Annotated in this window: 41 protein-coding genes and 2 riboswitches; of the genes, 22 read left to right on the top strand and 19 right to left on the bottom strand. The window is 64.7% G+C overall.

Features of this window, described 5'->3' with window-relative positions; all coding sequences use genetic code 11:
• Positions 1–456 precede the first annotated feature (456 nt).
• Positions 457–1,389 carry a flagellar brake protein gene (locus NE850_RS31935; RefSeq protein WP_007177060.1) on the top strand — a complete coding sequence of 311 codons (933 nt, stop codon included), beginning with the start codon at positions 457–459 and terminating at the stop codon, positions 1,387–1,389.
• A gap of 39 nt (positions 1,390–1,428) precedes the next feature.
• Here NE850_RS31935 and NE850_RS31930 read toward each other — a convergent pair whose 3' ends face one another.
• The 4 genes from NE850_RS31930 to cobW all read right to left on the bottom strand — a co-directional run bounded on the left by NE850_RS31930 (position 1,429) and on the right by cobW (position 8,065).
• Complete coding sequence (locus NE850_RS31930) at positions 1,429–2,019, bottom strand: VWA domain-containing protein (RefSeq protein WP_007177059.1); 591 nt, start codon at positions 2,017–2,019, stop codon at positions 1,429–1,431.
• Positions 2,020–2,099: 80 nt separating this feature from the next.
• Positions 2,100–3,167, bottom strand: coding sequence for an ATP-binding protein (locus NE850_RS31925; RefSeq protein WP_007177058.1), 1,068 nt, complete (start codon positions 3,165–3,167; stop codon positions 2,100–2,102).
• Positions 3,164–6,967, bottom strand: coding sequence for a cobaltochelatase subunit CobN (gene cobN, locus NE850_RS31920; RefSeq protein ID WP_007177057.1), 3,804 nt, complete (start codon positions 6,965–6,967; stop codon positions 3,164–3,166). Before cobN ends, NE850_RS31925 begins: the two co-directional genes overlap by 4 nt.
• Before the next feature lie 6 nt (positions 6,968–6,973).
• Positions 6,974–8,065, bottom strand: coding sequence for a cobalamin biosynthesis protein CobW (gene cobW / locus NE850_RS31915; RefSeq protein ID WP_310699855.1), 1,092 nt, complete (start codon positions 8,063–8,065; stop codon positions 6,974–6,976).
• Between the two features lie 192 nt (positions 8,066–8,257).
• A riboswitch (cobalamin riboswitch) is annotated at positions 8,258–8,539 on the bottom strand.
• A gap of 67 nt (positions 8,540–8,606) precedes the next feature.
• A riboswitch (cobalamin riboswitch) is annotated at positions 8,607–8,860 on the top strand.
• A gap of 235 nt (positions 8,861–9,095) precedes the next feature.
• On the opposite strand from cobW, the gene cobA reads away from it, so the two are divergent.
• From cobA to bluB, 5 genes are read left to right on the top strand one after another with little or no spacing between them, the layout of a single operon-like run.
• Positions 9,096–9,866, top strand: coding sequence for a uroporphyrinogen-III C-methyltransferase (gene cobA, locus NE850_RS31910; protein ID WP_310699857.1), 771 nt, complete (start codon positions 9,096–9,098; stop codon positions 9,864–9,866).
• Positions 9,863–10,321 carry a cobalamin biosynthesis protein gene (locus NE850_RS31905; protein WP_007177054.1) on the top strand — a complete coding sequence of 153 codons (459 nt, stop codon included), beginning with the start codon at positions 9,863–9,865 and terminating at the stop codon, positions 10,319–10,321. The genes cobA and NE850_RS31905 overlap by 4 nt, the downstream gene beginning before the upstream one ends.
• A complete protein-coding gene (gene cobO, locus NE850_RS31900; protein WP_007177053.1) occupies positions 10,318–10,920 on the top strand; it encodes a cob(I)yrinic acid a,c-diamide adenosyltransferase in 603 nt (200 codons plus the stop codon). The genes NE850_RS31905 and cobO overlap by 4 nt, the downstream gene beginning before the upstream one ends.
• A gap of 3 nt (positions 10,921–10,923) precedes the next feature.
• On the top strand, positions 10,924–12,276 hold the full coding sequence (locus NE850_RS31895) for a cobyrinate a,c-diamide synthase (RefSeq protein WP_007177052.1): 1,353 nt from the start codon (positions 10,924–10,926) through the stop codon (positions 12,274–12,276).
• Positions 12,260–12,931, top strand: coding sequence for a 5,6-dimethylbenzimidazole synthase (bluB, locus tag NE850_RS31890; RefSeq protein WP_007177051.1), 672 nt, complete (start codon positions 12,260–12,262; stop codon positions 12,929–12,931). Before NE850_RS31895 ends, bluB begins: the two co-directional genes overlap by 17 nt.
• Positions 12,932–12,941: 10 nt before the next feature.
• On the opposite strand, the gene NE850_RS31885 is transcribed toward bluB, so the two are convergent.
• The 7 genes from NE850_RS31885 to NE850_RS31855 form a co-directional block, all read right to left on the bottom strand.
• Positions 12,942–13,586 (bottom strand): DUF4136 domain-containing protein, encoded by a 645-nt coding sequence (locus NE850_RS31885; protein WP_007177050.1) that lies wholly within the window; start codon positions 13,584–13,586, stop codon positions 12,942–12,944.
• On the bottom strand, positions 13,583–16,075 hold the full coding sequence (locus tag NE850_RS31880; RefSeq protein ID WP_007177049.1) for a CHASE2 domain-containing protein: 2,493 nt from the start codon (positions 16,073–16,075) through the stop codon (positions 13,583–13,585). The genes NE850_RS31885 and NE850_RS31880 overlap by 4 nt, the downstream gene beginning before the upstream one ends.
• Positions 16,076–16,141: 66 nt before the next feature.
• The gene (locus tag NE850_RS31875; RefSeq protein WP_007177048.1) at positions 16,142–17,596 is read right to left on the bottom strand and encodes a FecR domain-containing protein; all 1,455 of its coding nucleotides are present in this window, start codon (positions 17,594–17,596) and stop codon (positions 16,142–16,144) included.
• A complete protein-coding gene (locus tag NE850_RS31870; protein WP_007177047.1) occupies positions 17,593–18,330 on the bottom strand; it encodes a response regulator transcription factor in 738 nt (245 codons plus the stop codon). Before NE850_RS31870 ends, NE850_RS31875 begins: the two co-directional genes overlap by 4 nt.
• A gap of 956 nt (positions 18,331–19,286) precedes the next feature.
• Complete coding sequence (locus NE850_RS31865; RefSeq protein WP_405044910.1) at positions 19,287–20,075, bottom strand: peptidoglycan DD-metalloendopeptidase family protein; 789 nt, start codon at positions 20,073–20,075, stop codon at positions 19,287–19,289.
• 347 nt (positions 20,076–20,422) lie between these two features.
• Positions 20,423–23,875 (bottom strand): DEAD/DEAH box helicase, encoded by a 3,453-nt coding sequence (locus NE850_RS31860; protein WP_165188274.1) that lies wholly within the window; start codon positions 23,873–23,875, stop codon positions 20,423–20,425.
• Between the two features lie 126 nt (positions 23,876–24,001).
• Complete coding sequence (locus NE850_RS31855; protein ID WP_007177044.1) at positions 24,002–24,784, bottom strand: DeoR/GlpR family DNA-binding transcription regulator; 783 nt, start codon at positions 24,782–24,784, stop codon at positions 24,002–24,004.
• 283 nt (positions 24,785–25,067) lie between these two features.
• On the opposite strand from NE850_RS31855, the gene NE850_RS31850 reads away from it, so the two are divergent.
• Positions 25,068–27,578, top strand: coding sequence for an FAD-dependent oxidoreductase (locus tag NE850_RS31850; protein WP_310699853.1), 2,511 nt, complete (start codon positions 25,068–25,070; stop codon positions 27,576–27,578).
• Positions 27,579–27,604: 26 nt separating this feature from the next.
• Here the strand turns inward: NE850_RS31850 and NE850_RS31845 are convergent, their stop codons facing one another.
• The 3 genes from NE850_RS31845 to NE850_RS31835 all read right to left on the bottom strand — a co-directional run bounded on the left by NE850_RS31845 (position 27,605) and on the right by NE850_RS31835 (position 29,623).
• On the bottom strand, positions 27,605–28,144 hold the full coding sequence (locus NE850_RS31845) for a cytochrome b (RefSeq protein WP_007177042.1): 540 nt from the start codon (positions 28,142–28,144) through the stop codon (positions 27,605–27,607).
• Entirely contained in the window at positions 28,141–29,232 is a 1,092-nt protein-coding gene (locus NE850_RS31840; RefSeq protein ID WP_007177041.1) for a catalase family peroxidase, read from the bottom strand. The genes NE850_RS31845 and NE850_RS31840 overlap by 4 nt, the downstream gene beginning before the upstream one ends.
• A 121-nt stretch (positions 29,233–29,353) precedes the next feature.
• A complete protein-coding gene (locus NE850_RS31835) occupies positions 29,354–29,623 on the bottom strand; it encodes a DUF4148 domain-containing protein (protein ID WP_007177040.1) in 270 nt (89 codons plus the stop codon).
• A 278-nt stretch (positions 29,624–29,901) separates the two neighbouring features.
• On the opposite strand from NE850_RS31835, the gene NE850_RS31830 reads away from it, so the two are divergent.
• From NE850_RS31830 to NE850_RS31820, 3 genes are all read left to right on the top strand, one after another.
• Entirely contained in the window at positions 29,902–30,624 is a 723-nt protein-coding gene (locus NE850_RS31830; RefSeq protein WP_007177039.1) for an anti-sigma factor, read from the top strand.
• Positions 30,625–30,761: 137 nt separating this feature from the next.
• Positions 30,762–31,280, top strand: a complete 519-nt coding sequence (locus NE850_RS31825) for a sigma-70 family RNA polymerase sigma factor (RefSeq protein ID WP_007177038.1) — start codon at positions 30,762–30,764, stop codon at positions 31,278–31,280.
• The gene (locus NE850_RS31820) at positions 31,277–32,104 is read left to right on the top strand and encodes an anti-sigma factor (protein WP_007177037.1); all 828 of its coding nucleotides are present in this window, start codon (positions 31,277–31,279) and stop codon (positions 32,102–32,104) included. The genes NE850_RS31825 and NE850_RS31820 overlap by 4 nt, the downstream gene beginning before the upstream one ends.
• Positions 32,105–32,123: 19 nt before the next feature.
• Here the strand turns inward: NE850_RS31820 and NE850_RS31815 are convergent, their stop codons facing one another.
• Positions 32,124–33,059 (bottom strand): AraC family transcriptional regulator, encoded by a 936-nt coding sequence (locus NE850_RS31815; RefSeq protein ID WP_007177036.1) that lies wholly within the window; start codon positions 33,057–33,059, stop codon positions 32,124–32,126.
• 205 nt (positions 33,060–33,264) lie between these two features.
• Here NE850_RS31815 and NE850_RS31810 point away from each other — a divergent pair, with 205 nt between their 5' ends.
• Together NE850_RS31810 and NE850_RS31805 are read left to right on the top strand one after the other, a co-directional pair.
• Positions 33,265–34,164 carry an NAD(P)H-binding protein gene (locus NE850_RS31810; RefSeq protein WP_035517160.1) on the top strand — a complete coding sequence of 300 codons (900 nt, stop codon included), beginning with the start codon at positions 33,265–33,267 and terminating at the stop codon, positions 34,162–34,164.
• A gap of 26 nt (positions 34,165–34,190) precedes the next feature.
• Positions 34,191–34,415 carry a hypothetical protein gene (locus NE850_RS31805; protein WP_007177034.1) on the top strand — a complete coding sequence of 75 codons (225 nt, stop codon included), beginning with the start codon at positions 34,191–34,193 and terminating at the stop codon, positions 34,413–34,415.
• A gap of 146 nt (positions 34,416–34,561) precedes the next feature.
• On the opposite strand, the gene ribA is transcribed toward NE850_RS31805, so the two are convergent.
• Entirely contained in the window at positions 34,562–35,212 is a 651-nt protein-coding gene (gene ribA, locus NE850_RS31800; protein ID WP_310699856.1) for a GTP cyclohydrolase II, read from the bottom strand.
• 295 nt (positions 35,213–35,507) lie between these two features.
• On the opposite strand from ribA, the gene NE850_RS31795 reads away from it, so the two are divergent.
• The gene (locus NE850_RS31795) at positions 35,508–35,951 is read left to right on the top strand and encodes a CBS domain-containing protein (protein WP_007177032.1); all 444 of its coding nucleotides are present in this window, start codon (positions 35,508–35,510) and stop codon (positions 35,949–35,951) included.
• Between the two features lie 386 nt (positions 35,952–36,337).
• Here the strand turns inward: NE850_RS31795 and NE850_RS31790 are convergent, their stop codons facing one another.
• Together NE850_RS31790 and NE850_RS31785 are read right to left on the bottom strand one after the other, a co-directional pair.
• Entirely contained in the window at positions 36,338–36,682 is a 345-nt protein-coding gene (locus NE850_RS31790; protein ID WP_165188270.1) for a DUF4148 domain-containing protein, read from the bottom strand.
• A 281-nt stretch (positions 36,683–36,963) separates the two neighbouring features.
• Positions 36,964–37,614 carry a DNA-3-methyladenine glycosylase gene (locus tag NE850_RS31785; protein WP_310699852.1) on the bottom strand — a complete coding sequence of 217 codons (651 nt, stop codon included), beginning with the start codon at positions 37,612–37,614 and terminating at the stop codon, positions 36,964–36,966.
• A 419-nt stretch (positions 37,615–38,033) separates the two neighbouring features.
• Between NE850_RS31785 and NE850_RS31780 the strand changes: the two genes are divergently transcribed.
• A complete protein-coding gene (locus NE850_RS31780) occupies positions 38,034–38,390 on the top strand; it encodes a BON domain-containing protein (RefSeq protein WP_007177029.1) in 357 nt (118 codons plus the stop codon).
• 466 nt (positions 38,391–38,856) lie between these two features.
• The gene (locus NE850_RS31775) at positions 38,857–39,939 is read left to right on the top strand and encodes an ionic transporter y4hA (RefSeq protein WP_310699851.1); all 1,083 of its coding nucleotides are present in this window, start codon (positions 38,857–38,859) and stop codon (positions 39,937–39,939) included.
• A 9-nt stretch (positions 39,940–39,948) separates the two neighbouring features.
• On the opposite strand, the gene NE850_RS31770 is transcribed toward NE850_RS31775, so the two are convergent.
• Complete coding sequence (locus NE850_RS31770) at positions 39,949–40,842, bottom strand: LysR substrate-binding domain-containing protein (protein WP_007177027.1); 894 nt, start codon at positions 40,840–40,842, stop codon at positions 39,949–39,951.
• Between the two features lie 525 nt (positions 40,843–41,367).
• Here NE850_RS31770 and NE850_RS31765 point away from each other — a divergent pair.
• The 7 genes from NE850_RS31765 (at position 41,368) to NE850_RS31735 (ending at position 47,795) form a co-directional block, all read left to right on the top strand.
• Positions 41,368–42,462, top strand: coding sequence for a PotD/PotF family extracellular solute-binding protein (locus NE850_RS31765; RefSeq protein ID WP_007177026.1), 1,095 nt, complete (start codon positions 41,368–41,370; stop codon positions 42,460–42,462).
• 5 nt (positions 42,463–42,467) lie between these two features.
• Positions 42,468–43,397 carry an ABC transporter permease gene (locus tag NE850_RS31760; RefSeq protein WP_405044911.1) on the top strand — a complete coding sequence of 310 codons (930 nt, stop codon included), beginning with the start codon at positions 42,468–42,470 and terminating at the stop codon, positions 43,395–43,397.
• Entirely contained in the window at positions 43,394–44,296 is a 903-nt protein-coding gene (locus NE850_RS31755) for an ABC transporter permease (RefSeq protein WP_007177024.1), read from the top strand. Before NE850_RS31760 ends, NE850_RS31755 begins: the two co-directional genes overlap by 4 nt.
• Before the next feature lie 51 nt (positions 44,297–44,347).
• Positions 44,348–45,421, top strand: coding sequence for an ABC transporter ATP-binding protein (locus NE850_RS31750; protein WP_310699850.1), 1,074 nt, complete (start codon positions 44,348–44,350; stop codon positions 45,419–45,421).
• Positions 45,422–45,497: 76 nt separating this feature from the next.
• The gene (locus NE850_RS31745) at positions 45,498–46,322 is read left to right on the top strand and encodes a transporter substrate-binding domain-containing protein (protein WP_007177022.1); all 825 of its coding nucleotides are present in this window, start codon (positions 45,498–45,500) and stop codon (positions 46,320–46,322) included.
• Positions 46,323–46,389: 67 nt separating this feature from the next.
• Positions 46,390–47,136, top strand: a complete 747-nt coding sequence (locus NE850_RS31740; protein WP_007177021.1) for an amino acid ABC transporter permease — start codon at positions 46,390–46,392, stop codon at positions 47,134–47,136.
• 2 nt (positions 47,137–47,138) lie between these two features.
• Entirely contained in the window at positions 47,139–47,795 is a 657-nt protein-coding gene (locus NE850_RS31735) for an amino acid ABC transporter permease (protein ID WP_007177020.1), read from the top strand.
• The last annotated feature ends 42 nt before the right edge of the window (positions 47,796–47,837 follow it).

Genomic DNA, 47,837 nt, shown 5'->3' with positions numbered 1-47,837 from the left:
TGTTAATTTTTAAAGATCGGTTACGCATTCACCACCGAACCGCCACCACCGCAATTGCCAACCTCACAACCACCCGGCACCGCTTCGTTCTGCGTCGCTGCATCAGCAGCAGAGAAACGAGATTATGGAGAGCGAGCGACAGGTCGTCAACCCCCTTCGCGGAATATTTTTCAGAAAGTCGAGAGTAACGAAATGAGTCATCATCACTACACCATCAAATTAGTTAGCCATCCGATTTAATTGTGAGCCAGCGAGGCAATCACACTTCCGACGACCTGACCATGATCGGCGAATGCACCTCTCGCTAACCGACCAGGCAATGAGCGCCCTCACTCCAATATAGTCCCCACCACACAACAAAGAAGCGGCGAAAGAAACGAAAGCCCCCGCGAAACTAAAGTTTCCCTCCTGACAGCCGTCAACCGAGATATCCCGCCACTCAAATAGCCGCCGACCATGGACAATCCAGTCGAGGAACACTCCCCCGCCGGACAAACGTCAACTCTGAATCTGGATAACGTTCCGGTAGGCATCCCCCTCGAGTGGCCGATCGTCGACGCCGACGGCACGCTCCTGTTCGCCGCTAGCACCATTCTCGCGACCACGGACGAGCGCAACTTCCTGTTCGGCCACTTCCACCCGCAACGCGGCGACTTGCTGGACGCGGCCACGCAACCGACGCGCGAATCAGACGCCCACGCGGACCCCGGCAGTCCACTGACGCTCAAGGACATGCATCTGGAAATCGGTGCCTTGATCGGTGTGCGCCCGCAGGTCGGCAGCGGCGCGCCGATGCATCCGTGCCGCATCATCGGCTTCGCACCGAACCATGCGCTCTTCGTCACGCCGCCAATGCACGACGGCCGCATGCTTCCACTGGGTCTCGGCGAAAACATTGAAATCGTCGCGATAGCCAGCCATGCCGTGTTCCGTTTCGTCTGCACGATCGAGGCGATCTGCCGCTCACCGTTCGATTACGTCGTGTTATCGAAGCCCGGCGTGATCCGTCGCCTGCGCGAACGCAAGTCGATCCGCGTCCGCACGCATCTCGCGGTGCGTTTCGGCATCGGTCAAAGCGGCGAGTCGTATGAAGGACTCGGACTCGCGAAAGGCGTCAGCGCGCTCGGCATGTCGCTGGCCGCCTCGTGGACCCTGGGCGCCGTCGGCGACCGGTTGCGACTCGCGTTCCGTCTGAAATCGAAAGATCGCGATACGGAGATCGAAACCACAGCCGTGATCCGTAATGTGCAGCAAGGCAGCGGGCCGGGCACGCCTTCGACTCATGGACTCGAACTCGATCAACTCGACGCGACCCAGCAAATGGCGATGAAAGTCTTCGTGTTCGACCGCCAGGACGACGTGGTGTATTGGTCGAGCGGCTTGAAATAAATCCGCGCGGGACAGTGAGCGGTACAGCGCACCCGTCGCTCAGCTCATTAATTCTTCCGGCGTAAAGCGCCGCGCGCCCCACGCGTCGGCGAGCAATTCGCAACGGCCGAGCCGTATCGCCTCACGCTCGAAATCGACGACCACGACTTCGTCCGCGTCGAGCGGGCGCGCGGGCATGTCACGCGTACGGCCATCGGTCAGGATCCATAGCCAGCGTTGCTGCGCGGGCTTGCTGCGCGCACTGCGCTCCAGCAGTTGACCCGCTTGCCGAACGCCCGCCGTCAGAGGCGTGCCGCCACCGCCTCCCACAGGACTCAGCCACCGCTCGTTCCACCAGCGCGGCACCGCGGGACCGAATCGCACATCCGCCCCCGCACCGCCGAAACAGACCAGGGCGGCCTCGGCACGCGCGGCGCTCGCGTGGTCGAACAGGGCGATCAACAATCCCTTGGCGAGCGCGAGGCGCTGTCCGGCCAGCATGGAGCCCGAGCAATCGAGTACGAAACAATGAAGCACGCCGCCGCGCGGCGCCTCGCGCATGAAGCGCAAATGCTCGGTCCGCAACGCGTCCTGCCGCTTCGCGGCGAGTGTCCGGGGCCAGGCGATGCGCTTGCCCGGCGCCGCACCCAAGTGGCTGCGCGCACCCGCACCCGCACCTTGCTGCCATCGAAAACCGCTGCGCGAGTCAGCGGCGGTGCCTTTCCGATGGCTCAGCGTTTTTTTACGTTGAGCGGTATGACGCCTTTGACATGCGTGGTCGCGCTCGGCTCGGGCGCCAGGTAGCCCCAATCGCTATCGCCGGAAGCGTCAGCCGACAGCGCTTCCCCTTGCACAGATGAAGATGAAGACGCAGACGACCGCTCCAAAGCACCAGCGGAAGCGTCATCCTCACGCGCATCACGATCCGCTTGCGACTCGCGAGAATGCCGCCGATGAACCAGCACCGCCTCCGCAACCCGATCGACATGCGCCGCCGTCACCGTTGCAGCCTGTTCGAACGCCGCCAACGCACGCGCCGCGCGCAGCATCACGAGATCGGCGCGTAAGCCGTCCACGGCGGCATCGATACACAACGCGCTGACACGCGCATGCACGGCTTCGTCGAATGCGAGTTGCGGCAGTGCGGCGCGCGCCGCATGAATCTGCTGCACATAAGCCGCCTGTTGTTGCGCGTAACCCGCCCGGAAACCCTGCGGATCGAGATCGAACGCCAAGCGTGCCTTCACGATCGCCTGACGCACGCGCGGCTCGAAACAGTTCTGCAACTCGACCATCAGCCCGAAACGGTCGATCAATTGCGGCCGCAATTCACCCTCTTCAGGATTCATCGTGCCGATCAGCACGAAGCTCGCGTCGTGGCTATGCGACACGCCATCGCGTTCGACGGTATTCACGCCACTCGACGCCGCATCGAGCAAGGCATCGACGAGCACGTCGGGCAGCAGGTTGACTTCGTCCACATACAGCACGCCGCGGTGCGCCTTCGCGAGCAGACCAGGCGAGAAATGCACCGAGCCGTCGCGCAGCACGGCTTCGATATCGAGCGTGCCGATCAAACGATCTTCGCTCGCGCCAAGCGGCAGATTCACCAGTTGCCCTTCCGGCAACAACTCGGCCAGCGCCCGCGCCGCGGTCGACTTGGCCGTACCGCGCGGCCCCGTGACCAGCACGCCGCTCAGCGCCGGATCGATGGCAGCCAGCAACAGCGCCTGTTGCAAGGGCGCCTGGCCGATCAGCGCGGCAAATGGAAAAACGGGCCGCTGGGCTGCTGAATTCATGGGTGCATTCCTTCAATCTGCTGCTCGCTCGCGAGCAGATGCTGTTCGACCTGCGCGCGATAGTCGCCCGGCGCCTGCCATAATCCGCGCTGCATGGCTTCGAGCAAACGCTCGCAAATCGAATGCAACGCGTGCGGGTTGTGCCGCTGCAAGAACTCGCGGGTGTCAGCGTCGTTCAGATACGCATCGGTCACGAGCGCATATTGATGATCCGCGATCACGCGCGCGGTCGCATCGTAACCGTACAGATAGTCGACGGTCGCGGCGATTTCGGCCGCGCCCTTATAACCGTGGCGCTTCACGCCATCGAGCCATTTCGGATTGACCACGCGCGAGCGGATCACGCGCGCGATCTCCTCGTGTAGCGTGCGCACGCGCGGCGCGGCGGGATTGCTGTGATCGGCGTGGTACACGCTCGGCTGATTGCCGGCCAGATGCCGCACCGCGGCGACCATGCCGCCCTGGAACTGGTAGTAGTCGTTCGAATCGAGCAGGTCGTGCTCGCGGCTGTCCTGGTTCTGCAGCACCACATCCAGCGCGGCGAGGCGCGCACTGAACGCATGACGTGCTTCTTCGCCCGCGCTCTTTTGCGTGTACGCGTAACCGCCCCATGCCTGATAGGCGTTCGCCAGATCCGCGTCGGTCTGCCATTGCTGCGAGTCGATCATGTCCTGCAAACCCGCGCCGTAAGCGCCGGGCCGCGCGCTGAACACACGCCACCCGGCGCGCTTGCGCGCTTCGCCGGCGTCCATGCCGCGCGCGATGAGCGCGTCGCGTTCGCGCAGCACGCGCGCGCGAATCGGGTTCAGGTCTTCGGGCTCGTCGAGTTCCGCTACTGCCTGCACGGCGGCGTCGAACAGATGCATGACGTTGGCGAAAGCGTCGCGGAAGAAACCGGAAACACGCAAGGTGACGTCGATACGCGGCCGGTCGAACACCTCGATCGGCATGATTTCGAAATCGGTCACACGGTGACTGCCGGGCGCCCATTTCGGCCGCACGCCGAGCAACGCGAGCGCCTGGGCGATATCGTCTCCGCCCGTGCGCATGGTCGCGGTGCCCCACACGGAGAGGCCGATGGCGCGCGGATAATCGCCCTTCTCCTGCAAATGCCGTTCGATCAGTTGCTGCGCGGATTTCAATCCGAGCGACCAGGCAGCTTGCGTGGGAATGGCGCGCGTGTCGACCGAATAGAAGTTGCGGCCGGTGGGCAGCACATCGGGCCGTCCACGCGAGGGCGAACCGCTCGGCCCAGGCGGCACGAAACGCCCTTCGAGGCCGCGCTTCAGCTGAAGCATTTCCTGCGGGCCGCAAGCATCGAGCCTCGGCAACACGTCGGCACGCAATCGCTCGATTACGCGCTCCGCCTGCGGCAAGCCGTCGACGAACAACGCCGCCGAAGCGTCCGGTTGATCACCGCACACGCCGCGCAACAGCGACGCCGCCAGCAACTCCAGCCGTTCACGCGTATCGCCGCAGTGCCGCCACGGCGCATCGCTCACACGCTGCAATACATCCGGACGCGGGCCGTCCCACACCGCCGACCAATCCACCGACAACGGATCGAACAGATGGTCCATCTGCAGATCGCGTGCCAGCGCATCGATCAAGCCAGCCTTGCCACCCTGCCCGTCGCCAACAGGAAAACGCCCCAGCGCCAGCAACGTATCGCGCCGTTGCACACCGCCAGGCGATTGACCGAACGTATGCAAGCCATCGCGAATCTGCGCTTCCTTCAACTCGCACAGCCATGCATCGACACGCGTGAGCAGCGCATCCTCATCGTTTTGCCCGTTCGGTTCCGCGAGACTCAGTTCCTCATGCAACCGGTGTTCGACAATGGTCGCCAGAATCGTACGCCGCAACAGCTTCGAGCGGCGCGGGTCGACCATCAGCGCTTCATAGTATTCGTCGACCTGACGCTCCAGATCCTGCAGCGGCCCATAACTTTCGGCGCGCGTGAGCGGCGGCATCAGGTGATCGATGATGACCGCCTGCGCGCGGCGTTTCGCCTGGCTGCCCTCGCCCGGATCGTTGACGATGAACGGATACAGATGCGGCATCGGCCCGAGAATGAGATCGGGCCAGCACGCGTCGCTCAACGCGACGCTCTTGCCGGGCAGCCATTCGAGATTGCCGTGCTTGCCGACATGCACGATTGCGTCGATACCGAACTGGTGACGCAACCAGAAATAGAACGCCAGATAGGCATGCGGCGGCACGAGGTCGGCGTCGTGATAGCTGGCGTAATCGCCCTCCTCGCGCGAACGCAACGGTTGAATGCCGACGAACACCTGCCCGCAACGCAAGCCCGCGATCATGAAGCGGCCGCGCCGCAGCGTCGGATCCTGTTCGGGCGTGCCCCAACGCGCGTTCAATGCCTGCCGCGCCTCAGCGGGTAAAGCGTTGAAATGCACGAGATAGTCGTCGAGCGCGAGGCTTTGCAGCGCGGGACGCAGATCACGTACCCCCGGATCGTTGGTCACGCCTTCGGTGAGCTTTTTCAGCAGCGCGTCGCCGTTCGCGGGCAAGTCGGCAAGACGATAGCCTTCGTCGCGCAGCATCGACAGAATGCCGACTACCGAAGCCGGCGTATCGAGTCCCACGCCGTTGCCAATGCGCCCTTCGCTCATCGGATAGTTGGCGAGGATTAGCGCGAGCTTTTTGTCCGCGTTATCCAGTGAACGCAGACGGCACCAGCGCCGGCTCAGTTCGGCAAGAAAACCCACGCGCTCGACGTCCGGCTGATAACGCACCACGTCGACCTGGGTGTGCGGACAACGGTATGCGAGCCCCTTGAAACTGATCGCGCGCGTAATGATGCGGCCGTCCACTTCCGGCAGCGCGATATGCATGGCGATATCGCGCGAATTGAGGCCTTGATTGTCCTTCACCCAATCCTCGCGATTACCGCCGCTCAGGATCACCTGGAACACGGGGGCGTCGCCGGCGAGCGCGAGCGGCTCGGGGTCGTCGATCGCGGACGCGGCGAAGGCGGTCGTATTCAGCACCAGCGCGACATTGTGCTCAGCGCACAGCGATTGCACCACTTCGCGGCTCAGCGCATCTTTGAGCGAGGTGATCGCAATCGGCAGCGGATTCAGACCTTGCGACTCGAGCGCGTCGATCAACGCGTCGAACACGGCCGTATTGGCTGCCTGCAGATGCGCCTTGTAGAACAGGATCGCCGCGACCGGCGCGTTCCGTTGCCAGCGCGCCTGCCAGTCGGCGATAGTCGGTGTGTCGCGGCCGGGATGATAGAGCGTCGCGGCAGGCAACGCGCGCGGCGGCGCAGGCTCGCGCCCCCAGCCGAATGCGCGATGCGCGATACAGCGCAGGAACGCTTCGGCATTCTGCGGGCCGCCTTCGCGCAGATAGCGCCAGAGCTGATGGCACAGATCGGCGCTGGCGGTGCTGCGCGCAAGCAGGTTCGGATCTTCCTGCAGATCGCCGGAGAACATCGCGAGCGTCTGCTGTTTGCGCTCGGCGAGCGCCACCACCTGCTCGATGCCGTAAGGCCAATACGCTTCGCCGCCGAGGTGATCGACCACCACCACACGCGCATGCTGCAAGACGTCTTCGACGTAGAAATCGACCGAGGCCGGTTGCCGCAAATACGTGACGTTCGCGAGCCGCACGCTAGGAAAACCCTCGCCCAGACGCGGAAAAACACTCGCGAGCAGCGACAGCGTGGTATCGGCGGAACTCAGCACCACGATATCGGCGGGCTGCTGATCGATGCGGATCACGCCTTGCGTATCGTCGACAAAACCGCCCGGCGTGGTGCGCAACAGATGCATGAGCGCTTACGCCTGTTGTGTTTCGACGCCCGAAGGCACGCCGAGCGCCGTGTCGAACGCACGCTGCAACGCGGCCTGATCGAGATCCTCGCCAATCAGCACGAAGCGGCTCGGGCCGCTTTCACCGGCCTGCCAGCGTCGATCGAAATAGCTGTCGAAGCGGCGGCCCACGCCCTGAATCACCAGGCGCATCGCCGCGCCCGGCAGCGCCGCGAAACCTTTGACGCGGTAGATCGTGTTCGTTTCGACGAGCCCTTGCAGCGCGGCGATCACCGCCTCGCGCGACGGTGCATTCGCGTGCACGACCACCGAATCGAATTCGTCGTGGTGGTGGTCGGCGTCCTCGGCGGAACCGTGGTGATCGTGGCGCAGGTGGATCGTATCTTCCGAAGCCGCTTCGAGGCCCAGCAACGCGTGCAGATCGAGCTGGCCCATCTGCGCGCGCACGATCTTCACTTGCGGCGGAATTTCTTCCCGGATCGAAAGTTCGACCGCGCTTTGCTGCGCGTCGTCGAGCAAATCCGTTTTGTTCAGAATCACCAGATCGGCGGCGGACAACTGATCCTCGAACAACTCGTGCAACGGCGATTCGTGATCGAGATTCGGATCGGCCTTGCGTTGCGCATCCACGGCAAGCGGATTGTCGGCGAACTGGCCGCTCGCCGCAGCCGGTCCGTCCACCACGGTGACCACGGCGTCCACGGTAAAACTGTTCTTGATCTGCGGCCAGTTGAACGCCTGCACCAGCGGCTTCGGCAACGCGAGACCCGACGTTTCGATCAGCACGTGATCGATCTGATCGCGGCGCTCGACCAGTTTCTCCATCACCGGAAAAAACTCTTCCTGCACGGTGCAGCACAAACACCCGTTTGCCAGTTCATACAACTGGCCTTCGGTTTCGACGCCGTTTTCATCGCAACCGATTCCGCAACCCTTGAGAATTTCCCCGTCGATGCCCAGCTCGCCGAACTCGTTGACGATCACCGCAATGCGCTTGCCGCCCGCATGCTGAAGAATATGCCGCAGCAGCGTGGTCTTGCCGCTGCCGAGAAAGCCTGTGACGATGGTGACGGGGATCTTGCGCATTTGAGTTTGCATCGTGAGGTCCATCCGTAGGAGTTGCACGTGCACGCCGGGCGTTTGTGTGTCTGTCCGCATGAGCCGGGTAAACGGCGCGTAAGTCCAGCGAGCCAGGACGACAACACAACACGGGGACGAACGACGGGTTGCCGCGACAACAAAAACAGAAAGCGGAAGTGAGGTCATGAACGCGCTACCGCATCCCCGCGGTGTTCGTCCTTCGTATCTGGCCGGTATCCGGGCTGGCGAAAGCGCCGCTTCCCCTTCCCGGGCGAGTGATTTCTCGCCCAGTGGTGATATGTCTACGCGGCCTTGCGCGTGGACATCGAAGCCGGCTCCGCGGCGCTAAAGAACTGACCTTAGCACCACATTTCGCTTACCGTTGCGGGGGCAGCACAGGTTGACCCGTTCCATGACAGGCGGGCACCCTGTTTCCCGTTTAACTGCATGCGCACGAGCGCGCATGCGAGCACCAAAGTGCGTGCGAGTGTAGGCCCGCAGCCCGCGGCAGTCAAGAAAACGCCGGCCGCAAGCGCTTATCGGACGGGACGCCATGTGCTATCGTATGCGCGCGTTTGGTGCCCGCACATGCATTCGCGTGTGCAGTTAAACGGGAAACAGGCCGCGCTTCATGCGCTCAACCTGTGCTGTCCCCGCAACGGTAAGCGACCTGCGGCGCAATGTTGAGTTGTCTTGCGCCGCGCATGCGTTTTTTTCGATGCCACTGTCCTGCACATTCCAGCGAATGCGGACGGGAAGGCAAAGCGCATGAGGCCGCCAGCCCGGATACCGGCCAGACGCGGAGGCGGCGAACCTCAGGGCAACATCGCGCCGCCGGCCGCCGGAATCCGCGAGGGACGGATGTGAAGGCGCTGAAGCACGACGTGGTGCGTCCGTATGCGGGTTCCCGGAGGAACCGTTGCGAGCCGCGCATTGCGCCGTGCCTGAATCCGTAGCAGTGCATGCCCCAAAAGTCCGCTCTCCGGTGCTCGTTCGCGCCTGCCCCTGATCCGCTCGTCACTACATGGCGCCCGCCATGCACGTCGCGATGACCCGCGCCTGGCTGATCGGCGCCGGTCCCGGCGACGTCGAACTCATGACGCTCAAGGCCACCCGTGCATTGGCACAAGCCGATGTAGTGCTGGTCGACGATCTGGTGAATCCCGACGTACTCCAGTTCGCGCGCGCCGACGCACGCGTCGTCCATGTCGGCAAACGCGGCGGACATCCGTCCACACCGCAGGAAGGCATCGTCGCGCAATTGCTCGAGCACGTGCGGGCCGGGCGCAGCGTCGCGCGCCTGAAAGGCGGCGATCCGTTCGTGTTCGGCCGGGGCGGCGAAGAACAGCAGGCGCTGCATGCGGCGGGCATCGAGGTGGAAGTCATCAACGGCATTACGGCGGGAATCGCGGCACCTGCGGCAATCGGCATTCCGGTCACGCATCGCGACCACGCGCAAGGCGTGGTGTTCGTCACCGGGCACGGCGCGGGCAGCGCTGAGCCGGACTGGGCCGCGCTGGCGGCCACGCGCATGACACTCGTGATCTACATGGGCATGCGGCGCCTGAGCGAAATCGTCGACGCGTTGCTCGCGGCCGGCATGAGCGCCGAAATGCCGTGCGCGGCGATCGAATCGGCGACCCGTCCCGAGCAACGCCATGTGCTCGCGCGGCTCGGTGAGTTTGCCGGGCGCGTCTCGCGTGCGGGACTCGGCTCGCCGGCGATCGTGGTAATTGGCGGTGTGGCGTCGCTCGCGTTGGCGCGCGACGCTGCGTATGCCAAGACTGCAACGTTGCCGGCGAACGGAGACGTACCATGAAAACGCTGAGCGTAGGCATTGGTTGTCGCTTGCACAGCGCGGCTGGGCAGATCGAAGCAGCGGTGCGCGCCGCGCTCGGCCCGCATTCCTTCGACGAAATCGCCACCGTGGCCTCGATCGATACCAAAGCCCACGAAGCCGGCCTGCTCGAATTCTGCGCTCGCCATGCACTGCCGCTGACATTCTTCAGCAGTGAGCAGATCGCGGCGCTGCCCATAGCGGAGCCGTCAAGCGCGGTGCGCGAGCATCTCGGCGTGGACGGCGTCTGCGAGCCGTGCGCCTTGCTTGCAGCAACGACCAGACGCGGCGAAACCGCCGCTTTTCATGCGCATCGAGCACGGCTTCTCGTGCGCAAAACCGTCCATGCCGGCGTTACCGTGGCGATCGCCTCGAGCGCCGCCCACGCTGAACGCGACCACCCTAACAACGACACTCAGGAACAGAACCTGCCATGAAGACCGATCCCGAATCGCATCAACGCATGACCGAGCGCCGACGCGAGGGCCATGAGAAAAAGCAGGCCAACGCCACGGTCGAAAAAGGTCTGCTGATCGTCAATACCGGCACGGGCAAGGGCAAAACCACCGCCGCGTTCGGCATGGCCGTGCGCGTGCTGGGTCACGGCATGCGCCTCGGCGTCGTGCAGTTCATCAAGGGCGCGCTGCACACGTCAGAGCGCGACTTTCTCGGCGCGATCGCCAACTGCGATTTCGTCACGATGGGCGACGGCTACACCTGGAACACGCAGAACCGCGACGCCGACATCGCGACGGCGCGCAAAGGCTGGGACGAAGCGCGCCGCATGATCGAAAGCGGCGACTACCAGATGGTGATCCTCGACGAACTGAACACGGTGCTCAAGTACGAATATCTGCCGCTCGACGAAGTCCTGTCGGTGCTCACCGCACGCGCGCCAATGCTGCATGTGGTGGTGACCGGCCGTCACGCGCCTGATGCGCTGATCGAAGCCGCCGATCTCGTCACCGAAATGCGCATCGTCAAGCATCCGTATCGCGAGCAGGGCGTGAAAGCGCAGCGCGGCGTGGAGTTCTGACGCATGTCCGCGCCCCCCAAGGGCACGTCCGCCGAAGCGTCTCCCGCGGAGACGTCCCTTGGAGCGTGCCCCGCCCTCTTTATCAGCGCGCCCGCATCCGGCCAGGGCAAGACCACGATCACCGCGGGTCTGGCGCGCTATCACCGGCGGCTGGGGCGACGCGTGCGCGTCTTCAAGACCGGACCGGACTTTCTCGATCCGATGATTCTGGCGCGCGCAAGCGGCGCGCCCGTCTTCTCGCTCGATCTGTGGATGGTGGGCGAAGCCGCCTGCCGCACGCTGCTCGCGCAAGCGGCGGCGCAAGCCGATCTGATCCTGATCGAAGGCGTAATGGGCCTGTTCGACGGCACGCCGAGCAGCGCCGATCTCGCCACCACGTTCGGCGTGCCGGTGCTCGCGGTGATTTCGGCGAAGGCGATGGCGCAGACCTTCGGCGCGGTCGCTTTCGGTCTCGCACAATTCCGGCCGCAGGTGCCGTTTTACGGCGTGCTCGCCAATCGCGTCGGCTCCACGCGACATGCGCAGATGCTTCAGGAAGCGTTGCCGCCGGGACTGCGCTGGTGCGGGCACATTGCCGCCGGCGACGAAATCGGGTTGCCCGATCGTCACCTGGGCTTGCACCAGGCAGACGAAATCGACGACCTCGACGCGCGTCTCGATCACGTCGCCGACACGCTCGGCGGCACCGCGCTCTGCGAACTGCCGCCGCCGGTCGAATTCGGCATGCCAGCCCGGCAGAGCTTGCCGCGCCTGCTGGAAGGCAAAACGATCGCCATCGCGCGCGACGCCGCGTTCTCGTTCATCTATCCGGCCAACGTCGCGCTGCTGGAATCCCTTGGCGCGCGGATCGGCTACTTCTCGCCGCTCGCCGACGAAGCCCCGCCCGAACACGCCGACGCGCTGTATCTGCCAGGCGGCTACCCCGAACTGCACGCCGCGGCGCTCGCGGCCAACACCCGCAGCGCCGCCGGCATTCGTGCGCACGCGAGCGCCGGCAAGCCGCTCGTCGCCGAATGCGGCGGCATGCTCTATCTGCTCGACCGGCTCACCGACACGCAAGGCGTGAGCACGCCGATGCTCGGCCTGCTGCCCGGCCACGCGACAATGCAAACGCGCTTCACCGCGCTCGGCATGCAGCAGATCGACAGCCGGCACGGGCCGATGACCGGCCACACGTTTCACTACTCGAAGCTGAACACCCCGCTCACGCCGCTTTGTTCGGCCACCCGGCCGCAAAGCGACGCACCCGGCGAGGCCGTCTACCGTGCCGGCTCGATCGTGGCGAGCTATATGCACGCTTATTGGCCCTCCAACCCGGCCTTTGCGGCCGCCCTGTTCCATGGCGAAGCCTTTTGACGAATCGGAGCGCGACGCCGTCTACCGCGCGATTTACGAACGCCGCGACATGCGTCATTTCGTGCGCGATCCGGTCGATCCGGCCGTGCTGCAACGCCTGCTCGGCGCGGCGCATCACGCGCCGAGCGTCGGCTTCATGCAGCCGTGGCGGATCGCGCGGATCACCGACCCCGTTTTGCGCAAGGCCTTGCACGACGCCGTGGAAACCGAACGCCTCGCCACCGCCGACGCGCTCGGCAAACGCCGCGAAGAGTTCATGAAGCTGAAAGTGGAAGGCATGCTGGACTGCGGCGAGCTGCTGGTGATGGCGCTGATGGACGGGCGCGAGCGGCACATATTCGGCCGCCGGACCTTGCCGGAGATGGACCTCGCGTCGGTGGCGTGCGCGATCCAGAACATGTGGCTCGCGGCACGCGCGGAAGGTCTGGGTATGGGCTGGGTGTCGCTATTCGACCTCGACGCGGTGCGCCGGTTGCTGCGCATGCCCGAAGGCGCGCGGCCCGTGGCGATTCTGTGTCTGGGCCATGTCGACCAGTTCTATAGCGAGCCGATGCTGGAAACCGAACGCTGGGCGAGCCGTTTGCCGCTCGCCGACTGCGTATTCGAAAACCGCTGGCCGGAAGCGGACAACGAACCGCGCAACGAGCCCGGATGATGCGCGCGAGTCACGGCTGAAGCGGCTTCACCGACACGACCTTCGGCACGCCACTCGTCTCGTCTGTGCGCAGTTTCACCCGCCAGTCGGGCGGTGCGTCGAAGGGAAATCTGGCCAGCGCGCTTTTGACGAGCGCCGGCATGGCATGCTGCGGATCCGCATCGCGATCGCTGCTGGACGCACTGACTTTATAAACCTCCTGCCCGCTCACGCGCTCGAAAAACCGCAACGTGAGCGCGTGCCGGTAGGCCGGCCCGCCCAACAGCGAGAACGGCGCGTCGGGCGCGCGCCCGCAGTCGCTCGCCATGCAGCCTTTTTCGCCGACGCCGATCGTCGCCGGGCGCGTGTCGTAAGCAATCGAGAGCAGATAACGCGCGGACTGCCCCGTCGTTGCGGCAAAACCCTGCTTTGCAAGCTCATCCGCCAGCAGGCTTTCGAATCGCGGATGCTCCGCGCTGGCCTCCTGCGACGGCATGCGCGCGATCGCGTAGGTCCGTTCGCCTTGCAGCGCGGCGGCGGCATGGGTGGCGTCGGCGGTATGCACGTCGGCACTCAGGCCTGCGCAGCCGGTGAGACTCGCCGCGGCCAGCGCGGCACAGATCAGGATCGCTTTCACCATCTTCTCGCTTCGATAAGGTGCGTGTTCATGCGTCATGTCCGCTCCGTGACGGAGGCGCCCGACTGCGCGTCTTCGAGCACCGGCAGGCGGATCGTAAATGCCGTGCCGCGGCCGGGTTCGCTGGCCACTTCGACATCGCCGCCGTGACGCGTGACGACCGTCTTGACGAACGCCATGCCGAGCCCCGCGCCGCCCACTTCCGGCCGCTCGGTTTCGTGAAAGCGCCGGAAACGCTCGAACAGACCCGCCTGCCGATCCTTCGGAATGCCGTAGCCCTGGTCGCGAATCGTGCACGACACGCGCCTCGTCGCGCCCGGCCCGGCCTTCGGCGTCAGGCTCGCAAGACTGCAGACGATCCGCGTATCCGGCGGACTGTACTTCACCGCGTTGTTCAGAATGTTGACGAGCGCGCGCGTCATCAGCGAACGGTCGGCGTAGATCCAGTGACCGTCGTCGGCAGCGTCGGCGGTTGCCGTTTCCGTGTGCAGCGTGATGCGCTTGGCGTGCGCCTGCGGCCAGACTTCGTCGCTGGCGTCGATCAGCAACTCGGTCAGACTCACCGGTTCCAGCATATAGGTTTGCGATTCGGCACGCGCCAGTTGCACGAAGTCGTCGGCCAGCGTGAGGGCACGCTGCGCGTAGCGTTCGATGCGCTCCAGCAAGGCGCGCGCGAGCACCGGCTCGCTGCGGGCGCGCTCGATCTCCACCAGCGCCAGAATCGACGCCTGCGGCGAGCGCATGTCGTGCGACAGGAGCCGCAGCGCGTCTTCCCGCTGACGCTCGGCCGCATGCAGGGCCGACACGTCGACGAGGCCCGCGATCCAGCCGGTGGTCTCGCCCTGCTCGTTGGTGCAGTTCGCGTAGCGCAGCAAATGGTCGCGCTCGCGGGCGTCGCGCACCTCGACGCCGTGCGCCATCAACGCGGCGAATTCGCGGCGCGCCGGATCGAGCGGCGCCGGCCAGTGCGCGCGGGCGAGCAGATTGTTTTCGGCGTCCGACGCCGCGTCGCTGTCGATCGTCTTCACGAGCGTCAGGCCGCCCAGCACGGCCTGCATCGGACGGCCTTCGAGCGGCGCGCCGAGGTGCGCGAAATGCGCCTTGGCGGCGTGGTTCGCGATCAGCACGACGCCGCGCACGTCGCTAACGAGGATCGGCTCCGGCATGCTGTCGAGGCTGTCCCACACGAAACGCTTCATGTCCTGCACGCGCTGCGCGGCCTGCGCCATCAGCGCCATGTGCTGCTCCAGCACGTCGCCGCCGAACTCGCGGCGGCGCTGCGGCGTTTCCGGCAGCAGGTGGGGTTCGTCGGCGAGACGTTGCAGTTCTTCGCGCAGATACGCCATTGTCATTTCCAGGCGCCGCCAGTTCCAGATCGGATAAACCGCCACCACGCCGACGATCGCCGGCACCGGCGACATCCAGAGCCGCGCACCGTAGAGCAAGACGGCGCTGCCGGACGCCGCAAGCAGGCACAGCGCGCCGGTCAGCAGCAGCGAACGGCGCGGCGACAACACCAGAAAACCGGCCAGCAGCGCGGCAAGCGGCAGCAGCGACACCGCGAACAGCGCCCACCGCGCGGCCGGCTCGATCTCGCGGCCGGTAAGCAGCGTGTCGAGCACGTTTGCATGGATATACACGCCGGGCAGCGGCCCGAGTTCGCCGGACACCGGCGTCGCAAAGCGGTCGTACAAACCGGACGCGGTCACGCCGATCAGCACGATGCGGCCGCGCAACTGGTCCGGCGTCACGTCGCCGGCGAGCACGCTGGCGAAACTCAGCTTCGGGTAGCTCTGCGCATTCCGGCCGAATGGGATCAGGAAGCGGCTTTCGCCGCCGTCGTCGGGCGCGGCCACGGTCGTGGTCGTGGTCGAAGCATGGCGGGGCTGCCCGCCATTCAGGTGCAGCGCGCCATGCTCGACCGCCTGGGCGACCGGCACCATCAATTGCGGCCAGCGTGAATCGGCGTCGCCCTCGTATTGCGCGACGCTGCGCACAATGCCGTCGCTGTCGACTTCGAGATTGATATGGCCCAGCCCCGCCGCCGCTTGCGCGAACGGCGCCACCGGCTCGACCACGGCCCGGCGCCCGCCGCTGTCAGGCGCGGTGAGCAGCACCGGCAGATAGGTCGGACTCAGCGCGATAGCGCGGGCCAGCTCGGCGTCCTGCGGATTGGCCTCGGTGAACAGCACGTCGTAGATCACCGCGGCGGGCTTCGCTTTCGCGATCTGTTCGAGCAGCTTCGCGTGGACACTGCGCGGCCACGGCCAGCGGCCAAGTTGCGCGATGCTCGCGTTGTCGATTTCGAGCACGACGATGTCGCGCAGCAAAGGCTGTGCGTGCAGGCTCAGAAAGCGGTCGTAGACCAGATGATCGACGCTCGCGCTCAGGCGGCCGAGCGAACTGAGCAGAATCACCACGATGCCGAGACAGCCGATGCCCACCCATTCGATCAGGAAGCGGCGGCCGGCGCGCCGTCCGAGACGGGCGCGCGGGTCGAGGCTCAGGCGCGTAGAGGTGGTCGGCAAAGCTTTGCTTGGTTCAGGGCCAGGAAGCGGGCTGATGAATCGCTCAGCCCTGTGAATCTACCAGCGTCAGCGCGCAAGCGTAAACGAGCGCACCGCGCTGCTCTTCTCGTAGAAGCGGCCGTTCTCGAACTGCTCGGCGACGATCGTCCAGTAATAAACGCCGGCCGGCAGATCGCTCACCACCAGTTGGCCGCCCGACAGATCGGTGCGGTCCACGAGCGGATGGCGCAGATCGTCGGTCGTCGCCAGCACGAAACGGAAGCGTGTCTCGACCGTGGCGCGGCTGACAAACCAGCGGAACTCATAGTCGCGGCTGCCGGCCCGCTGGGTGGCCGAAGCGGCCAACCCGAACTGGCGGCGTTCGAACGCATACACCTGCGGCAATCCTTCGAGCCCGTTGCTGTCGATCGCGGCGATTCGCACGAAATAGGTGCCGTCGGCCAGGTCGCCGAAATCCGCATGCGGCGCGCTCACGCGCAGCTCGCGGATCAGATCGAGCTGGTCGGCGTCGCGCGCGATCTGCACACGGTAGGCCATGGCGTGTTCGGACGGAACGAGGTCGAACGCGACCGTCTTGCCGTCCTGCACTTTAGCCGGCTGCGCGAGCGCGGGCGCGGGCAGCAACTCGATCGGGCCGCCAATCGCTCCGCCTGCCCGCGTCACGCTGCCGAAGCGCGCCGGCACGAGCTGAGCGGAGGCCTGCAGCGGCGCACCGGGCGGCGGCGCCGAGGCACGTCCGGCGAGCACGGCCGGGTCGACGCCGACCGAGCCGTCCAGCACTTCTACCGCGGTGGTTCGCGCGTCGCCATCGTAGGCGACCTTGAAGCGCGTTCCACGCACGCCCGCCACCACTGACGGCGAGCGGATCTGGAAGCGGTCGTCCTTTTTCGTGGCGTGCGTGACCTGGCTCTCGACTTCGCCGCTGCGCAGTTCGAGCAAGCGGTCGCCGGCGCCGGTCAGCGTGGTGCGCCGCAGTGTGCCGATATCCAGCAGGCCGTTCTGCGCCATCGTGACGTGCGAGCCGTCGGGCAATTCCAACGTCACAAAACCGTTTTCCCCGGTGCGGATGCGATCGCCCTCGCCGAGCGTCGCGCCTTCCGCGAGCGGCACGTAGGGGTTCGTGCCGAACGCGTGCTCAGCCGGGCCGCTCGTCGCGATCACACGGGCCGATTCCTGTTCCTGTTTGAGCCTGTCGGCGGGCAAACGCAAGACAATGCCGGCCGGCATGCGGCGTGGCGCGGGCACATGATTCAGGCGGCTCAGCGCGGCCCAATCGCTCGGGTCGCGCATATAGTTGCCGGCGATGTCGTACAGCGTGTCGCCTTCGTGGGTCACGTACGAGACGTACACCGGCGCCGCGGCTTTCGCACGCGGCTTCAGCACACGCGACGATTGCGCATACGCGGATACAGGCGCAAAGCAGGCCATCGCGAGCAGGCCGGCTGCCGCGAGCAACGCGCCGCTGCGGCGGCCCGGCGAAACCGCGCTGCCGCGCGGCGCCACACCGGCGGAAAACGTCACGCCTCCCCCGCTTCGGGGCGCTCATCGAGCGCGGGCGGCGGCGTGGCGGATTCGATCCGCTCCAGCCGGTAGCCATAGCCGTAAATCGGCGTCAGCCGGTAGCCGCGCTCCGGGCGCAGACCGAGCTTGCTGCGCAGCATCGACACGTGAGTGTCCATCGTGCGCGACGGAATGTCGGTCGCCTGTTTCCAGATCACGTCGAGAATATGCGCGCGCGACAGCGGCCGGCTCAGATGCTGGAACAGCAACAGCGCGAGCTCGAATTCCTTTTGCGTGACGGCAACCGTCGTGCCGCGCACCACCACGTGCTTGGCGCTCAGGTCGAATTCGAATTCGCCGAACACTTCCTTCACTGCGGCCGGCTTGAGGTGATAGGCGCGGCGCAGCAGCGAGCCGACGCGCGCCAGCAGGACCGCGGCGGAAACCGGCTTGACGACATAGTCGTCCGCACCCGTGTTGAGAATCGACGTGATGTCGCTTTCACGGCCGCGGCTCGTCATGAACAGCACCGGCAGGCGCTCGGAAAGACTCTCCCGAACCCAGCGCAGCACCTCTTCACCCGACATGTCGGGCACGTTCCAGTCGAGCACCAGCAGATCGAAGGTCTGGCGGCGCAACTGCCTCACCAGTTCTCGGCCCGCACCGTATGCGTGACAGATATGGCCCGCCGCCGACAGCGTTTGGCAAACCAGATCGGCCTGAGCCGAATCGTCATCCAGGACAGCAATTCTCATAAAACCCCGCAACGCGACATCGTCGTTCGTAACTGGTGGCCGGCTTACCGGCAGACGACCGGGATGACGGCGCTCACACCGACGATCCGGCTTCCCATTTCATCTTCGGCGGCACATTTTTCGACTAATGGTCCTTTGCCTTGCGCCCTGCTCAGTTCCGCCCCGTCTCAAAATTGGCGCGCATTGTTCGCTTTATCGCGCCGGGTATCGAGGGGCAGGTCATCATAATCGAAAAAACGGCCGTTCTTTTCCCGGATGCGATCAGGCGCTTATCCGGTTCGGCTATGTGATTCTCTAGCCTTTTGCGGCATTTTCAGCAGGGTACTTATCGGCCCGGCTGGTTATGCACATCGACCGCAAGGGTCGTCGTTTCAGCGGCTGGTCTCGCTCGCACGGTAATTGGCCCCGTTCGCCGTTGTCTTTTTCAGGCTGCGTCCCGCATTCGGGAAACGGCGATTTGACAATTTGCGAGTCAGTATAGAAACAGTCTCAAAATAAATCGTTTAAAGATTGTTAAGTCAAAGGCAGGAAGAGGACGAAGCCGTACGGAGCGGGCAAAAAAATGCGGCACCGCCTCCGTCCAGAGGCCGACGCCGCTCAACACACTACACGCTCGCGGGGGTCTAACCACACAAGTGCCATCAAATTAGCCGCTCCGAAATTCCAACTCAAGATGAAAGAACTGCTTTTGTAACTGGAAGCGCGGTAGTTATTACTTCGGCGGTAATGCGTTACGGATAGAACCGTTGTGGCTTCTGGCGTCGAAAATGGTATGAATTGAAGCGGCAGCAACTGTCGATTTACAGACGCAGAAGGTTTGTTACAGATGGATCGGCTCGGCGGAATATCGAAGCCACGTCCGATCAATCATGCGATGGCGGGACGTCGCGCTTCTTTCGTCCGTGCCTCATCGTTCGTTATGTGCGAGTGAATGGCGAGCCCGCCGCTGCGCCGCGTCACTGGCGCTTTGGAAGGTACTTGAGCGGATCGGCCGGTTTGCCGTCCACTCGCACTTCGAAGCGCAACGACGCCTCGCCTTTATCGTCCGTGCCCATTTCGGCGATCGGATCGCCCGCCTTGACGGAGGTGCCTTCCTTGACGAGCAGCGCGCGGTTGTTGCCGTATGCCGTCAACAGATGCGCGTCGTGCTTGATGATGACCAGTTTGCCGTACGCCGCGATCCGGCCGCCCGAGTACACGACACGACCGCCCGACGCCGCCCTCACGGTTTCGCCGATGTGCCCGCCCATCACGATCCCCTTTGTGCTGCCCGACACGAATCGCTCGGTCAGTGGACCGCCGGCCGGCCAGGCAAGTCGCGCCTTTGCGGGCGGGGGTTCGTTCAAGCTATCCGCGAAGATCGCGCGCGCTTGCGCAAGCGAGTCCGATGGCGCGTTCGACGCCGGCGCACCGCCGTCGACGATCGGCGGCGCGACGCGCAGCACCTGGCCGATGCGCAGGCCGTCGTCAGCCGACAGGTGGTTCCATTGCGCAATCGCCGCAGGCTCGCGACCGAACGCCTTGGCAACGCCGGTCTGCGTGTCGCCCGGATTGACGCGGTAGAAGCCGGCAGGCACCGTTGGGGCAGGTTCAGATGCGGACGTCGGCGCGCCTGCAACATTGGCCAAAGCAGCCGGCACCGTGCCAGGCCTGAACTGCGCGCAGCCAGCGAACAACCCAACCAGCGACAAAGCAAACAGCGCGGAAAAGCCCGACCTGAGGTATCGGGACAAACAGGATTTCATCGAGAGGAATTCGGTAAAGTGCGCGAGTAAATCGCGCGGGTGGCTTGGCCGCGGTTGTCGCGACCGCCGCTAACCGGAAGCAGTGTCGAAGCGGATTGCCATTGCGTGCGGCAATTCATCCGGCCGCGTGTACGGCGGCAACGGCAACAATCTGCTTCTTCATGAGCGACGTGTCCTCAACGTACTGCGTTGAATGACCTTTTCACGGTCGCGTGTTCAACGAGTGTCAGGAGAAAGCGTTGACGGCGTCGCCGGGAGCGCGGCGCGCATTGACCATTTGTCACGCTTTTGGGCTACGCAGCGGCAAAACTGAGGATATTTGAAAGCCGCCGCGACCATGCCGCGCATCATCTGCCGCTTTCAATTTCCGGCATCGGTGCGAACAGCGCATCGAGATCGTCGTCCGAGAACTTGGCGGCGCCCGCGGCGTCTTCAGAAAGAATGCTGTCGGCGAGTCCCGCCTTCTGCTCCTGCAACTCCACGATCTTTTCTTCGATGCTGCCCGCCGCGATCAGCTTGTACACGAACACGGGCTTGTCCTGTCCCAGCCGATGCGCGCGGTCCGTCGCCTGATTCTCGGCAGCCGGGTTCCACCACGGGTCGTAGTGGATCACGGTGTCGGCGGCGGTCAGGTTCAGGCCCACGCCGCCCGCCTTCAGGCTGATCAGGAAGAGCGGCACCTCGCCTTGCTGGAAACGCTCGACCGGCGTAACGCGATCCGCCGTGTCGCCGGTGAGAATGACATAGGGAATCGCGGCTTCTTCGAGCGCTTCGGCAATCAGCGACAACATGCCGGTGAACTGCGAGAACAACAGCACGCGGCGTCCTTCCTCGATCAGTTCCGGCAACATCGACAGAAGCAGGTCGAGCTTGGCTGATCGCATGGCGCGCGCGCCCTTCTCGATTCTGTCCGTCCTGTCGTGCGTCTCATGCGCATCGCCCGCCGCCTTGAGCGTGCGGACCAAGCGCGGGTCGCAGCACACCTGGCGCAGCTTCAGCAAGGCATCGAGCACGATGATATGGCTGCGCGCGAGCCCTTGCGCGCTGACCGCGGCGCGCACTTTCTCCTGCATCGCCGTGCGCACGGTTTCGTACAGATCGCGCTGCGCCCCTTCCAGGTCCACGGAGCACAGGATCGTCGTCTTGGCCGGCAACTCCCTGGCGACCTCGTCCTTGCGCCGGCGCAGCATGAACGGCCGGATGCGGCGCGCCAGCAACGCGCGGCGCACGCCGTCGCCGTTCTTCTCGATCGGATTGCGCCAGCGTTTGGTGAAGTCTTTCTGGCTGCCGAGAAACCCCGGCAACAGAAAATCGAACTGCGACCACAGCTCGCCGAGATGATTCTCCAGCGGCGTGCCCGTCAGACACAGCCGATGCCGCGCGCGCAGCCCACGTATCGCCTGGGCGGCTTTGGTGGTGGCGTTCTTCACGTACTGCGCCTCGTCGAGAATCAGCAGGTGATAGTCATGCCCGGCGAGCACCTTCTGATCGCGCCACAGCAGCGCGTACGTGGTCAGAATCAGCTCGTGTTCGCCGATCTGCTCGAAGCGCTCCTTGCGCTGCGGGCCGTTCAGCACCAGCACTTTCAGTTCGGGCGCGAAGCGGCGCGCTTCCTCGCGCCAGTTGTGCACGAGCGTGGTCGGCACAACGATCAGCGCGGGCCGGTCGAGACGCCCCGCTTCTTTCTCCGCGAGGATATGCGCGAGCGTCTGCACGGTCTTGCCCAGACCCATGTCGTCGGCGAGCACGCCGGCCAGATCCTGTTCGCGCAGAAACTGCATCCAGTTCAGGCCTTCTTGCTGATAAGTCCGCAATTCAGCCTTCAGGCCGCGCGGCACCGGCACCTCGCGCAGCCCCGGACCGGCTTGCAGACGCTGCGCCAGTTGGCGGATCGAATCTTCACCGCGAAATTGCCAGCGGCCGGTGCCGTTCAACGCTTCGAGCCGGCCCGCGTCGACGGACGCCACGCGCAGCGGCGCGCCTTCGGCAAGCGAACCGCCCAGCGCGTCGAACAGATCGACGAGCACGCGCACCACCGGTTTCAGGCGGTCGGCGCGCAGGCGCAGGCGTTTGTTCTCCTCGGTCTTCAGCTCGATCGGCTCGTCGTCGGCGATGGTTTCGAGCGCGCCGCTCAGCCAGCGCCGGTCGCGCCTGAACAGGTCGGCGAGCAGCGGTTCGAGCCGCACGTTGCGCTCGCCGATGCGAATGCCCATCTCCAGATCGAACCAGCCGTCGCCGGCCTGATGCGCAGTACCTTCGATCGCGTCAATCTCGATCACGTTGTAGCGGAACTCGGGCGCCATCGTGACGCGCCAGCCTTTGCTCACGAGATCCGGCACCGAGTCGTTGACGAACGCGGACCACGCCTCGGCATCGGCCAGGCCGAGCATGGTGTCGGGCAGCAGGCGCGACGCATGGACCCGGCTGGTCGGCACCTTCTGCAAACCGGTCTTGCGCAGTTCGAGCAGACGCTTTTTCTCAGCCTCGTAGCGGCGGCGGATATGAATGACGTCGCCGCCCGGCATCGGCACGAGCGTCACGCTGCTATCCACATTGATGCTCACGCCTTCGTAATCGAAACTGACGCCGGCCAGTTCGACCGCCGCGGAATGCCGCAAACCCGCCTTGCTCGTCGCCGACGGCAACGCGTGACTGTTGAGCGTGAGCACCGGCACGGGATCGACGTCGATCACCCGAATCGCGGACGCGTCGTGCGTGGGCGGCAGCGGCAACTCGGGCGCGATCTCGCGCAGCACCGAGGCGACCAGCGGCGCTTCGGCGAGCGAGATGGGCGGCATGGCGAGGTAATCGGGCAACTGCTGGAACGGCAGCGACGACTGGACGATGCCCGCCTCATTCGCGACGCCGTCCACATACCAGACCGGCTCGGTCGGCAGCACCATGCTGGCGCGCGGCTCGGTGCAGAGCACGGGCCGCAGGCGCTCGTCGGCGAGCGGCTCCCATTCGATCCGGCCGGGCCGGTCGGTGCCGCGCGACAGCGGGATCGGCCCGTCGCGGCCGGAGCCATGCGTGAAATCGACGAACAGCCGGCCCGTCGCGATGAGTTTCTGCAGCATCTCCGCGCCGCTCGTGCCGCGCAGGATGAACTGCCCGAAATCCTCGCGGGAGCGGCCGAGCCACAGACCGCGCAGGATCGACAGGTCTTCGTCGGAAACGAATTTGGGCTGCTTGAGGAGCGCCGCTTCCACATTGCCCCAGGGCTCGGCCACTTCGACTATCGCACCGTCCGGATTGCAGCGCGCGCGGTACAGCACGACCTCGTGGCGCATGTGGAATCTGGACCAGGTCAACCGGTAGGCGAGCGTCTGGGTGCGTGGGGCGCTCGCCTTCTGGGCGTCGGCGTCCGCAGCTTCGGCGCGGGCGCGAAAACGCTCGAGCCAGCTGACCAGTTCGGGCCGCACGCCAGCGGCCGATCCGGGGTTCGCCACGGGCTCGCGCGCCAGGTCGCGCGCGGTCTCGCCCTCGTCGTCCAGGTGGACGTGGGTGACATGGTCCATCTCGTCGTGATAGTCGAGCTCGGCGAACAGCAGCGCGGCAACGTGCTTGCAGTTGCGGCCGACCGGACAGCTGCATTCGCCCTGCGCCCAGGGCGCACCGCCGTCGGTACGAAACCGCACGCGCGTCTTGTACGGAAGCGGCTGCGTGCCCTGCACCTCGCCGCTGAGCGTGGAGCCGTGCCACTGCACATGAGTGACGGGGCCGACCGAGCGCGCCTTGGCGACGGTGTGTTCGCCGAGCCACTCTGCAATGCGATCCCGATCGAAGAAAACTGACGACATCAGCGTCCATTCCTATTCAAGCCGGCAAAGGCAGGCGCGCGCGGACAGAATCAGCCCGACGGCGCGCGGGTGGCGCCGGCCGGCGAGTTTCCGCGCGGCATCGATTGCCTGTGGTAACCGGCCATTTTACGCGTTGGACGAACCTGGCTGTGTGGCGACCTCCACATCCAGCCCGGCCGCCGCGAACACCTGAGCCAATGCGGGCGCGGGCGCTTCGTCCGTCACCAGCAGATTGACGGCGTCCGCGCCGAAAGCGTGCACCAGCGCGCTATGGCCGAATTTCGCGTGATCCGCCGCCACCACCCGCCGCTCGGCCTGAGCAAAGGCGGCCAGCGAAAACGCTACGTCGGCAGGCAGCGCGTCCATGAAACGCCCCTGCATATCGATCGCGGTGACCGAGACGATCGCGTAGCGCACGTGGAACTGGCGCAGGAAAGCCTGCGCGCTGTCTCCCACCGCGGCGCAGTCGTCGGGGCGCAACTCGCCGCCCGCGATGAACACGCGGTTGCCGTTGCGCGGCGCGAGCACACGGGCGACTTCGGTGGAATTGGTCACGACCGTGAGCCGCGAGCGGGCGGCAAGCGCGTGCGCAATATGCAGACAGGTCGTGCCGCCCTCGAGAATCAGCGAATCGCCGTCTCGCACCAGTTCGCCGATGCGCGCGCCGATCGCCCGCTTGCCTTCGGCGCTCGCCGCCATGCGCCGCTGGAACGGCGGTTCGTCCAGACGCTCGGGCAGCATGATGCCGCCGTGGACCTTGGTCAGCAGGCCGCCGGCGATCAACGGCTTGATATTGCGGCGGATGGTTTCGTCGGACACGTCGAAGCGGCCGGCAAGATCGGTGATCGTACAGGTGCGCTGCTCGCGGACGAGTCGCAGGATTTCGGCTTGGCGCTGGTTGGAGAACATGGGAATTGGGCGGTGAGTGTCTGCTGGAGTCTAGCAAAAGTCACGCTTCGGTGTGGTTAATGGCCACACGTTTCCAAGCAAAACCACACTTCAGCGACGGCTGGCCGCGTGCGGGTTGCGGGGCTGCGTTGCCGTGCGTCAAACCCCGCCTAGCGGTGGCGTCGGCAACTTGATAGCCCGACGAGCGTATGGCACAGCAGGTTTCCCGGTAACGTCAGATGCCCGTTGCATTTCGTGTCTTTTTGCGGCAATCTATTCCGACATAATCAACAACTTTCCACATATGTCAACATCGGTTCCTACCCACACTCGCGTCGTCATCATCGGCGGCGGGATCATCGGCTGTTCGGTCGCCTATCACCTGACCAAATTGGGCTGGACCGATGTGGTGCTGCTCGAACAGGGCCAACTGTCGTGCGGCACGACCTGGCATGCAGCCGGACTCGTCGGCCAGTTGCGCGCCCAGGAGAGCATGACCCGGCTGATCCGCTATTCGACCGCGCTCTACGCCGAACTCGAAGCCGCCACCGGCCTCGCCACCGGCTGGAAGCAATGCGGCTCGCTTTCGGTGGCCCGCACGGCCGAGCGGATGACGCAACTCAAACGCACCGCAGCCGTCGCGCGCGCCTATGGCGTGGCCTGCGAGGTGATCAGCCCGCAGGAAGCCGGCGACCTGTGGCCGGTCATGCACACCGACGACCTGCTCGGCGCCGTCTGGCTGCCCGGCGACGGCAAGGCGAATCCGACCGACCTGACCCAGGCCTTGGCCCGCGGCGCCCGGATGCGCGGCGCCCGGATGCGCGGCGCGCGCATCGTCGAAAACACCCGCGTCACGGCGATCCACACGCGCACCGCGCAAGACGGCAAGACAAGCGGCGCACGCGAAGTCAGCGGCCTCGCATGGCGCAACAAGGACGGCGAAACCGGCACGATCGGCGCGGACATCGTCGTGAATTGCGCGGGTCAATGGGCCAAGGCGGTCGGCCGGCTGTGCGGCGTGACCGTGCCGCTGCATTCGGCCGAGCATTACTACATCGTCACGGAACGCATTGCGGGCGTGCATCCGGATCTGCCGGTCATGCGCGATCCGGACGGCTTCATCTACTTCAAGGAGGAAGTGGGCGGCCTCGTGATGGGCGGCTTCGAACCGGATGCGAAACCGTGGGGCATGAACGGCATTCCCGAGAATTTCGAATTCCAGCTGCTGCCGGACGATTGGGATCAGTTCGAAATCCTGATGAAAAACGCGCTGCAGCGCGTGCCCGCCCTCGAAACAGCTCAGGTGCGGCAGTTCTATAACGGCCCCGAATCGTTCACGCCGGACAACAACTTCATGCTGGGCGAAGCGCCCGAACTGCGGCGCTTTTTCGTCGGCGCGGGTTTCAATTCTATGGGAATCGCCTCGGCGGGCGGCGCGGGCATGGCGCTCGCGGAATGGATCGTGGCGGGCGAACCGACCATGGACTTGTGGCCCGTGGATATTCGCCGCTTCGCGCGCTTTAACGGCAACGACACGTGGCTTCACGATCGCGTGAAGGAAACGCTCGGCCTGCATTACGCGATGCCGTGGCCGAATCGCGAACTCGACAGCGCGCGGCCGTTTCGCCGCTCGCCGCTGTATTCGCTGCTGCGTGACGAGGGCGCGTGTTTCGGCAGCAAGATGGGTTGGGAGCGCGCCAACTTTTTCGCGCCCTCACCCGCTGAAGCGAGAATCGACTACGCGTTCGGCCAGCAGAACTGGCTGCCCTGGAGCGGCGCCGAACATCGCGCGTGCCGCGAAGGCGTCGCGCTGTTCGACATGACGTCGTTCTCCAAATTTCTGGTCAAGGGCCGCGACGCGCAAAGCGTGCTGCAAGGCATCGTCGCCAACGACGTGGACGTGCCGACCGGCGCCACGGTCTACACCGGCATGCTCAACGAGCGCGGCGGCTACGAATCGGATTTCACGCTCACGCGCCTCGCCGACGATCAATACCTGCTCGTCACCGGCAGCGCGCAAACCACGCGCGACTTCGACACCATTGAGCGGGCGATTCCACACGATAAACACTGCACGCTAGTCGACGTCACCGGACAGTACGCGGTGCTCGCCGTGATGGGTCCACGCTCGCGCGAGTTGCTGCAAAGCGTCTCCAAAGCGGACTGGAGCAATGAAGCATTCGCTTTTGGCCAAAGCCGCGAGGTGGATCTCGGCTACGCCACGGTGCGCGCCACGCGCCTCACCTATGTCGGCGAACTGGGCTGGGAACTGTATGTGCCGGTCGAATTCGCCGTGGGCGTGTACGAAACGTTGCATGCAGCGGGCAAAGCGTTCGGCCTCGTCAACGCGGGCTACTATGCGATCGACTCGTTGCGCATCGAGAAAGGCTATCGCGCGTGGGGCCGTGAACTCACGCCGGACACCAATCCGTTCGAAGCGGGCTTGTCGTTCGCGTGCAAGCTCGGCAAGGACATTGCGTTTCGCGGTCGCGACGCGCTGCTGAAACTGCGCGCCGAGCCGCTGCGCCGCCGCATGGTCGTGCTGACGGCCGACGGTGCCGCGCAACGCATGCTATGGGGCGGCGAAGCGATCCTGCGCGACGGCAAGCCGGTCGGCTTCGTCAGTTCGGCGGCATTCGGGCACACGCTCGGCTGTCCGGTCGCGATGGGCTATGTGAACAACCCCGACGGCGCGGCGGATGCCGCGTATCTGAACAGCGGCCGCTATGCAATCGATGTCGCCGGCGAACTGCTGCCGGCCACCGTGCATCTGAAAGCGCCTTATGATCCGCGTTCAGAACGCGTGAAGAACTGAAGCATTAACAACTCGTTAACAAAGCATCAACGCTCGCCGCGAGCCATACTCGAAAACACACCGTCGCGGCGAATCAGCCCATGCAGCAACGCCGCAGCGAGATGCAACAGCACCGTGGCGAACAGGGCAAATGCGAGCCATGTGTGCAACGCGCGCAGCAACGCGAACAGCTCGACGTTATGCGGCGCGATCGGCGGCAGATGCAGCGGACCATATAGCGTGACCGGATAGCCCGCAGCCGACAGCATCGCCCAGCCGATCAATGGCATTGCCGCCATCAACACATACAGCACGAGGTGCGAGGCCTTCGCTGCGAACCGCTGCGGCGTGGGCATGGTGTCGGGCAACGGCGGGCTGCCGCGCGTGAGGCGCACGCCCACGCGCAGCACCACCAGCAGCAGCAACGCGATACCGAGCGGCTTGTGAATCGCAATCAGCGTGTCGTGCGCGCGCGAGACGGTGGCGACCATGCCTACGCCGATGAACAGCATCGCGATGATCAACGGCGCCATGGTCCAGTGCAATAGCCGCGCGAGCGGGCTGAAATGGGTGCGCGTCGGCCTCATGAGTGCTCTCCGTTTGTCTGGGCTTGATGAACCGCCGGATGCAGCGCTTCCTCGCGTGTGCGGCGTTTGTACGACAGCGCATACGCGGCCGAGCGCGCGGCGAGCAAGGGATCGTCCGACGGCTCGATGCCGGCCGGCAGAATCGTCGGATCGAAGTTGACGTCGCGGCATGCGCCGTTTTCCTGCGACGTCGTGTGATCGATCACCAGCGTGCCCGCGTCGATGTGCTGACGATCGTCGGGCCATTGCAATGTGGCGTCGTTAGTGGGGTCGCCGGGTTTGGCGACGGTCAGGATCAGATGCCAGCGCAGAGGGCCGTTTTCCAGGCGCTGATCGAGGTCCGCTTCGAGGAAATTCTTTTCGGCTTTTTCCGCATCGGTGATCGGCGCATACGGCGTCTCGGGCACCATCGCCCAGCGCACGGCGCGCGTGTTGCCGGCGCTGTCGGTGAAACGGAACGCGTTGATGCCGTAGTACGCGGCATTCGCCAGACTCGACGAAGGCGGATGCGCCTTCACCCACGCCTGAAACGGCTGCGTCTCGGGATTGGCGGCGTAAAACGCCTTCAGTCTCGCGGGGTCCGGTTTGCCGGTCGCCGGGTCGGGCTTCGCGGCGACCAGTTGCTGATAGAACTGCTCCGGCGTGTGCACGGCGAAAACAGGCGTCGAGTTCATCCCCGTGCGCCACTGCTCGCCGTTCTGCAACAGGAACTGCAACGCGAGGCTGCGCACGGGCGAACTGGTGTCGGGCGCGGACGGGTTGCCGCCGGGCACTGCGAAGCGGCCCGTCACCGGCGTGCGGCCGGGCGCGAATACGGCAGCGCGGGACAGCACCGCGCCGTCGCCGTTGCTATCGAAATAGCCCTCGATGCACAGACCCTTCGCGTGGTTGCGCCGGTAGCCGGGATGCGGCTGGCCGGCCACGGTCTCGAAGGTGTCGATGAGACGCGGCGCGGTGAGACGCGAAGGCGTCAGCCAGCCCGCCGTGTAGGCAAAGCCGCCGGCGAGAACCAGCACGGCCGCGCCGATCACGGCCAGTCTGCAAGGCACACAGACAGGCCCGGAGTTGGGAACGGATGGTTTTGCCACGGAAACTCCTCTGTTGGATAGATGCGCTTACCGGGCTAACACGCGATGCCGCGATCTATTCCAAACGATGCCAATCGATACCGGCGCGCCCGTTCCATTCGCGCGCCGGGTATCGTCAGCTTCAATTGACGCTGCCCGCCTGCGCGCTTTGACTCGCGGCATGGGTGGCGGCCGCCGCTTGCGCGGCGAGTGCTTCCTTGTGCTGTTCGACCTGCTGAGCGAACACGGGGCTGACGTCGGGATACGATGCATCGGTGACGTAATTCAGGCCGTTCTGCTGTGCCTGAATCAATTCCTGGTACACCTCAGCACGTGTCTTGCCTTGCGCAAAAGCGCTCGACGAAGCGGCGAGAACGGCAACGGACAAGGCGGCAAAAGCGAGCTTCTTCATGATGAACTCCAGTGAGTTTTGTGCGGGTTCGCATCAGGGAGAACCACGGGTTCGCGGCTTTTATTCCTGTATCGAAGGCTCGAAAAAAACATATCCGGAAGTGGGAATAAAGCGGCGCACCAAGGGGTTAGCACGCAACGCGGCAGCGCACCGAAGGCCGTCTGAAAGTGCGGCCGCGGCCGCCCTGCGGCGTCGAAACCGGCATGTGAACATATGGAATAAACTTGGCCGTGTGGGTGTTCGCCCTCGATAGCTGAACTCCAACGCACGCCGACATCATGACCACTAACGCCCCTTCCGATTCGCCGCTTTCCGAAGCGGACATTCAGGCCTACGCCGACGGTACGTTGACGCCGGAGCGCGCCGCGTTTCTGCGGGACTATCTGGGCAAGGATCCGGCGGAGGCGCGCCGGGTGGCGTTTTACGGCAGGCTGAACACGCAGATCCAGCGGGCCTTTCAAACGACTGACGAACCCGTGCCAGGCCGCGCGACAGGATGGCGCCGTGCATTCGGGCGCATGAATGCGTCAAAACGCGCTCGCAGGATACTCAACGCGCTGGCGGCGCTCGCGCTGACGCTGGCGGTGGCGAGCGGCTGGCTTGCCGCCACTCAGGTGTCCGCTCAGGCGCTGAACAATGCGGCCGTCATGGCGCTGGCCGAAAGCGCCGCGGGGCAATTTTCCGCCGCGTCGCCGACTCGCGCCGATCCGTCCGCGCCGAACCTCTCGGCGATCGGTTTGCGCCTCGTCGACCAAAGGGTGATCGCGCTGGGCCCGTTTCAGCGCGTCAGCGAATTCATCTATCTGAACGGCGACAATCAACCAGTGGTGCTGCTCTCGGCATTGGCGCTGCTCGCGCCGGCGCAGCCGCAGTGGTCCGCGCGGCGTATCGGCGACATTCGTCTGTTGCTCTGGACCGCTCAGCGGCAACGTTTCGTGGTCGCCGGCAACGCCCGCACCCACGGCCTGATGCGCGCCGCCGACGCAATGACCATGCGATGACCGCCGAACGCAATCCGCGATCTCATGTAAAGCAGGGGAATAAAGTGCACGCACGTGTGTTCGCACCTCGAATGCGTCTTTTCGCGCGACTGCAGGACGCCTCCCTGCCCGCGAAAAGCCCACGATTGGGATAGAAAATGGATGTCCGTGACGAGCTGATGGAGCATGTGCCGCGTTTGCGGCGCTATGCACGAGCGCTGATCAACAACCGCGACCTCGCCGACGATCTGGTGCAGGACACGCTGGAGCGCGCGCTCGGCCGCACCGGCATGTTCCAGCCGGGCACCGACCTGCGTGCGTGGCTGTTTACGATCATGCACAACGTGTTCGCCAACCAGGCGCGCAAGGCTTCGGCGCGCGCCGTCCACGTAGCGGTGGACGACGAAAGCGTGTCCGAGAGCGAATTCGCCGTGCCCTCCGAGCAGACCCGCTCGCTGGAAATGCGCGACCTCGACTACGCGTTGCAGCGCCTGCCGATGGAGCAGCGCGAAGTCGTGCTGCTGGTAGGCCTCGAGGAAATGAGCTATGCCGACGTGGCGCTCGCGCTGAACATTCCGATCGGCACGGTGATGTCGCGGCTCTCGCGCGGACGCGAACGGTTACGGGCACTGATGGCGGGCGCGCAGCCCGGTGCGAAATTACAGGTGGTGCGATGAGCGACCAGACTATGCCGATCGGCGAAGAAGACCTGCACGCGTACGTGGACGGCACGCTGTCCGACGAACGCCGTGCCGACGTGGAGCGCGCGCTCGAACAGAATCCCGAACTGGCCGCGCGCGTCAGCGATTATTTTTCGCTGAACAGCATGTTCCACGAGCGCTACGACCGCGTGCTGAGCGAGCCGGTGCCGAAGCGCCTGCAAGCGCCCGCGCCGCGTCGCTGGAGGATTGCCGCCAACTGGCCGCAATTCGCCGGCATGGCGGCGGCGCTGGTGTTGGGTGTGGGCATCGGCGTGGGCACGCATATGGGGCAGGACGTCATCGCGCCGGTGGCCGGCGGCCACTCCGACACGCGCCCTGTCAGCGCGGACAGCTCTGAAATGTTCGCGCGGCAAGCGGCGGTGGCGCACGTGGTCTACATGCCCGCCATCGACCGGCCGACCGAGATGAGCACCGACGGTCACGAACAGGATTTCGTGCAGTGGCTCGCCAACCGGCTCGGCACCAACGTGCATCCGCCGATTCTCTCGAAGAGCGGCTTCAACCTTTCGGGTGGACGCCTGTTGCCCGGCGCCGACGGACCGACTGCGCAGTTCATGTATCGCGGGCCGAACGGCGAACGCGTCACGCTGTGCATTTCTCGTCGCCAGCAGAATTCGAACACGACCGCGTTCAAGCTGTATCAGGACGGCCCGGTGAACGTGTTCTACTGGATCGACGGCGACTTCGGCTATGCGGTGTCAGGCGGAATCGACCGCAAGCAGTTGCTGCAACTGTCGCATGATGTCTATGCGCAGTTGACGGGTGCGACGCCGGGCTGATCGCAACGCTGCCGCGTCTTTATCGTGGTGCTGCAATGCGGCGGCCATCTTGCGGATCGAACGCAACAAGGCTGCCCGCGTTCGCGCCTGACCTGGTCAGCTCGCGCGGCGTTACGCCCAGCAGCCGGCCCATCCAGTGCGCCATATGGCTCTGATGCGCGAAGCCGGTATCGAGCGCGATCTGACTCGCGTTGAGTTTGCCTTGCAGCAGCAGCGTTCGCGCGCGCTCCACGCGCCGCTGTACCACGTACTGATGCACCGGCATGCCGAGCGTCTCGCGAAACAGCACCTTGAAATGCGGCACACTCAACCCGGCGAGCGCGGCCAGTTCGCTCAGCGTGAGACGCTGGTCCAGATGCGCTTCGATAAATTCGATCACGCGTGCGGCCGTTCTGGGCACGAGCGTGCGCCGCTGCTTGTTTCCGGGCGTCGGCGCGGCGCCGATCAATCGCACCACCATCGCCGTGCACAAGCTTTCGGCGTACAGAGGATCGGATGCCTCGTCGGCTTCCAGCTCGGCGCGTAAGGCCCACGCGAGATACTGAAAGCGCGGATCGCGCAGCTGGAATTGCGGGCGCAGTTGCGCGTCGGCCGTTTTCAACGACAGTTGCTCGACGGTGCGCCGCGCGAACGCCTCGCCGATCCACACGCTGAAAATCGTGCAGGCGGCTTCGTCGCTCCACTGCCCGTCGAGTCCCGCGGGAATCACGTCGGCGTCGCCATGCGCCTGGATTCGCGAGTGGCGGCGCTCGTTGCACATGCAGCGCGCCCTGACCGGCGCGCCGACGTGCACGCCCACCCGGTGATACCTGAACGCGGGCATGCGGTGCAGCCCGGCCGACACGTTGACCAGCTCCGCGCCGAAGTCCTGCCAGCCGAGCAGCCTGCTCGAGCGCAACACGACGCGGGAACCACTGTGCGGCTGCGGCTGTGTTAACGGTGTCACTGCATTCATCGCTTCCCTCGTGGATGGCGGCTCATGTGTCTGCATTGTGCGGCGTTTTTTGCGGCTTCGCTCAACTCTACGTGATTCAACGTTCCTGCTGCCGCGCCGCGGATAAAACCGTCATCCGAATCTGCGCAAAGCGATCCTTGCCCGCGCGTTTCCCGAGCGCCGCGCTCCTAAGATGGCGCCATACCGGGTCAACAAGGAGCGCAACGTGTTCGTGATTTTTGGAGCCGCCGGCAAGGTCGGCAAAGTGAGCGCGGCGGCATTGCGCCGTGCGGGTCGCATCGTGCGTGCGGTGGTCCGCGACAAAGCGCAGGGCGAATTCCTCGCGAAGATCGGTTGCGAGATCGTCGTCGCCGATCTGCTGGAAACCACGACCGTGGCCCGCGCTATTGAAGGCGCGCACGCCGTGCAACTACTGTGTCCGGTGCCGCACGCGCACGCCGATCCCGCGCAGGCGATGCGGCGCATGATCGACGCGAGCGTTGCGGCATTGCGTGGCGATCCGCCGCCACGCCTTCTCGCGCTCTCCGACTACGGCGCGCAACATCCGGCCGGCACGGGCATTACCACGCTGTTTCACGAGCTTGAAACGCAACTGCGAACCGTCGACTCGCAATTGACGTTTCTGCGCGCCGCCGAACACATGCACAACTGGGCCCGCGTACTGCCGGTCGCACTCGCGAAAGGCGCGCTGCCGAGTCTGCATCATCCGTTGAGCAAGCGTTTTCCGAGCGTCGCCGCACAGGACGTGGGCACGCTGGCCGCCGAACTGTTGCTCGACGATCGAGCGCAGCCGGTCTCGCCGCGGGTCGTGAGCATCGAAAGCGATGAGCGTGTCAGCGCATTGGATGTGGCGCGCACGATCGGCGAACTGGCGGGCCGCGCGGTGGTGGCACGCGCAGTGCCGCGCGGCGAATGGGACGCAATGCTTCAAGGCGCGGGACTCGGTGAACGCCATGCGCGTCTGATTACCGATCTCTACGATGCGCACAACGCCGGTCGCATCGATGTCGAAGCGGATATCAGCGAGCGGCGCTTCGGCGCGACGACGCTAGCGGAAGTATTGGCGGCGATTGTGCCGCGTGTGGCTGCGGCAACCGCTCGTTGAACGGCACCTGGATCAGGAGAGACAGCATGCGTACCTGCCCCTGGTTATACGCCTCGATCGAAGCGCGGAAGGTCACGACGGCCTGTCGTCGGACGCCCGCGACGCGCACGGGCACGAACGCGGGCACCAACGCGGACACGCCGCGCCGGCCGGCGATTGCGGCAACTCCTGCTGGCTGGTTCGGTTGGCGCGCGCTACGGGACTTGCTCAACGCGATTCCCGACAGCAACGACGACTTCGGCATGTTCTGATCCGCGGCGCTTCGATGCAACGAAGACCCACAGCAAAGTGGAAACGCAAAGCAAAGCGGCCGGGAATCCGGCCGCAAGATATTGACGAACCCACCGCTACAGCGCCGGCCGCCATTCACACACGGCAGCCGATGCCTGCGTATCGCTCATTCGTTTTCGTCGAAGTAATGTCCGAACTTGACCTGCTTGGTGCGGATATAACGCTCGTTTTCCTCGCGCATCGGGATCGCCAGCGCGACCCGCTCGCACACCGGAATGCCGTGCTTGGACAGCGTGTCGAACTTCTCCGGATTGTTGCTCATGAGCCGCACCGACGTGACCTTCAGCGTGCGCAGAATGCCCGCGGCGGAATCGTATTCGCGCGAGTCGTCCGGCAAACCCAGATCGAGATTGGCCTCGACGGTGTCGCGCCCCTGCTCCTGCAGCGCATACGCGCGAATCTTGTTCGACAGTCCGATGCCGCGCCCTTCGTGGCCGCGCAGATACAGCAGCACGCCGCAGCCTTCCGCCGCGATATAGCGCAGCGCAAGGTCGAGCTGCTCGCCGCAGTCGCAGCGGTACGAGCCGAGCACGTCGCCGGTCAGGCACTCCGAATGCAGGCGCGTCAACACGGACGACTTGTTGGCGACGTCGCCCATCACGAGCGCAAGATGTTCGGCGCCGCTCTCGCACACGCGAAACACGTAGGAAGTGAACGTGCCGTAGCGCGTGGGAAGCGTGGCGGTGGCGTCGAGAACGACGCATTCGCCGTTGAGTGCGCCGTCTGCTGCGGGCGACGGATCGTGAGGCGTGAGCATGGCGTTATACAGTGGTGCTGACATGAACCCGATCAAACCGGGGATAAGGTACGGACTGGGGAGTTTACCGCTAATCGGCGTCCCGCACCCGTATGCCCTTGTGTATGCCGGTGCGTATGCCCTTGCGCGCGACACAAAACCGCCGCCGCCGCGCAGCGCTACCCGAGTTGAACGTTACGCGCGCCACAGTTATTCCCTGGGTACTGCAGCGGCGCGTCGCGCCTATACTGGAATCGCCTGTCCCTCACGACAGCGCGCCGCGCCGGCGTGCTGCACTGCGAAACGGAGCCGCTCCATGACAAGCGTTGCACAGCTTCTTAAAACGAAACCGAACAACACCACGGTTTTCACCGTCGGGGCCGACGATTCCGTCTACGACGCGATCAAGCTGATGGCCGAAAAAGGCATCGGCGCGCTGGTCGTCACGGACGGCGACAGCATCGCGGGAATCGTCACGGAGCGCGATTATGCGCGCAAGGTCGTATTGCTGGACCGGTCTTCGAAGGCCACGCCGGTGCGCGACATCATGAGCAAGGCCGTGCGCTTCGTGCGCCCCGACCAGACCACCGACGACTGTATGGCCCTGATGACCGAACGGCGCATGCGCCACCTGCCGGTGATCGAGAATGACCGGCTGGTCGGCATGGTATCGATCGGCGATCTGGTGAAGAACATCATTGCCGAACAGCAGTTCACCATTCAGCAGCTCGAGTTCTATATTCACGGCGAGCGGCCCTGACGCCCGGCGCACGCCGCGGCAAGGGTGCGCGAAAAAAGCCCAATCCGTGAAACGGTTGGGCGAAGCTACCTTGCGGCAGCGGAGGTTTCTTGAATTGTGGGCCGCGCGATTCGCGCGGCGCAGAGGTACTGAGACGCGCGCGATGCTGCCGAGGCACGTCGCGTTCATCTTGACCTGCTGGCTGAGTCCGTGCCTGCCACGCCTGCCGGCGCGCATGCAACGCCAGCTTCACTTCATACGACTTACGGCTCTAACTGCGAGCGACCGCGAGGCGCGCTTCTAGCAATCCGTGTCCGCCTCGCCCCGATCAGAGTCCCGTCGAGCAGACAGCCCGCTCAGGCCCGCCACGGTTCTGAATGAGCCAGCCTTGAAAAGCCCGGCTTGGCTTAGTTACCGAAATACACCGAGCGCGGGCCCGACATCGGCTGAACCACGCCGCCGGCTTGCGACGAACCGCTCTTCGCGCCACCGTAACCGCTGGTGTCGGCGACCGGTTCCTGGGTTTGCGCGACGGCCGGGTTCTGCGCCTGCACACGGCTTTCTGCAGCCTGAATGTCGGCCGGATACGTCGGGTCGTTGGACGCTGCCGGGTTATAGCCGGCCTGTTCCAACTGGATCAACTCCTGGCGAACTTCCGCGCGGGTGACCGGTTGTTGGCTCGACTGAGCAAAAGAAGCAATAGGAGCGGCGAGAACAGCTGCAATAGCGACTGCCTTAATGAGCGATTTCACGATGACTTACCTCCATACTGGTTTTATTTGCTTCGCTTATCACACCGTGTGAGAAGCGAGTGATTTCAGTCTAGTCACCAGATCGCCAAGGGAAAACCCTTGATTTCGAGATACATAATTGTCGTAATCGCAAGAATGGTCCGCTAATTACCGTAAGATTTTATTCAAGCAGCATCACTAGCGTAATAATTGTCGGGATCGTAACGTTTTGTGTCTGACGTTTCAAAAACACGTCGGAACCGGGTGCTTTTTGCCGCCGGCTGAACCGCCGCTGGTTAAATTTACGTCCGCTTGTGCGCACCCTGCGCACCCAATTGGGGCGGCAGCAGGAGCTTTCTCGGTCCGCTGACAAAAGCGCTGCCGGGCTCGAAAAACCGCAGCGGCCGGTGCATCTCGCGGGACAGGCCAATGCGTGTCGTGACGCCCACCGTCGTTTCGCCCCGCTCCAGAACGCCGATCCACAAATCGCGCCCCGCGCACAGATCGAGGCCGTCGAACGCCTGGCCGATGCCGAGTGCCGTGGTGAGCCGGCCGGGCCCGCGCGCGAGATCTCGCAGCGGCACGCCGGGCCGCCGCGCTTCCATCAGCGGCAAGCCTTCGAGCGGCTCGATCGCGCGAAACAGAATGCCGGCGCCGACGTCCTCCGCCTCGGCGGACATATTGAGCATGTACGAGAGTCCGTAAGTCAGTCGCACATACGCATGGCCGCGAGCGAGAAACAATGATCCGTTATACGGACGCCGGCCAATAAATGCATGGCTCGTCGAATCGCCGACGGGATACGCCTCGGTTTCCACAATCCGTCCGCTCATGCGCCCTTCCGGCAAATCGTGCACGAGGTATTTGCCGATCATGAAACGCGCGAGTTCGACGGTGTCGAGCGGTAATTCGTCACGAAGCAATGGCACGATAGGGAGTGGCTGATTCCGCATGCGTCAGACCTTATCTTTAAAGCACATGGGACGGCGAATTGAAAAATCCGGAAAACGCGATGCAATGCGCCCGACAATCCGATAGACCGGCCGTTATCCGCGAATAAAGCAATGCGCGCCTGATATCAAGCGATACGACGCCATCGGCCTGTTTTCATCGGCCCATTCGTTGTACCAAAACCTCACTTGCGCTGTGCTGCCATCACCATGGCACTAATTGGAGTATCGTGTGTTTCCGGCCTGCAGCACAGCCTTTGCCGGCTCACGTGTGTTTCGGCCCGCCCGAATCAGCGTATAGATTGAAAGCATTCGCACGATCCGCAGCACCGTTCCATTCAGATTTGATCCCGATGTACCTGCTGGTGTAGCGCACCGCCCCATCCCGGGGGCGTGTACCCATGACAATAGGAGAGAGTTGAATGAAAGCATTTCCGGCAATCAAGATGATCGGCAGCGCGCTGATCGTTCTCGCGTCCCTCAACGCGTATGCACAAAGCAGCGACGCCGCAGCCCCGGCCGCCGCATCGGCTACGCCGTCGGCCAAACAGACCAAGGCGGCCAACCGCGCGCTGGGACGCAAAGTCCGCAGCGCATTGTCGAAGACCAAAGGTCTGAGCGTGTCGAACATCACCGTGCGTGCGCGTGGCGGCGCGGTGACGCTGGCCGGCAGCGTGCCCGAACAGGAGCAGATCGACCTGGCCACCCAGGCGGCGCAAGGCGTGGCCGGCGTGACCTCGGTCAAGAACGCGCTGACCATTCGTCCGGTCGGCCAGTAAGCGAATGAACCGGGTATAACGACATAGCCGGGCGCCAGCGGTCCTGTCATGGCACGCTGGCGCCTTGGCCGCTCCGGCGGGCGGTTCCGCCGGGCGCCGCGCACCGCAAGTTGCCGCACACCGAGATGATCTGCCCAGCCGGTCGCGCGTCGGGCCAAAGTATCCCCCGCCCCTCAATTGCCTTGTATTCGCGACGCGCGAGTCGCTTGCCACCCGCGCAATTCCGCGTGACCCGATCCGTCGCACAAGCTGTCGCCGTTTGCGCTCACAGGATGCCGGACGCGCTGGCTCACCTTCGTCAAGCCCCCAGAATCGATACCTGCCCGACATCGATTATCCTTTATAATTTAATGTGTTAAAGCATACTCCTCATAAGTTACCTGAATATTCAGCCACGCTTCAGACCAGGACGGAGGTCGTCCGGGCCTGCCGCACTACCCAATACAAGCATTAGAAGGACGCCCGAATGACCACGCCCGTGACCGTTCTGCCCCGCTGGACCATTGCCGTGCCGTTCGTCGCGTGGATCGTACTCGGCATCGCTTATGCCATGCCGGGCAACGTTCTGCTGCTCGCGCTGGTCGGCGCGGCGCTGTGCGCTGCGGTTTTCACCGCGGTGCACCACGCGGAAGTGGTCGCGCATCGCGTCGGCGAGCCGTTCGGCACGCTGGTGCTGGCGGTGGCGGTCACCGTGATCGAAGTCGCGCTGATCGTCTCGGTCATGCTCACGTCCGGCCCGGAGAAAGCCGGTCTGGCGCGCGACACCGTATTCGCCGCAGTGATGATCGTCTGCAACGGCATTGTGGGCCTTTGCCTGCTGGTGGGCGGCCTCCGGCATCGCGAGCAGGATTTTCAGAGCCGTGGCGCTTCGGCGGCGCTGGCTGTGCTCGCCTCCCTGTCCGTGCTGACGCTCGTCATGCCGAACTACACGACGACCAGTGTGGGTCCGGTCCTGTCGTCTTCGCAGTTGGCGTTCGCCGGAGTGTCGTCGCTGGTGCTGTACGGCGTATTCGTGTTCGTGCAGACCGTGCGCCATCGCGATTACTTTCTCGCCGCCACGCCGGATGAAAGCGTCCACGCCTCGCCGCCAACCGCCGGCGAGGCGCTGGCGGCCGCCGGCTTGCTGCTGGTGTGTCTCGTCGCGGTGGTCTTGCTCGCCAAGGTGCTCTCGCCGGTGGTCGAAACCGCGGTCCAGAATGCGGGCGCGCCAGCGGCCGTGGTCGGCATCGTGATCGCCGCACTGGTGCTGCTGCCCGAAGGGCTTGCCGCCGTGCGCGCGGCGCGCGCCGATCGGTTGCAGAACAGTCTGAATCTGGCGCTTGGCTCGGCGCTTGCCAGTATCGGCCTGACTATTCCGACGGTCGCCGGGGTGTTTCTGTACACCGGTCAGCCGCTCGTGCTCGGGATCGACGGCAAGGAAACCGTGCTGCTCGTTCTCACGCTGATTATCGGCACACTCACGCTCAGCAGCGGCCGCACGACGATTCTGCAAGGCGCCGTGCATCTGTCGCTGTTCGCGGCGTACCTGTTTCTCTCGTTCGCGCCCTGAGCCAGCAGACTACTCCTCCCAGTGCGCCGCGATCCAGTCGCGAAACAGGTTCAGCTTCTGCTGGTGCGCGACCGAGTCCGGGTAGACGAAGTAATAACGCCAGCCGGTCTTGAGTACCGTATCGAACGGCCGCACGAGGCGCTTGGCCGCCACGTCCTCGTCGATCAACGCAAGGTCGCTGATCGCGACGCCGAAACCCTGCAGCGCGGCGTTGGTCGCCATGTCGAGCGTGTCGAAGCTCGGGCCGTGCTCGGCGTCGATGACCGGCGCGTTCGCGGCGTCCACCTCGGTCACCTTGGCAAGCCACATTTTCCAGTCGCGATGGTCGCGCGTGGGATGCAGCAGCGTATGGCGCGCAAGGTCGGCCAGTTCGGCAAGCGGCTTGTCCTTCAGCAGATCGGGCGCGCATACGGGCGTCAGACGCTCCTCGAACAACGACACGGCCTGCACGTCCGCGCCAGGCGAGGAGCCGTAGATGATCGCAGCGTCGAACGGTTCGAGCTGGAAATCCACGTCGTGCTGCCACGTGGTCGTGATCTGCACATGCAACTCGGGATACTCGGCCTGGAAGCGCATGATCTTCGGCAGCATCCAGCGCATCACGCAGGTCGGCACTTTCAGCGCGAGATCGGTGCGCTGCCGTGTCAGGCGCAGCGAAATTTCCTCGATGCGCGCAAAGCTCTCCTTCACGGCCGGCAGCAGCAATTCCCCTTCGGCGGTGAGCGTCAGGCCTTTCGCATGGCGTTTGAAGAGCGGAAACTTGTAGTAGTCCTCGAGCGCGATGATTTGCCGGCTGACCGCGCCTTGCGTGAGGCACAAGTGGTCGGCGGCGCGCGTGAAACTGCGATGTCGCGCCACGGTTTCGAAAATCTGCAGCGCATTGAGCGGCGGTAGGCGTCGCATCGGCGTATCCGGGATCAGAAAAAATCATTGGTGGACGTGACGGCATGGATCGTCGTAAGCCGCCGAAATGCCGCCAGAGCCCACAGGATACGCGATCACAAATTGCCTTAGGGCAAGTCGGCAGCGGAGCGCCCATGCATTCGGCTCATGCTGCCGCCGAAACTTAAGGCTCGCGAGGCCGCCATGCACCGATACAGGGCGAAACCTGTTCGAAACCGCACCAGAACCGAGCTTTCCTCATACCTCCGCGTGAACGCGAAACGCCGGTAAAAGATGGACGTTAACCCGCATGCGCTACTGCCTCGGCGCTCCCGCCACCTGAGCGGCGTGCGCCACCGCAGTCGCGCGACGGCCTGCGCATGAGATTACGTCATGCGCTCCATGCGCATATTTCGTTTGTTGAGGGATTTTGACAAACCTAGAGTGCATCCACACGCAGCGCAAGCAGGCAACGCAAACACGCGATGCAACGGCAGCGGTCACACGATTCCATCAGGCAACAGGCGTTCAACACAGGAGACCGCCATGCAAGAGATCAAACGGGGTAGAAGGCAGGCCATCAAGACGATCGGCGCGGCACTCGCGGCATCCACCTTGCCGATGCCGTTCATCAACCTGCGCGCGCAGGAACACAATTTCAGCGGCAAGACGCTGCGTCTGCTGACCTGGTCGGACGATACCGGCGCCGCCGCTTTGCGCAACATCGCCGCCACGTTCACGGCGAAAACCGGTGCCAAAGTGATCGCCGACCGCGCCGACGGCACCTCCGGCATGGTCGCCAAGGTGAAGGCCGCGGGCGACCGCCCCACCTACGACGTCATCACGTTAGCCGGCGTCGGTGCGTCCGGTCTCGGCGACGCCGGCCTGCTGATGAAGCCCGAGCTGGACAAACTGCCGAATCTGAAGGACGTCGCGCCGCAGTACCGCACGGGCGCGAACGGCTTCGGCGTCGGCTATCTGCTGTGGTCGGACGGGCTGATCTACAACACCTCGACGGTCAAGACCGCGCCGGCTTCGTACGAAGCACTGTGGGATCCCAAGTACGCCGGCCGCCTGTTCCTGCCGCCGCCCGAATGGGCCGAAGCGGTCGACCTCGCGATCATCGCGGCGAAGATGAACGGCGGCTCGCAACAGAACATCGAACCGGGCTTCAAGAAGCTGATGCAGCTGAAAGATCGCGTGATGACGCTCGGCGAGAACCCGAACCAGGTGGCCGATCTGTTCCGCACCGGCTCGCTCGATATCGGCGGCATCTATTCGCCGGCGTTTTTCCCCGACCAGATCCGCAAGCCCGAGTACAAGATGGGTGTGACCTACGGCATGAAGGAAGGCTTCGCCACGCAGTTGATGTTCACCGTGATCCCCAAGTCGCATCCGGGCGACAGCGATCTGATCCACGCCTTCATCAACCATTCGCTCGACGCGGGCGTGCAAGGCCGCATGGCCGCCGACGTGCTGAACGGCCCGGTCAATTCGAAAGCGGTGATTCCCGCCGAGAGCCGCGCGTTCGTGCCGAGCCCGCAGCAGATCGCAGAAAAGGCCGTGTTGCATGACGACAAGGCGCTCGCCGTCGTGCAACCGGCGTGGATCAAGCGTTACACCGAAATCTTCTCGGCATGACAGCGATGCTCGCGCGCTTTTCGCGGCGTGCCTCATCGGCGTCCGGCGCAGTGCCGGACGTGCCTGACGCGCCTGCCGCCACCGCGATGGAAAAAGCGCGGCCGTGGCTGCTGCTCGCGCCGATCCTGCTGTTTCTCGCCGTGCTCGGCGCCGCGGCGCTGGTCGTGCTGCGCATGAGCTTCGGCACGCAAGGCAACGAGTGGCGCGGCTTCACGCTGCAAAACTACGCGGACCTGCTCGACGGCTACTTCATGAAGTCGTTGTGGCTGACATTGAAGCTCGCATTTCAAAGCATGATCTGCGCAGTGCTGCTGGCGATTCCCGTCGCCCTGGCGATGGCGCGCACGAAGTCGCGGCTCGCCCGGCGCCTCCTGCTGGCCGGTGTGCTGCTACCGCTGCTCGTCAATCTGCTGCTGCAGGGCTATGGCTGGCTGATCATTCTCGGGCCGGCCGGGCTGCTCAATCACGCACTGCTCGGCAGCGGCCTCGTGCAACGTCCGTTGATGTGGCTGTACCGCGAAAACGGCGTGCTGCTCGGCCTGATCCAGACCGCGTTTCCGCTCGCCGTGCTGCCGCTTTCGAGCGCGATGCGCGCGGTCTCGAGCACTTACGAAGAAGCCGCCGCCACGCTCGGCGCAACGCGCTGGCAAACGCTGCGTCACGTGCTGTTGCCGCTCGCCATGCCCGGCCTCGTGTCCGGCGCGCTGCTCGTGTTCGCGTACAACGCGAGCGCGTTCGCCGTGCCGCTGCTGCTCGGCGGACGACGCGTGCCGATGCTCGCCGTGCTGGTCCACGATCAGGTCGCGCCGCTGCTGAACTGGCCGGCGGCGTCCGCGTCGGGCGTGGTGCTGATGGTCGCCACGCTGACCGTGATGGCGCTGTCGCAGCGCCTCGTGCGCCGCACGCAACGTCTTGCCGAGGAGCCGCACACATGAGCACGCCGATTCAGACGGCGCAAGCCGCGCGCTTGCAGCCGCGCCCGCCCCGCACTCCCCGCACGCCGCGTCTGGCGGCCACCATGCCCGGCCAGCTCGGCAAGGCCACCGCCCTGCTCGCGGCGATCGTTCTGTTTCTCGCCGCGCTGCCGATCCTCACGATGATCACCATGTCGTTCAGCGCGGCCGACACGCTCGAATTCCCGCCGCACGCGTACGGCCTGCACTGGTATCGCGCCGCGTGGCACAGCTTCGTGTCGCCGGACGCGAGCGACTCGCTGTCGATGGGCGCCGCATTGACCACGAGCCTGATCGTCGCGATTTCGACGATGGTGATCGCCACGCTCGTCTCGGTGCCTGCCGCTTACGCGTTGAGCCGCTACCGTTTTCGCGGCAAGCCCGCGGTGGAACAACTGGTCGCGCTGCCGCTCGTGTACCCGCTCGTGATGCTCGGCCTGTCGCTGCTGCTGGTGTTCAACGTGCTGCCCGTCGAGCTCGGCGTGTTCCGCCTGATCATCGCGCACGTGATTCTGGCGCTGCCGTTTACCGTGAAGAACTGCGCGGCGTCGGTCGCCGCGATCGGCCCGGAGTTCGAAGAGGCCGCCTGCGTGATGGGCGCGAGTCCAGGCCGCGCGCTCGTCGACGTGATCCTGCCGCTGATGCGCCCCGGCATTCTCGCCGGCATGCTGTTCGCGTTCATCGTCTCCTTCAACGAATTCACGGTGACGTTCTTCCTCTACGGCATCGACACGATGACGCTGCCGGTGTGGCTCTACAGCCGCACGGTGTCGTCGCTCGATCCGACCGTGTTCTGTTTCGCCGTGTTCATCGTCGCGATCGACTTCGCGCTGATCTGGCTGCTCGAAAAACTGATCGGCGACGAAGGCGTTGCGCTGTGACCGCATCCCGTGAACCCGCGCGCTCATGACGACCCCTTGCTGGAGCATCCGATGACCCATTTAACGTTGCAGGCCGTGACCCGGCGCTTCGGCGCGGCCCATGCCGTGGACAGCGTCGATCTGAGCGTGCCCGACGGCAAGCTGGTGTGCTTTCTCGGCCCGTCAGGCTGCGGCAAGACCACGCTGCTGCGGATGATCGCCGGCCTCCAAACGCCGACCTCGGGCAGCATCCATTTCGCCGGACGCGACATCACGCGGTTGCCCGCGAATCAGCGCGACTTCGGCATGGTGTTCCAGTCGCTCGCGCTGTTTCCGCATATGACGGTCGCGCAAAACGTCGCTTATCCGCTGAAGCTGCGCAAGACCACGAAGGAGCAGCAGACGCGGCGCGTAGCCGAACTGCTGGAACTGATCCAGTTGCCGCACATGGCCAACCGCCCCGTCACGCAACTCTCCGGCGGCCAGCGCCAGCGCGTGGCGATTGCACGCGCGATCGCGTCGCAGCCGAAACTGCTGCTGCTCGACGAACCGCTTTCCGCGCTCGACGCCAAGCTGCGCGAAGCGATGCAGGTGGAAATCCGCCTGCTGCAACAGCGTCTGGGCATCACGACGATCATGGTCACGCACGATCAGCGCGAAGCCATGACGATGGCCGACGAGATCGTCGTGATGGAGAAAGGCCGCATCGCCCAGGTGGGCAAGCCGCTCGACATCTATCGCGATCCGGTCAGCGAATTCGTCGCCGACTTCATCGGTCTGGGCAATATCCTGCCGGTCACGTACGATGGCGCGGGCGGCGTGAGCCTGCCCGGCGGCCGGCGTATCAGCGTCGTGCAGCCGGCGCGCGTGCCGGCCTCCAGTAGCGATATCCGTCTGCTGATCCGCCCGGAAGACGTGTGCGTGAAAGCCGCGTCCGACGCGGCGGGCCCGAACCGGCTGGCAGGCACCGTCACGTTCATCCGCGACGTGGGCGCATCGCTCGAAGCGACCATCGACTGTGCCGGCTTCACGCTGACCGCCGCCACCACGCCGCGCGAAACGCCGGGGATCGCGCTCGGCATGGCGGTGCTCGCGGAACTGCCGCCGCATGCGTGCAAGCTGATCGCCGCACGCGCCGCACATTGAATCAAGGCACTGAAGCATCGCTGTATCACTCAGATTTGCCCATTCCAATACCGACATTTTCGACAGAGGACAGACCATGAACCAGCGCCCCACTGCCCAATCCCGCACCCGCCGGGTGTTCGCCACGCTCGCAGCGACGCTTGCCTTCACCGGCCTCGGCGCGCTGTGCGCGTTGCCGTCGGCCGCGCATGCGGACGCGCTCGACACCATCGCCAAGTCGGGCACGGTACGCATCGGCGTATTCGAGGACTATCCGCCGTTCGGCTCGATCGGCCCGGATATGAAGCCGATGGGCTACGACATCGATGTCGCCAACCTGATCGGCAGGGCGCTCAACGCCAAGGTCGAACTCGTGCAGGTGACGGGCGACAACCGCATGGCCTACCTCGCCGATCACAAGGCCGACATGCTGCTGTCGGTCGGCCAGACACCCGAGCGCGAAAAGGTGATCGATTTCTCGCAACCTTATGCGCCCTACTACCTCGCGGTGTTCGGCCCCAAAGCCTTGCCCGTGAAGAACGCCGCCGACCTCGCCGGCAAGTCGATTTCGGTCGCGCGCGGCACGCTGGAAGACCTGAGCGTGACCAAGATCGCGCCGCCCACCGCGAACATCAAACGCTTCGACGATCCTAACGGCGCAATTTCGGCGTTTCTTTCTGGTCAGGTACAGTTGATGGTAGTCGGCAACGACGTCGGCGCCACGATTCTCGCGCGTCATCCGGCCAACGATCCCGAGCAGAAATTCTCGCTGTTCAGCTCGCCCGATCACGTCGGTTTGAACAAGAACGAGCCGCGTCTGAAGCAGAAGGTCGACGAAACGATTGCCAAGGCCCGCAAGGACGGCACCATGAACGCGATTTCGCAGAAGTGGCTGCGGGCGCCGCTGCCGGCCGACCTCTGAACCTTTTTTGCGCGGACCGCGAGGCGTGGTCCGCGGCGGAGTCTGACCTCACGATGAGCGCCACGCCATGACCTATGCGTTCGATTTCAGCGGCTTCGGCCTCTATGCGGGGATGCTCGCGCGCGGCGTGGCCGTCACCCTGGGGCTGACGGCCGTTTCCACCGTGCTCGGCGCGATTGTCGGTATTGCCGGTGCGAGCGTGGCGGTGGCCGGACCGAAATGGGCGCGCTGGGTGGTGGCGAGTTATGTGGAACTGATCCGCAACACGCCGTTCATCGTGCAGTTGTTTTTCGTATTCTTCGGCTTGCCGAGCCTCGGTATCCATATCGACGAAGTGCAGGCCGCGATTCTGGCCATGACCGTCAATCTCGGCGCTTACGCGATCGAGATCGTACGCGCCGGCATCGACTCGATTTCGCGCGGCCAGGTGCAGGCGGCGCAGGCGCTCGGTCTGCACGGGCGGCAGGTGTTTCGCTATGTCGTGCTGCCGCAGGCCATCGCCAACGTGTTTCCCGCGCTGCTGAGCCAGGTGCTGATCGTGATGCTCGGCTCGGCGGTGGTCTCGCAGATCTCCGTGCCCGATCTCACGTATGCGGCCAACTTCATCCAGTCGCGCAACTTCCGTTCGTTCGAAAGCTACCTGATCATCACCGCGACCTATCTGTTGCTGTCGATCGTATTGCGGCAAATCCTCAACCGGCTCGGCCGCGGTCTGTTCGCGGGCCGTGCGGCGCGCGGCAACGACAGCGCGCCGCGTAACTGGCGCAACCGCCTGATGTGGCGCGGCGCCCGCACTCTGCCCACGGAGCGTTGATCATGGTCGAATTCACGCTGTGGGACATTGCCCGCAATCTGTTGCTCGCCGCCCGCTGGACCGTGCTGCTTTCGCTGATCGCGTTTGTGGGCGGCGGCATCGTCGGGCTGATTCTGCTCGCCATGCGCGTGTCGCCGATCGCCTGGCTGCGCCGTATCGTCGTGGTGTACGTGGAAGTGTTTCAGGGCACACCGCTGCTGATGCAGCTCTTCCTGGCGTTTTTCGGTTTGCCGCTGCTCGGTGTCGATGTATCGCCGTGGGTCGCGGCCACCGTCACCCTGACGCTCTATACCAGCGCGTATCTGGTCGACATCTGGCGCGGCTGCGTCGAAGCCGTGCCGCGCGGTCAGTGGGCCGCGGGCGCGAGTCTCGGCATGACGTTCGGCCAGCAGTTGCGCTATATCGTGTGGCCGCAGGCGCTGAAAATCGCCGTGGCGCCGACAGTCGGTTTTCTCGTGCAGGTGGTGAAAAGCACGGCGCTTGCGTCGATCATCGGTTTCACGGAATTGACCAAGACCGGCACCATGATTACCAACGCCGCGTTCCGCCCGTTTCCGATCTACGGCATGGTCGCGATGATCTACTTCGCGATGTGTTTCCCGCTGACGTGGTACGCGCGTGTGCTGGAGAAAAGACAGAAGGTCGGCCAGCATCGCTGAGACTCGCAGCGGCGATTGAATAAAAAAAGCGGCAACCGTGCA

It is taken from the genome of Paraburkholderia sp. USG1, assembly GCF_031570135.1.
GTDB lineage: Bacteria > Pseudomonadota > Gammaproteobacteria > Burkholderiales > Burkholderiaceae > Paraburkholderia > Paraburkholderia dioscoreae.
The sequence above is the reverse complement of the archived record's forward strand: the minus strand, read 5'-3'. Positions and strand labels throughout refer to the sequence as shown.

Bases quoted from the DNA above. Each gene is read 5' to 3' on its own strand.
- NE850_RS31895 (WP_007177052.1), top strand. From the start codon at position 10,924: ATGTCCGCGCCCCCCAAGGGCACGTCCGCCGAAGCGTCTCCCGCGGAG.
- NE850_RS31845 (WP_007177042.1), bottom strand. From the start codon at position 28,144: ATGAGGCCGACGCGCACCCATTTCAGCCCGCTCGCGCGGCTATTGCAC.
- NE850_RS31855 (WP_007177044.1), bottom strand. From the start codon at position 24,784: ATGTTCTCCAACCAGCGCCAAGCCGAAATCCTGCGACTCGTCCGCGAG.
- NE850_RS31775 (WP_310699851.1), top strand. From the start codon at position 38,857: ATGACCACGCCCGTGACCGTTCTGCCCCGCTGGACCATTGCCGTGCCG.
- NE850_RS31805 (WP_007177034.1), top strand. From the start codon at position 34,191: ATGCGTACCTGCCCCTGGTTATACGCCTCGATCGAAGCGCGGAAGGTC.
- NE850_RS31830 (WP_007177039.1), top strand. From the start codon at position 29,902: ATGACCACTAACGCCCCTTCCGATTCGCCGCTTTCCGAAGCGGACATT.
- bluB (WP_007177051.1), top strand. From the start codon at position 12,260: ATGGCGAAGCCTTTTGACGAATCGGAGCGCGACGCCGTCTACCGCGCG.
- NE850_RS31870 (WP_007177047.1), bottom strand. From the start codon at position 18,330: ATGAGAATTGCTGTCCTGGATGACGATTCGGCTCAGGCCGATCTGGTT.
- NE850_RS31935 (WP_007177060.1), top strand. From the start codon at position 457: ATGGACAATCCAGTCGAGGAACACTCCCCCGCCGGACAAACGTCAACT.
- NE850_RS31780 (WP_007177029.1), top strand. From the start codon at position 38,034: ATGAAAGCATTTCCGGCAATCAAGATGATCGGCAGCGCGCTGATCGTT.
- NE850_RS31860 (WP_165188274.1), bottom strand. From the start codon at position 23,875: ATGTCGTCAGTTTTCTTCGATCGGGATCGCATTGCAGAGTGGCTCGGC.
- cobO (WP_007177053.1), top strand. From the start codon at position 10,318: ATGAAGACCGATCCCGAATCGCATCAACGCATGACCGAGCGCCGACGC.
- NE850_RS31885 (WP_007177050.1), bottom strand. From the start codon at position 13,586: ATGACGCATGAACACGCACCTTATCGAAGCGAGAAGATGGTGAAAGCG.
- NE850_RS31865 (WP_405044910.1), bottom strand. From the start codon at position 20,075: ATGAAATCCTGTTTGTCCCGATACCTCAGGTCGGGCTTTTCCGCGCTG.
- NE850_RS31765 (WP_007177026.1), top strand. From the start codon at position 41,368: ATGCAAGAGATCAAACGGGGTAGAAGGCAGGCCATCAAGACGATCGGC.
- NE850_RS31825 (WP_007177038.1), top strand. From the start codon at position 30,762: ATGGATGTCCGTGACGAGCTGATGGAGCATGTGCCGCGTTTGCGGCGC.
- NE850_RS31750 (WP_310699850.1), top strand. From the start codon at position 44,348: ATGACCCATTTAACGTTGCAGGCCGTGACCCGGCGCTTCGGCGCGGCC.
- NE850_RS31735 (WP_007177020.1), top strand. From the start codon at position 47,139: ATGGTCGAATTCACGCTGTGGGACATTGCCCGCAATCTGTTGCTCGCC.
- NE850_RS31785 (WP_310699852.1), bottom strand. From the start codon at position 37,614: ATGCGGAATCAGCCACTCCCTATCGTGCCATTGCTTCGTGACGAATTA.
- NE850_RS31925 (WP_007177058.1), bottom strand. From the start codon at position 3,167: ATGAATTCAGCAGCCCAGCGGCCCGTTTTTCCATTTGCCGCGCTGATC.
- NE850_RS31745 (WP_007177022.1), top strand. From the start codon at position 45,498: ATGAACCAGCGCCCCACTGCCCAATCCCGCACCCGCCGGGTGTTCGCC.
- NE850_RS31835 (WP_007177040.1), bottom strand. From the start codon at position 29,623: ATGAAGAAGCTCGCTTTTGCCGCCTTGTCCGTTGCCGTTCTCGCCGCT.
- NE850_RS31795 (WP_007177032.1), top strand. From the start codon at position 35,508: ATGACAAGCGTTGCACAGCTTCTTAAAACGAAACCGAACAACACCACG.
- cobN (WP_007177057.1), bottom strand. From the start codon at position 6,967: ATGCATCTGTTGCGCACCACGCCGGGCGGTTTTGTCGACGATACGCAA.
- NE850_RS31770 (WP_007177027.1), bottom strand. From the start codon at position 40,842: ATGCGACGCCTACCGCCGCTCAATGCGCTGCAGATTTTCGAAACCGTG.
- NE850_RS31755 (WP_007177024.1), top strand. From the start codon at position 43,394: ATGAGCACGCCGATTCAGACGGCGCAAGCCGCGCGCTTGCAGCCGCGC.
- ribA (WP_310699856.1), bottom strand. From the start codon at position 35,212: ATGCTCACGCCTCACGATCCGTCGCCCGCAGCAGACGGCGCACTCAAC.
- NE850_RS31820 (WP_007177037.1), top strand. From the start codon at position 31,277: ATGAGCGACCAGACTATGCCGATCGGCGAAGAAGACCTGCACGCGTAC.
- NE850_RS31740 (WP_007177021.1), top strand. From the start codon at position 46,390: ATGACCTATGCGTTCGATTTCAGCGGCTTCGGCCTCTATGCGGGGATG.
- NE850_RS31760 (WP_405044911.1), top strand. From the start codon at position 42,468: ATGCTCGCGCGCTTTTCGCGGCGTGCCTCATCGGCGTCCGGCGCAGTG.
- NE850_RS31905 (WP_007177054.1), top strand. From the start codon at position 9,863: ATGAAAACGCTGAGCGTAGGCATTGGTTGTCGCTTGCACAGCGCGGCT.
- NE850_RS31815 (WP_007177036.1), bottom strand. From the start codon at position 33,059: ATGAATGCAGTGACACCGTTAACACAGCCGCAGCCGCACAGTGGTTCC.
- cobW (WP_310699855.1), bottom strand. From the start codon at position 8,065: ATGCAAACTCAAATGCGCAAGATCCCCGTCACCATCGTCACAGGCTTT.
- cobA (WP_310699857.1), top strand. From the start codon at position 9,096: ATGACCCGCGCCTGGCTGATCGGCGCCGGTCCCGGCGACGTCGAACTC.
- NE850_RS31850 (WP_310699853.1), top strand. From the start codon at position 25,068: ATGTCAACATCGGTTCCTACCCACACTCGCGTCGTCATCATCGGCGGC.